The organism is Pseudomonas sp. BE134, assembly GCF_031456105.1.
Taxonomy (GTDB): Bacteria; Pseudomonadota; Gammaproteobacteria; order Pseudomonadales; family Pseudomonadaceae; genus Aquipseudomonas.
In genome coordinates, this window is record NZ_JAVDUA010000021.1 from 57672 (window position 1) to 112556 (window position 54885).

A 54885-nucleotide genomic window follows, 5' to 3' on the forward strand; every position below is an offset into this window, starting at 1 on the left:
AATACCCCGGTATTCAGGCCGCTGGCCGGTGATGGCTATTTAACGTCGCCCTGATAGACTCACAACGCACCTGCAACCCGGTGTTATCAGGTTCCGCACAGCGGCGCAGAGGCCCTATGGGAAATTCGGGAGGAAAAGGACTTTCATTGGCCAGGAGGCTTTATGCATCGCGTACCCTGGGCCTGGCCTTGGGATTGTTGTGCGTGAGCGCGGCGATGTACCCCCTCGACCCGGCGCCGTGGGTTTGGGGGCTGATGGTGTTCAACGGCGTGTTCTGGCCGCACGTCGCCCATCAGTGGGCGCGACGGGCCAAGGTGCCGTTTCACGCCGAGCACCGCAACATCCTGGTGGATGCCTTTATCGGCGGTTTCTGGGTGGCGGCGATGCAATTCAATCCGCTGCCCAGCGCTGCAACGCTGTCGATGATGGCCATGAACAATGTCGCCATCGGCGGCTTGAGATTCCTGTTGGTAGGCTTTGTCGCGCAGATTCTCGGGATGATGGTTGGAGGGCTGGTGTTTACCCCGACGTTCATCCCGTCGACGACACCGTTGCAAATGTTCGCCTGCATGCCCCTGCTGATTGTGTATCCCTTGACGCTGGGCTGGCTCTGCTTTCGCCAGGCCACCACCCTGGGCCGACAAAAGCGCGAACTGCTGGCCCTGAGCCGCACCGACAGCCTGACCGGCCTGCTGAACCATGGCGCCTGGAAGGACCAACTGGAAATCGAATTCCAGCGTTGCAAACGCCAGCAGCAGGGCGGGGCGATTGCACTGATCGACATCGACCATTTCAAAATCATCAATGACACCTACGGCCATGTCGCCGGGGACATTGTGTTGCGCCACCTCAGCAAAATGCTCAAGCAGAACCTTCGCGCCACCGATGTTGCCGGGCGTTATGGCGGTGATGAGTTCTGCGTGATCCTGCCCGACCTCCCGTTGAACGGTGCCGCCGTGGCGATGGAAGCCTTGCGCGACCGTTTTGCCTCGTTAGGTTACGAGCAGAGTCCGGGGTTGAAAGTCAGTTTGAGTATCGGTCTGGCCGCATTTGACCCGACGCATACCGACGCAACCTTGTGGCTTAACGATGCGGATCAGGCGTTGTATGAAGCCAAGACCACGGGGCGCAATCGGGTGATCTGCCGCAGCAATGGCATGCCTTATCACGAATTGCTCGACTCGGTCTGATTTATCACCTTCAAATCCCTGTGGGAGCGAGCCTGCTCGCGATAGCGGTCGTTCATCCAACATCCCTGCAAGCTGACTCACCGCTATCGCGAGCAGGTTCGCTCTCACAAGAAATCTTCGGCTTCAGGTTCGTATGTGTTCATTCGGTCTTGAGTAAGCGGTGACTCAATTTCTCAGCCGTTGTCTTTGCGATGCTTGAAGCTGCTGCGACTTCGTCGCTGAGCATCTCACTGTTTCTTATTTTTCGATACCTGTCAGATATGACAGTATTCAAGGGTCTATTTCAGACGTTTACTTATTGCGAGTCGAGTATTTTTCTTTGGATCAATAGGACTCGCGTTGAGCTCCTATGAAAAAAAACCACACGCAGAGGTAGAACAGATGACCAGTTCAGAATATGAAGAAAGAGACGCTGTTACTTTCGTTAATGCTGACTTAAGGGGACTCATTGATCCCGAGCTCGCACCCAAAGGCGCCAAGCTATCGCTGAGCCTTGGAGCCGACTGGAGCAGTGGGGCTTTGTTAAACGTTGAGCTTCAATGGTTTTCCACCCTGAACTGCTCTGGGGAGGTTATGGCCAGCACATCGTTTTCAGAAGAATGGAATGGGGATGAACCTGATCCGTATGTTGTGACAATCGAATTGCCGGAAAATGAAAGTGGGCCGCGGGAGGGGTCGATCCTGGCTCAGGTCAGTCTTACCAAAAGTGGCCAGACCTCGGCTTTTCCGAAAAGTTGGGTAAAATATGTACGGGATACTAAAAAGGATCAGATAGAGGCTATGACCAAAGCGGGCTATTGATCGTAGTCTCGACAAATCGTGATTATTGCCGTCGATCTATTGCCATCCAGAGGAGCACAACTTTCGAAGACGTTTCCTACAACGTACCCTGTTGCCGCGTTTCGGTATCGACCCCTATAGTTCGGGCTCGCGGAAAACTCCGCGAACGACCTTGGCCGGTCGGATACAGGAACGTCCAGCTACCAAACACCGTTCAGGCGATAAGCGCCTGAAACATCGTGTTATGGCGGCTGTGCGTGGGACACCTTCGGGTGTGCCGGTTCCTGTACCCGGTCGGCCAACCCGCGTACGGCTGCCACCTTCGTTTGGCCGCGAAACGGTGGTTGCTCAAATTACAGGAGTTACAACAATGCACGACCAAGTAATGCCACGTTTCCTCCCCATCGACACCTACGACGCCGAAAACCCGGTGCTCTTCATCAATACCCACAAAGAACTCAGCGACCTCGCAGCCTGCGCGGCGCATCGCTTCACGGTGGTTCGTGATCTGGCGGACACCTTGTCCAGCCTTGGCCTCAAAGGTATTTCAGACTGTGATCTGACGCGTGTGACCGGGGCCGTGCATCTGCTGATGCGTGAAGGGTGCGCGATACTGGATGTGATTCAGGCGCGGGCGTTGCAGCGGGAGGAGGGGTTCAAGGCTACTGTTTAGCGGTGCGGCATCAAACGCCATCGCGAGCAGGCTCGCTCCCACAGGGGAAGTGTGAACACCGCAAATCCAATGTGGGAGCGAGCCTGCTCGCGATGGGGCCATGACAGGCTATACAGCTAAACCGGCAGAACCATCACTCCTTCACACGCATAAACTCTTCGGCCCAGCGAATGTAATCCTCAGGCTGCGTATAGGTATGCGTCAGCTCCGTAGCGCTCAAATCCGAGGCCTGGGTAAAGATCTGCCGCTGCTCGCGCAAGCTGTCGTACGTCGCCTTGATCGCCGCGAAGTAAGCACCATGACCGTCAATGGTCACCCGCACACCCAGCTCGGCCAGGCGTTTGTCGTCGCGCAGCGCCGGGTTGCCATAGGTGACCAGCATCAACGGCACGCTCAGGTGTTCGGCGATTTTTTCCAGTTGGTCGAAATCCTGCACGCCCACCATGCAGATCCCGTCTGCGCCGGCGGCCTGGTATTGCTGGGTGCGGTTGATGATTTCCTGGACGGGCAGGATGCCGGCGTTGGTGCGGGCGATGATTGCCATTTCCGAGTCAACCCGGGCTTCCAGCGCTGCGCGTATCTTGCCGACGCCTTCCGCGACGCCGATCAGGTCGGTGGATTTACGGCCGAATTGCGCGGGCAGCAAGGTGTCTTCGATGGTCAGTGCGGCGATGCCTGCACGTTCGAGTTCGACAATGGTGCGCATCACGTTGAGCGCGTTGCCATAGCCATGGTCGGCGTCGGCGATGACTGGCAATTGTGCGACGCGACCGATGCGTGTGGCCTGTTCGGCGAACTCGCTAAGGGTGATCAGCGCAAAGTCGGGGGCACCCAGCACCTGCAACGATGCGACGGAGCCGCCCAGAATCCCCACTTCAAAACCCAGGTCAGCGGCAATGCGGGCCGACATCGGGTCGAAGACCGAAGCCGTGTGATAACAGGTGTTGGAAGCGAACAGTTCGCGAAAGTTACGGCGCAAATCTTGATGGGAAAGCCTGGACATACGAGTTCCACCACTGCAATGGGAATGGAAGGGCTTGAGCAAAAGTGTCAACGCCGAAGGAATAAAAGGCTATCACGCGGACGAGGAGGAGATGATGACGAATTAACAATGCTTTAACTCGAATCCTCGGCGCAACGCTAACCCATGTAGATACCGTCTTGAACCTCACCGGGCAATCGCGTTTTGTCAGGCAAATTCCAGACGCAGTCTCGCGTTGCTCGTCAGCTGCTACGGGGAGGGTAGTGAGTCAGAGCTGGTTGCGCGGATTTGTAGCAGCTGCCGAAGGTTCGGGCCGCGTTCGGACGTCCGAGTGCGCAGCACTCGCCATCAGCCGGTTACGCAGCCACAGCCTGCCGCTGTTGATTCAGCAAAGGCACCGCACGCACTGAGTTGCCGGGTTGCAATTGCAGGCGTTTGGCGGTTATGCGGTCGACCACCAGGCTGTTGCCGACCATTCGCGCCTGAGCGGCGGTAATGCGGCAGTTATCCAGGCGGCGGTTATAGATCAGCCACACCGGGGCCTGTTCATCGGGCGTGCCAATAACCAATACCAGCGCCTGGCTGTCGCGTACGGTACGGATGTTCGACACCGGAGCCTCAATCACCGGCCCTGCGTCGAAAATATCGATGTAACCCTTGTGGGCAAAGCCCTCGGCATTGAGGATCTTCATGGCCGGTTCCGTGTTCGGGTGTGCTTTGCCAATCACGGCCTGGGCCTGTTCAGTCAGCAGGCAGGTGTAGAGCGGTTGGCGCGGCATCAGTTCGGCGATGAATGATTTGCTGCCCAGCCCCGACAGGTAGTCGGCGTGGCTGAACGCCCTCTTGAAGAAGTGCCGGCCCAGGCTGTCCCAGAACGGTGAACAGCCCTGTTCGTCGGCACTGCCACGCAGTTCGGCGATGAGCTTTTCGCCGAACATGTGCGGGAACTCGGCCACGAACAGCAGGCGCGCCAGCGACAGTAAGCGACCATTTGTGCCCTGGCGGTGATCGTGGCGCAGAAACAGCGAGCAGAGTTGCGACTGACCGGTCATTTCGTTGTTCAAAAACAAGGTCGGAATCTGCCGCTCAATCCCCAGGTCCGGTGAAGCGCTGACGGTCAGCCCGACCCGGTAGTTGTACCAGGGGTCGCGCAGGCCTACGGCGCCGGCCAATGCACTGATACCGACCACGTGCTGATCGTCATCCTCGAGCACAAACAGGTAATCGGCATCCGCACGCTCGACCTGTTCGGCGAACGTGCGCTGGGCCCAGCGCAATCGATGAGCCAGGCGTTCCTCGTTGGCCGGCAGGGTGGTGAACCCGGGGCCGGCTTGTTGCACCAGATCCATCAAGGCGGGCAGGTCGGTGACACTCACCGGACGGACAATCATGATGCAGCTCCTTCTTCGCACCTGTTCGGGCACTGTCGTTGGGCGCGGGGCCGGGTGATGCTCACAGGGCGATCAGCCGGATCGGGCTGCCATCGGTCACGTTCAGGGCTACGCACATGGCGGCGCTCAACCCCACCGGCTGCCCGGTTTGAACATCCAGTTCGGCGACAATCGCTCGATATCCCTTGAGCGCGTCATTGCTGACCAGGTAGCGTCCCCGCGCGTCAATGGACGAACCGGTCTGCACCGTGGCGGTTACGCTTTGGGCGATGGAGAGCACGTTCGAGGTGCGCGCATACAGGGTCGGGCCACCGTCGAACAGGTCGATGTAGCTGTTGGTTTCAAATCCTTCGCGCTCCAGAATATCGAAGGCCTCCTGACCGTCGGGGTGAATCCGGCCGATACAGGCCTGCGCCGCCTGGGGCAGCATCGGCACGTAGATCGGGTACTGCGGCATCAGTTCGGCGAGGAAGGTCCGGGTTTCCAGGCCGCACAGTCGTTCGGCTTCGGCATAAGGCAAGTTGAAAAAGTGTTTACCCAGTGCATCCCAGAACGGTGATTGCCCGTCAGCGCTGCTGTAGCCGACGATTTCGGTGATCACCGCTTCGGCAAAACGCTGGGGATGGGCAGCGATGAACAGCAACCGCGCCCGTGACAGCAACTCCGAAAATGCCGTGCGCACCAGCGGGGCGTCGATGTGAAAGCCGCGCAGCAAGGTGTGATCCTTGAGGTCCTGGCATAACGACAACGCCGGGACGCCATGCTCGATGTTCAGCTCCCGGGAGGCGCTGGTGAAGTGGCGGTTGCGCAAGCTGTAGAACGGCTCGTTGAAACCTGCGGTGGCGAGGATTTCCGAGCACCCGACGAGGCGCCGGGCCGTCAGGTCCTCTAGTACGAAAAAGTAATTCTCGGGGCCATGTTCCTCAACGCCTTTTTCGAATGAGGCGCAGGAGTCGACAATTCTGCGACGCAGGCGCTCGGTGTCGTCTGGCAATGACGTGACACCTACCAGACTGTCGCGTGCCAGTTGTTGTAGCTGGGGCAGATCGGTTAATTCGACTGGGCGTAAGACCAGCATGGCTGCACTCCTGTATCAAATGGTTCGGTGTTGTGCACCGAACCTGACTATCACTGTCGGGTTCCACGCTTGTAAGCAGCGGTCGCCTGATTTGTTGTCAGACGCCCGCCTTTTTCTTGTCAGCCGTTGCTCCCCACGTTGATGGTCCGTTGAGGAGTGTTGTGTTTCGCAAGGTCAGGCAGTGAACAGTACCACCCGTGCGTATCGATTCCTGACGACGCTGGTCAAGCGCGAGGTTCGCGATGGTTTGCGGCAAATACCGGGTGAAGAAGCTGCTAAAGCGCCCGCCGGAGCAACTGTTGAAACAGTATTTCTGTAGCGAACTCTATAAGTCTAGTCATTTTTTTGGTGGTATTTCGATCCCCAAAACGGCGCGAAACCGGCGTGTTAAAGCGGCTACATGGAAATCGACAGCGCTTGTAGGCTATCGCCCATAATCGCGTCAGAGATTGCCTGTATTCATCGATCTATCGGGCCTGCAAGCGGTGAATGCCGATTAAAACGAAACGCCCTGAAACGCGCTTCTTGCGGCACAATTGGGCAATTATCTGCGGCGTGTTGCCGTTTTTTGTTTCAACGACAGGGTGATCATCTGTGCAAGCAACCCGTTTGACTCTGATTTGTCATGGGCGAACCGTCGCACAGAAATTGGCGCGTTTTCCTACAAATGAACCGTTGGAAATGGATTGGCAGTCTGCGCACGGTTCGCGTCGTCACGCGTTTAAAGGGACGCCGCGTTTACTCTGCGGACCGGAATTGCGCACCCGGCAAACAGCCGCCTTGTTTGGCGAAGAAGTTGAAGTCGTGGCGGCGTTGAGCGATTGCGACTTTGGACAATGGCGTGGCGTCTCCATCAATGACTTGCAAACATCACAAGCCGATGCGCTCCAGGCCTGGCTCGATGACCCGACTTCGGCAACCCATGGCGGTGAATCGGTGGTGCAACTGGAGCAGCGTGTGGCGCAGTGGATGAAAACCCTTGAGGCGACCCCGGGGCACATTGTAGCGATCACCCATCCGTTTTTCATACGCGCCGCGCTGATGCAGGTGCTGCAGGGAGCGGCGTTCAACCAGATCGATGTTGAACCGTTGTCAGCCATTGAGTTGCGGTTCACCGGGCGCTGGCGCCTGCGATTGCTCGGCAATGATGCCTAAGGAGGGCGGTGATGAGACAACTGCTGGTCATCGGCATCGGCGCCGGCAATCCCGACTACATCACGATGCAGGCCGTGAAGGCGCTGAACCGTGTCGATGTGTTTTTCCTCATGGACAAGGGCCAGAGCAAAGACTCACTGATCGACCTGCGGCGCGAGATCTGCGAGCGCTATATCACCGGTCGCGACTACCGTTTTGTTGAAGCCCAAAGCCCCGAACGTGAGCGCGGTGCGGTGGACTACACGACCAGTGTCGAAGACCTCAACCTTGCCAAGCAGTTGTCCTTCGAGCGACTGATCAACGAGCAAATGACCGACGACCAGTGCGCCGGTTTCCTGGTGTGGGGCGATCCGTCACTGTACGACAGCACTATCAGGATTTTGCAGGCGATCCTCGCCTCGGGCCGTTGTGCGTTCGAGTTTGAGGTGATCCCCGGCATTACCAGTGTCCAGGCATTGGCGGCGCAGCATAAAGTGCCGCTCAATCGCATCGGTCGCTCGATAGAAATCACCACCGGGCGACGGCTGGCGGCGGGGCAGGTGAGTGATGCCGACAGTGTGGTGGTGATGCTGGATGCGCAGGATGCCTACCATCAGGTGGCGGATCAGGAGACCGAGATTTACTGGGGGGCTTATTTGGGCACGCCGGATGAAATCCTGATCAGCGGCAAGCTTAAAGATGTGGCGGATGAGATTGAGCGGGTGCGCAAAGCGGCTCGATTGGCGAATGGGTGGATTATGGATACCTATTTGCTGCGTAAGCCCTGAAGACCACCTCAAATGGCAGCCTCGGCCCCACGCCCGAACCGCTCCCGATACACCGACGGCGGCACCCCCACCACCCCGCGAAAAGCCACCCGAAAACTCTCCACGGATCGGTACCCGCACCGCTCGGCGATTTGATCTGTGTTGTCGCGGGTGCTCTCCAGCAGCTCCCGGGCCCGGGCCAGTCGCTCATGCTGCAACCACGCTTTGGGCGGCATCCCGGTGGCTTCTGTAAACCGGCGCAGAAACGTCCGTTCACTCATCGCCGCTTCGCTCGCCAGTTCGCGAACCTCCAGCGGTTCGTGCAAGCGTTCGCGCGCCCACTGCATGACCCGTGACACATCGCTGCGCGGCGTCGGGCTGACCGGTGTCGGAATAAACTGCGCCTGGCCGCCGGTGCGTTGCGGCGACATCACCAGCCGTCGCGCCACCGAGTTGGCCACTTGCGTGCCGAAATCCCGCGCCACCAGGTGCAAGCAGGCATCGATCCCCGCCGCGCTGCCAGCCGAGGTGATCAGTTGACCGGAATCGACATACAACACGTCCGGGTCCACCAGAATGTCCGGAAAGCGTTCGGCCAGTTCGGTGGTATAGCGCCAGTGGGTGGTGGCGCCGTGTCCGTTCAACAAACCGGTCGCCGCCAACACAAACACACCGGAGCAGATCGACAGCAATCGCGCACCCCGGGCATGGGCCTGGCGCAGGGCGTCGAGCAAATGGTCGGGCACCGGTGCATGGCGGTCGCGCCAGCCCGGAATGATGATGGTCCGGGCGTGTTCAAGCAGTTCCATGCCGCCATCGGCCAGCACCTGAATCCCGCCCATGGCGCGCATCGGCCCCTGGTCCACGGCGACAATCCGGTGTTCGTACCACGGGAAGTCGAACTCCGGTCGCGCCAGGCCGAAGATCTCCACGGCGATGCCGAACTCGAAGGTACAGAGGCCGTCGTAGGCCAGAATCGCGACCAATCCAGGGGAGGGCTGCATTTGGCGGAAAGTTCCCGGTGAGTGTCTTGTGCGCCACTGTAGCGGCAAGTGGCGGGTGCATAAAGTCTTCTCACACCCACCCGCACTTTGGAGTACAGCCCATGACCAGCCTGGTTCGAGAAATTCCCGCCGCCCCTTCGGCCATCGCGCTGATGCATTTCAGCAACCGTCTGACCTTTGAAACCGACTGTTCCGACGTCCACGGCAGTCAACAGGCCGGCGAGGTGGATTTTGTGTTGGTGGATGTGCGCGGTCCGTTGGCGTTCGAACGGGGCCATGTACCGGGCGCAATCAACATTCCGGGGCGGTTGCTGACTGCTGAAAGTCTGGCCGCTTACCCGAAAAGCAGTGTGTTCGTGGTGTATTGCGCGGGCCCGCATTGCAACGGCGCCAACAAGGCCGCAGTGAAACTCGCGGCGCTGGGTTACCCGGTCAAGGAAATGATCGGCGGGGTAACCGGGTGGCTGGATGAAGGGTTTGAGTTGAGTACGCGGGTACCGCGTCCCGCCAGCGCCGTCGTTGGCTGCGAATGTTGATCAACTGTGGCGACTGGCTGACGCAACGGTCCACCATCTATCCAGTGTCGCCTGCACCCGTCATAAACGGCGGGATAGGTGGCGCTGTCCTGTTCTGTCGGAGATAACGGTGATCCGCGTCACCTTTATCCGTTTCTGTCGTTTTCGCGTGTAGGTTTTGTCTGAAAATAGGGCTTGTCCTACAGTCTTTGCACCGCCGTGGCGCACGCTTCAAGGGGCTCTATTGCATGGGCTACTTTTCTATAAGTATTTGTCGCTTAAACACAATTTGCCTGCCGGCAGCCACTCTAGACTGCCGGCCACTTCGGTTTTCACCGGCCGAAAGCCAATCGTAAGCTGCCAATAAAAGCCTCCGCACACAGGAGTTATAAATGAAAAAGCTAGTGATGTTCGGTGCCCTGGCACTGTCGATGTTGTCCCTGACCGCTGTGGCCGAAGACGCCAAGCCGATCCGCATCGGCATCGAAGCCGGTTACCCGCCATTCTCGATGAAAACCCCTGACGGCAAACTGACCGGTTTCGACGTGGACATCGGCGATGCGCTGTGCGAGCAGATGAAAGTGAAGTGCACGTGGGTCGAGCAAGAATTCGACGGCCTGATCCCGGCGCTGAAAGTGAAGAAAATCGACGCGATCCTGTCGTCCATGACCATCACCGACGACCGTAAAAAGAACGTCGATTTCACCATCAAGTACTACCACACCCCCGCGCGCTTCGTGATGAAACAAGGCTCCGACGTCAAGGACCCGCTGACCGAACTCAAAGGCAAGAAAGTCGGTGTGCTGCGCGCCAGTACTCATGACCGCTTCGCCACTGAAGTGCTGGTGCCGGCCGGGATCAACCTGGTTCGCTATGGCTCGCAGCAGGAAGCCAACCTGGATATGGTCTCTGGCCGCGTTGACGCGCTGCTGGCCGACTCGGTCAACCTGGACGACGGTTTCCTGAAAACCGACGCCGGTAAAGGTTTCGTGTTCGTAGGCCCTGAGTACAACGATCCGAAGTACTTCGGTGGCGGCGCCGGCATTGCCGTGCGCAAGGGTGATACCGCGCTGGCTGACCAGTTCAACACCGCTATCACCGAAATCCGCGCCAACGGCAAGTACAAGCAAGTGCAAGACAAGTACTTCAAGTTTGACGTTTACGGCGAGTAATCACGCCGTTCAAAAAAATGGCAGCCGTTGACGCGGTTGCCATTTTTTTTGTGCATTCTCCCTAGCAACAGAGAACCCTGGAGTGATTTTCACCGTTCAGGACTCAGGAGTTCACCATGCAACGCATCGACCATTCACTGCCCTGGAGCCACCTGGGCACCGAACGTACCCTCAGCGTATTTCGCTACGGCGTGGGGACACGCAAGGTCTACATCCAGGCCAGCCTGCATGCGGACGAACTGCCGGGCATGCGCACGGCGTGGGAGCTCAAAAAGCGCCTGACCGAACTTGAAGCCCAAGGCCAACTGCAAGGCGTGATCGAACTGGTACCGGTGGCCAACCCGATTGGTCTGGATCAGCACCTGCAAGGCAGCCACATGGGCCGCTTTGAACTGGGCAGCGGCAAGAATTTCAACCGTTCGTTTGTCGAGCTCAGCGCACCCGTAGCCGCGTTGATCGGCGAGCGATTGAGCGACAATGCGCAGGCCAACATCGCCCTGATTCGCCAGACCATGGGCCAGGTGCTTGATGGCTTACCGGCACCGGCCTCGCAACTGGAAGCCATGCACCGCTTGCTGTTGCGCCATGCGTGCGATGCCGACATCACCCTCGATCTGCATTGTGATTTCGATGCGGCGATTCATATCTATGCCTTGCCGCAACACTGGCCGCAGTGGCAATCCCTGGCGGCGCGGTTGAAGGCCGGCGTGGCGTTGCTGTGCGAGGATTCCGGCGGCAGCTCGTTTGACGAGTCGTGCTCTTCGCCGTGGTTGCGTCTGGCGCGGGCGTTTCCTCAGGCCGCCATTCCCCCGGCCAACCTGGCGACGACCCTGGAACTGGGGAGCATGGGCGACACGCGGGTTGGTCAGGCTCAGGCCAATTGCGAGGCCATCCTCGGTTTCCTGGCCGAGCAGGGGTTTATCAAAGGCACCTGGCCGGCGGCACCGAGCGAGTGCTGTGAAGGTATGCCGTTCGAAGGCACCGAGTACCTGTTCGCGCCGCATCACGGCGTGGTCAGTTTCTTGCGCGAGGCCGGTGAATGGGTGGAGCGGGGCGATGCGCTGTTTGAAGTGGTTGACCCTTTGAATGACCGGGTGACCACGGTGCGGGCCGGGACCAGCGGTGTGTTGTTTGCGATTGATCGCGGGCGGTATACGCAACCGGGGTCGTGGCAGGCGAAGGTGGCGGGGCGGGAGCCGATTCGGGTGGGAAAACTCATCAACGACTGAAGATTTTCGCTGTCTTCAAGGGCCTCTTCGCGAGCAAGCCCGCTCCCACATTTTATCGGCGTTGACTCGGTCAAATGTGGGAGCGGGCTTGCTCGCGAAGGCGGCATCAGCAACAACCAAAATCCCCCGGCAGGTTTCACAGTGCTAGGCTCACCCCGAATCCTGATCCCTGTGAAGGAAGCCTCATGCTGAAATTTCTCGCTCTACTGACACTGCTGGCCTCCGCAACGGTCCACGCCCAACCCCCGCTGCAAACCGATCTGCCACTCAAGTACCTGGAACAAACCAACGCGGATACGCAAAACCAGCCGCTGGTGATTTTTCTCCACGGTTACGGCAGTAACGAGCAGGACCTGTTCGGCATCAAGGATGATCTGCCTGCGAGCTACACCTACCTGTCGGTGCGGGCGCCGATGACCCTGGAAGAGGGCAGTTATCAGTGGTTTCGCAAGAAGGGCGAGGGGGCTTATAACGGCGAGACCGACGACTTGAAGACCAGCGGCCAGGTGCTGCAGGATTTCATCGCACAAGCGGCGAAGAAATATCACACCGAACCGGACAAGGTGGTCCTGGTGGGGTTTAGCCAGGGCGCGATCATGTCCTATGAGGTGGCGTTGCGTCACCCCGAGGCGGTCGGCGCGATTGCGGCGCTCAGCGGGCGGATTCTGCCGGTGCTCAAATCCGCGCTCAAACCGGATGAAAAACGCCAGGCACTGGCGATTTTCATCGGTCATGGCAAAGAGGACAACCGCCTGCCGTACAAGGACGGTACAGAGGCAAACAGCCTGTTGCAGAGCATTTCGCTCACGCCTGAGTTTCATGGCTACGAAGGTCTCGGCCACTCCATCAGCGCGGCCGAAGTCGAGGATTTGAACGCCTGGCTGCAGCGCCTCAACCCCTGAGGCTTATTTGCCGGTGACGATTTGTTTAATCAACGTTTCGTGTGCGGCCATGTCACCCGGACGGGAGATGACCTGAACCACGGCCATTCGGTTGCCGGACGCCGCCATCAGCGTGGTACTGAGGGTCATGCCCCCGCCTTGTGTGGCCGTGCTGTCTACCTGCCGCAGCCCCAGCCCGGTCGCTTTTTGCGTCAGGCTCTTTTCGCTGAGTTTGTTGAAGTCGGGCAGGGCCTGGCGTTGTGCCGTGTCGAAATCGGCCACCGTACCGTCGAGAAACGCACCGTCGTTGTCTTTGACCGTGACGTCTTTCGGCAGGTTGTTTTCAGCGGTGATCACCACGGTCTTGGTGGTTTCGTTGGTGTACAGGGTGCCGCTCCCGCCGTCCGGGCTGGCCGGCAGGGTGTCGGCGGTAAAGCCTTTGGGCAGGGTGAACGAGAACTTGCCGTCCAGCATCGAGACTTTCTGCGTGGACGAAGCATTGCTATCAGTGGCCGTGGCAGCCTGTGCATTCAACGCGCCCAGACTGGCAACCGCCATCAGCAACAGGACAACGGCTTTTTTACTCAACAGTGACATGCAAAAAACTCCAGGGATGATCGCGCTTTGAGGGCGATCATCCCATGGACGTTGTGAAGCATTCCAGCGCGGTCGCGGCTTGGCGAGCGTCAGGCCTGGTTTTGCGGGAACAGGTTGCGACGGGTTTCTTCGTCAAACTCGGCCTTGAGCACCAGTGTTTCTTTCAGGCCCTGGGCGCGTTGGGCTGCCGGGCGGGCGCTGATTTCATCGAACAGGCGCTTGACGTTCGGGTACGCCGCCAGGCCGTTCTCGCCGAGGATGTACGGCGCGTAATTGGCCCAGCCCCAGAGTGCCATGTCGGCGATGCTGTAGGTGTCGCCGGCCAGGTATTGATGATCGGCCAGGCGCTGGTCAAGCACGCGGTAGTGACGTTCGACTTCCTTGAGGTAGCGGTTTTTGGCGTAGGGCAGGTCTTGCGGCGCGTGGTGCAGGAAATGCACGGCTTGACCCGAGAATGGCGACAGGCCGGTGGCGATGAACATCAACCACGACAGCAATTGGGCATTGCCGGCAGCGGTGGTCGGCAGGAAACGCTGATGTTTTTGCGCCAGGTGCAGCAGTATGGCCTGGGAATCGAACACCGTGGCGTCGCCATCGACCAGGGCCGGAACCTTGGCGTTCGGGTTGATCGCCAAAAAGGCTGGCAGGTGTTGTTCGCCTTTGAAGGTGTCGACGCCGATCAATTCGTAAGGCGTTTGCAGCTCTTCAAGCAGCAGGGCAACTTTCATCGGGTTCGGCGAAGGGTGGAAAAAGAACTTCATGGTGTAGGCCTCAGTCATTGATGGGTTGTGAACTGAGGCTGATGGTGAGGGAAACCCGTTCGATTGACGTACGAGGTTGTTGCTTTACTCGTTCGATCCTATCGAACGTGTTGCGACAGCGTCGACCGGTCGGGCCAACAGTTGCCGGGTCACCCCGAGCATGGCCACTGACACCGCGACGCCGAGGGCGAACGCACTCAGTCCCCAGTGCGGTAACGCCAGCGCCAACACCAGACAAAACGCCGCGAACGAATACATGCCGGTGGCCGTGGCTCGCAGTAGTGCGGCAGTAAACGCCGGCCCTCGGGTTTGCTGGGAGAACACCGCCATCACGCTGCCCAATACCGGGAACACCGCGAGCAGGCCGCTCCAGCGTTCACCCACGGTGCTGGCCAGCAGCGTGACGGCGAGGGTCAGCAAGGCACCGGCCAGCATGCGCAGCAGCAGTTTGTCGGACTTCGGCGCCGGGCCGGAAACGATGGGCTGCACCTTGGGGAACAGGTAAGGCGCTGCGAGTAGCGCGGTGGCAGCGGCGATGGCCGAGAACAACAGGGACGGCGGGATCAGCGACAGAGTGACAGCCGCCAAGGCCCAAACGGATAGCGAAACCACCAGCGCCAACGGCCAACTGGCGCGTTGGGCGACTTGGGCATAGGTCACGCAGAAGGCAATCATCGCGAACATCGCCGACAATGCGGCCGTCGCCGATTGGGCAGCAAACACTACGCCTTGCTCGATGGCGAGGAAAAACAGAATCGGCCCGACCACCACCGGCAATCCCGACAACCAACCGGCCACGCTCGGGCCCCAGCGTTTACCCGCCAGGGAAATCAGCAACAGAAACCCCGGAATCACCAGCAGTTTAAGCATCAGCACGCACGCGTCTCCGACCTGAGTGAGGTGGCAACGTTAGCATTGCACGGGGGAGATTGCTCTATGGATTGTCGTGTTTTGTATACAAGATGATGATCATTCCCACGCTCTGCGTGGGAATGCAGCCTGGGACGCTCTGCGTCTCATACAAAGCCGAACGCAGAGCGTCCGCTGAGGCAATCCCACGCAGAGCGTGGGAACGATCATCAGCTGCGGGCCAGCGAAGCGTCTAAGCTGCCTCCATTCAATCGTTTCTGGATGTGTGTGTGAAATTCAGTTTACCCAAAGTCGCCACGGCGCCGTTCTGCCCGCCGGAAGTGGCCGGCAGTGTTGCCGTTGATCCGCGCGCATCTTTCTTTAAACGGGTGCTGCGTTTCGCCGGCCCCGGTTTGCTGGTGTCCATCGGCTACATGGACCCAGGCAACTGGGCGACGGCCATCGAGTCCGGTTCTAGGTTCGGTTACAGCCTGTTGTTTGTGGTGTTGCTGGCGAGTCTGGCGGGGATGGTGGTGCAGTGTTTGTGCTCGCGCCTGGGTATCGCCACCGGGCGCGATCTGGCGCAGTTGTCCCGCGAGCGCTACAGCACGCGCACGGCGCGCACTCAGTGGGTGTTGGCAGAAATCTCGATCATCGCCACGGACCTTGCCGAAGTGCTCGGTTGTGCCCTGGCGTTCCATCTGTTGCTCGGCTGTTCGCTGACCGTTGGCATCGCCCTCACCGCGTTTGACACGCTGCTGGTACTGGCCCTGCAAAATCGTGGTTTCCGTCGTCTGGAAGCGATCATGCTGGTTCTGGTGAGCACCATCGGCGTGTGTTTTTTAGTCGAATTGCTGCTGATCAAACCTTACTGGCCGGACGTGGCGCGAGGCTTCGTCCCGTCACTTTCGGCGATTGGGGACGCCGCGCCGCTGTACTTGGCCATCGGGATTCTCGGGGCCACGGTGATGCCGCATAACCTGTATCTGCACACGTCAATCGTACAGACCCGATTGATCGGCAAGGACCTGGCCAGCAAGCAGGACGCGGTGAAGCTGGCGCGCATCGACACCATTGGTTCGCTGGCGTTGGCACTTATGGTGAACGCGGCAATTTTGATCCTCGCAGCGGCTGCGTTTCACAAGACCGGGCATACCGATGTGGTGGACATTCAGGATGCCTATCGGCTGCTTGATCCACTGGTCGGTGGGGCGATGGCCAGCGTGTTGTTCGGGGTGGCGTTGCTGGCTTCGGGGCAGAGTTCCACATTTACCGGGACCATCGCCGGACAGGTGATCATGGAGGGTTTCCTGAACCTGCGGATTCCGTGCTGGCAACGACGTTTGATTACCCGAGGGCTGGCGCTGATTCCGGCGTTCATCGGCGTCTGGCTGATGGGCGACGCGGCGATTGGCAAGTTGCTGGTGTTGAGTCAGGTGGTGTTGAGTCTGCAATTGCCGTTTGCGCTGTACCCGTTGATCCGCATGACCAACGATCACAAGTTGATGGGGCCATTGGTGAACCGCTGGCCGACGCGGGTGTTGGCGTGGGGGTTGTTTGTGGTGATCAGTGGGGCGAATAGCTGGTTGATTCTGCAGTTTTTGGGGTGACTGGGCTGGCCTGCTCGCGATGAACGATGACGCGGTCCGGGCTTGTTCACACAACCTGTAGCAGCTGGCGAAGCCTGCGTTCGGCTGCGCAGCAGTCGTAAAATCAGGCAATGCGGTGCATCAGGAATAACGAGTGCTCAGGTTCACGACTGCTGCGCAGCCGAACGCAGGCTTCGCCAGCTGCTACACGTCGAACGCAGGCTTCGACAGCTGCTACAAGGGATTTGGGTATAGCGAAAGGACCCGGCGCGATGTGAATCACGCCGGGGGTGTTGCCAGGCTGCGCGGATCTTCGTGGGTCCCCGCGCAGTCTGATGAACGCTTTATGCCCGCTCGATGGCCAGTGCCACGCCTTGACCACCACCGATGCACAGGGTGGCGAGGCCTTTTTTGGCGTCGCGCTTGATCATTTCATGCAGCAAGGTCACCAGCACGCGGCAGCCCGATGCACCGATCGGGTGACCCAGCGCGATGGCGCCGCCGTTGACGTTGACCTTGTTCAAGTCCCATTCCAGGTCCTTGGCCACCGCCAGTGATTGCGCGGCGAATGCTTCGTTGGCTTCGACCAGGTCCAGTTGATCGATGGACCAGCCGGCCTTGCTCAGGCAGCGACGTGTAGCCGACACCGGGCCGATGCCCATGATCGCCGGATCAACACCCGCATTGGCGTAAGCCGCGATGGTTGCCAATACCGGCAGGCCGAGGGCCTTGGCTTTGTCGGCGCTCATCAGGATCACGGCGGCGGCACCGTCGTTCAGCGACGAGGCGTTACCTGCTGTCACCGAACCATCCTTTTTGAACGCCGGTTTCAGCTTGCCCAGCGCTTCAGCGGTGGTGCCGGCACGCGGCTGTTCATCAGTGGCGAAGGACAGCGGATCGCCCTTGCGCTGAGGAATCAGGATCGGCGTGATCTCATCGACAAAACGCCCGGCTTCGATAGCTGCCGTGGCTTTTTGTTGCGAGGCCGCAGCGAAGGCGTCCTGTTGTTCGCGGGTCAGGCTGTACTTCTCGACCAGGTTTTCGGCAGTGATGCCCATGTGGTAATCGTTGAACGCATCCCACAGGCCGTCGCTGATCATGGTGTCGACGATTTGGGCGTTACCCATGCGCAGACCGGTGCGAGCACCCGGCATGACGTAGTTGGACAGGCTCATGTTTTCCTGGCCGCCAGCAATGATCACGTCGGCGTCGCCGCAGCGAATCGCCTGGGTGGCCAGGTGCAGGGCCTTGAGGCCCGAACCGCAGACCTTGTTCAGGGTCATGGCCGGCACGGTGAACGGCAGGCCGGCCTTGATCGCCGATTGGCGCGCAGGGTTTTGCCCGGCGCCGGCGGTCAGGACCTGGCCCATGATCACTTCATCGACTTCAGCCGGATTCAGGCCGGTTTGCGCCAGCAACTGGCGAATCACCGCAGCGCCGAGGTCAACTGCAGAAACGCCCGCCAGTGAGCCCTGGAAACTGCCAATGGCAGTCCGGGTGGCGGCGACAATGACGACGTCTTGCATGGAAGGATTCCTCACTGAGCGTCAAACTGCATTTCTGGAACGTGATCAGGCACGATCAGTTTGCCAGCGGTTTTTGCGACGATTTCTTCGATGCTGACGCCCGGTGCACGTTCCTTGAGGATGAACGCGCCGTCCTGGATTTCCAGGTAGGCCAGGTCAGTCAGTACGCGCTTGATGCAACCGGCGCCGGTCAGCGGCAGGCTGCAACGGGAGAGCAATTTCGACTCGCCGTCTTTGGAGGCGTGGGTCATGGTGACGATGATGTTTTCCGCACCGGCCACCAGGTCCATCGCGCCGCCCATGCCCTTGATCAGCTTGCCAGGGACCATCCAGGAGGCGATGTTGCCTTCGACATCGACTTCAAACGCGCCGAGCACGGTCAGGTCGATGTGGCCGCCACGAATCATGGCGAAGGATTCGGCGGAAGAGAAAATCGAGGCGCCGATACGCGCGGTCACGGTTTGCTTGCCGGCGTTGATCATGTCGGCATCGACTTCGGCGTCAGTCGGGAACGCGCCCATGCCGAGCAGGCCGTTTTCCGATTGCAGCATGACTTCCATGCCTTCAGGGATGTAGTTGGCGACCAGGGTCGGAATGCCGATGCCCAGGTTGACGTAGAAGCCGTCCTGCATTTCGCGGGCGACGCGTTGAGCCATTTGTTCGCGGGAAAGTGCCATTGTTGTTATTCCTTCATTCGGTCCGGGGGCTGGGGATCACTTACGCACGGTGCGCTGTTCGATGCGCTTTTCGAACGTGCCGCAAATGACTCGGTCGACATAGATGCCAGGGGTGTGGATCTGTGCCGGGTCCAGCTCGCCAGGTTCGACGATTTCTTCAACTTCGACCACGGTGATCTTGCCGGCGGTGGCGGCCAGCGGGTTGAAGTTCTGGGCGGTGTGGCGATAGACGACGTTACCGAAATGGTCGGCTTTCCAGCCTTTGACGATGGCGAAGTCACCGGTGATGGATTCTTCCATCAGGTACTGGCGGCCATGGAATTCGCGTGTTTCCTTGCCGTCGGCAACCGGGGTGCCCACGCCAGTGGCGGTGAAGAAGGCCGGAATGCCGGCGCCGCCTGCGCGCATTTTTTCAGCGAGGGTGCCTTGTGGGGTCAGGATGACTTCGATGGCGCCGCTCATCAGCTGCTCTTCGAACATCTTGTTTTCGCCGACGTAGGACGCCACGACCTTGCTGATCTGCCGGTCTTCCAGCAGCACGCCGAGGCCGAAACCGTCGACGCCGCAGTTGTTGGAAACCACGGTGAGGTCGCGGGTGCCTTTGCGTTTGATCTCGTTGATCAGGTTTTCCGGGATCCCGCACAGACCGAAGCCGCCAGCGATCACGGTCATGCCGTCTTCAAGACCTGCCAGAGCTTCCTCGTAGGAACTCACGCGCTTGTCGAAACCTGCCATATGCACCTCTTTTATTCTTTGTGGTCGGCTGGCTAGCCGTATGCGACGAAGTGTCGCGTTCTTGTATTCATTTGTTAAGTTGATTTTTAAGGATGATTGATAGATAAAACTCATTAAACCGCTGTTTTATACTGGCAGCTTGAAGCTTATAGCTTACAACTGGAGCAAAGCGACCATGACCATCAAGCAGATCCGCGCATTCCTGGCCGTAGCCCAGAGTTTGAGTTTTGCCGTGGCCTGTGAGCGCCTGCACCTGTCGCAATCGGCATTGAGCCTGACCATCAAGGCGCTGGAGGAGGGCCTGGGCGGGCGCTTGTTCACCCGCAACACGCGCAACGTAGCGTTGACCGCCGAAGGCGAATCGCTGGTGCCGCTGGCGCGCCGCTTGATCGCCGACTGGGACAATGCCGAGGACGAACTGCGCCAACGTTTCACCCTCCAGCGCGGCCGCGTGACGCTGGCGGCCATGCCATCGTTTGCCGGCAACCTGCTGCCACCGATCCTCAAGACGTTTCGCGCGCGCTATCCGAAGGTCAACGTCACGGTCAATGACGTGATCAACGAGCAAGTGCTGGAAATGGTCCGTGACCGCCACGTTGAGCTGGGCGTGGCGTTTGAGCCGACGCAGAGTTCGTCACTGGCGTTCACGCCGTTGTACATAGACCGGTTCGTCGCTGTCGTGCCCAAGGATTCGCCATTGACCGAGCTTGATGATATCGACTGGCAAACGTTGCTCAAGGAGCCGTTCATCACTTTGCAGCGACCGTCGACACTGCGGGTAATGCTGGAAGAACATTTGCAGGCGCGGGGAATGAAATTGCCGGTGGAATTTGAAAGCCATCAATTGGCGACAGTCGGCAGGATGGTTGCCAGCGGATTGGGCGTGAGCGCGGTGCCTGCGTTGTGCGCCGGACAGATGCAGGAACTCGGAGCCCGGTGCCTTACATTGCGCGATCCGGTGGTAGAGCGGGCCATCGGCGTATTGACCCAGCCTGGGGTTGAACTGTCGGCGGCGGCGCAGGCGTTGTTCGATATCCTCAAGGAACAAAACCTGGGCCAGCGCCTGACTGCGAATTGAACACAATTTCCTGTGGGAGCGGCGGTGGGGTTTCGTCTGTAGTTATGTGGACAGCCGTTGGGCCAGCAGGGGCAAAAGCTCTTCGCACGATCCCTCAATCTTGAAGTCCAGAATGTCATCCGCCCGAGTCTTCCCCAGATTCATCGCAATCAATGGCTTGCCTTGATCCGCCACCGCCCGGCACAGCCGAAATGCCGAATACGCCATCAACGATGACCCCACCACCAGCAACCCCGCAGCCTTTTCCACCGCCGTCATTGCCTTGACCGCCGTTGCCTGCGCCACGTTCTCGCCAAAAAACACCACGTCCGGTTTCATCCGCTCGCCTGCGCAGTGCGGGCAGTGCGGCACCTGAAACCGCGCTTCAAATGCTGGATCCAGCAATGTGTCGCCATCTGGCGCCTGTACCGCGTCGACCCCGGCCAGGTAAGGATTCTGCGCTTCCATCAAGCGCTGAATGGCATTGCGTTCGCTGCGTATCCCGCAATCCAGGCACAGCACCCGGTGCAGGCTGCCGTGCAGTTCTATCACGTCATGACTGCCGGCCTGATCGTGCAGGGTGTCGACGTTCTGGGTGATCAGGCCGCTGATATGCCGGGTGCTTTGCAATCGGGCCAACGCTTCGTGCGCGACATTCGGCTGTGCCAGGTGCACACGCGGCCAACCGAGCATGGCCCGTGCCCAGTAGCGTCGACGTGATTGCGGGGCCGACAGAAACTCCTGGTACATCATCGGTTGCCGGCCACGTCGCACGCCCTGGTTGTCGCGGTAGTCCGGAATGCCCGACGGGGTGCTGATGCCAGCGCCGGTCAGTACCACAAACGGCTGGTCAGCCATTAATTGCCGAAGCCGCTCGAGTTGTTCGCGCAGGAGGCTGTCGAGCATGTTCAACACTCCGGGGAGGGCCTTGAGTGGTTGCAGCGTAGCAGACCGATCACCCGGACAGCGCGCCTGTCCGGGTGCCTGCCTGTGTTTATTTCCGCGCCTCCAGAATCAGGTTGAACGGGGTTTCCGTGGCCCGCCGGAACGTCTTGAATCCGGCCTCGGTGAAGACCTTGCGTAACCGTGCTTCCCCGGCCTGGGCGCCGAGCCCGAGGCCGACTTCCTGGGACAGCGAGTTAGGCGTGCAAATGAACGTCGAAGCCGCGTAGAACAGCCGGCCTACCGGGGTGATGTTGTCGTCGAGCGAGTCGTTGGCGAAGGGCTCTACCAGCAACACCGCGCCGTCCGGTTTCAGCGATTCATAGGCATGTTTGGCCGCTCCCACCGGGTCGCCCATGTCGTGCAGGCAGTCGAAGTAGCAGACCAGGTCATAGTCGGTGCCGGGGTAGCTCTTGGCGGTGCCCTGGAAGAACCGTGCTCGTTCGGCCACGCCACCTTCTTCGGCGCGCTGGGTCGCGACCGTGATGGAGGGCGCGTGATAGTCAAAACCGACAAACCGCGAGTTCGGGAACGCCTGGGCCATGATCACCGTCGAGGCGCCATGCCCGCAGCCGATGTCCGCGACTTTGGCGCCAGCTTCGAGCTTGGCCACCACGCCGTCGAGGGCCGGCAGCCATTCGGCGATCAGGTGCGCTTTGTACCCGGGCCGGAAAAACCGTTCGGTGCCGCTGAACATGCACGGATGGTGATCGCCCCAGGGCAGGGCGCCGTCGCCGCGCATGGCCTTGACCAGTTTGTCCTTGTCATGGAAAAACGACGCGACCACGCCGATACCGCCGGCGATATAGACGGGTGAGTCTTCGATGGCCAGGGCCAGCGCTTGTTCTTCGGGCAGGCGGAACTGGCCGTCGCGGTGTTCCATGTAACCGGAAGCGGCGTGGGCACTGAGCCATTCGCGCACCAGGCGGGGGTTGCAGCCGGTTTTGTCAGCGAGGGTTTCAGGGCTGATGAGCTGACTGTCGGCCATGGCCCGGTACAGACCGAGCTCCTCGCCGAGGATGACATTGGCGAGCATCGCCGCGCCGCCCATGTCGTTCACCAGTTTGCCCATGAAATCATTGAGTCTGGCCTCGTCCATCACGTGTGCTCCTTTAGCAGGATCACGGTCCAGAGGCAGTATTTATCGAGGCATTTGCCTCTGGGCGGTGGTCGTTGGAATGAACAGGACACCAAGTACGTCCTGGGTGCATTAAGTTTAGTCCGTGGGATATGCACTGCTGTCTGGAACGACGAAAGTCCCCTGTGGGAGCGGGCTTGCCCGCGATGGCGGTGGGTCAGTCGATATTTATGTTGACTGACTCACCGCCTTCGCGAGCAAGCTCGCTCCAGGGGATTTGTGTTTCCTCAAGGGAATGGTGGTGTGTATCGCACTGTATCAATCTCGCCGCTGGATACAGTTCTCTCCAACAACCGGCCACTGCCGAACACAGCCCCGATACAGCACCTCGATTAACTGTGATTCCGTTACGGCAATCATTGAGATCAACACCATGCAGTCCTCTTCCACCTCCACGAAAGCCACCGTCGGGCTAGGCCTGCGTCGCGGCTTGATGAAAGACCTTCAGGCCGCTCGCACCGGCGATTTCGACTTTCTGGAAGTCGCGCCGGAAAACTGGATCGGTATCGGCGGCGCCCATGGTCACGCGTTGCGCGCCCTGGCCGAGCGTTTCCCGTTGTCCTGTCACGGCTTGTCGTTGTCCCTCGGCGGCCCGACGCCGCTGGACGTTGGGTTCCTGCAAGAAGTCCGGGCGTTCCTCGACCACTACAACGTGTCGCTTTACAGCGAGCATTTGAGCTATTGCAGCGATGACGGTCATCTTTACGACCTGTTGCCGCTGCCCTTTACCGAAGAAGCAGTGCACCACGTGGCTGCTCGCATCCGTCAGGCCCAGGACATTCTGGGCCGGCGTCTGGCGGTGGAGAATGTCTCCTACTACGCCGCGCCGCAGCAGGACATGGATGAGGTGACCTTCACCAACGCCGTGTTGCGCGAAGCCGATTGCGACCTGTTGCTCGACGTCAACAACGTGTACGTCAACTCGATCAATCACGGTTTCAACCCACAGGCATTTCTGGCCGGAATCGACGCCGGCCGGGTGGTGGCGATGCATGTCGCCGGGCACTTCGATGAATCCGACACCTTGAAAATCGACACCCATGGCGCTTCGGTGAAACCGGTGGTCTGGTCGTTGCTGGCGCAAGCCTATGCCCGATTTGGTGCGCAACCGACGCTGCTGGAGCGGGATTTCAACTTCCCGGCGTTTTGCGAACTGGTGGCTGAATTGCAGACCCTACGCCGCCTGCAAACCGAGGAGGTGAACCGTGGATAAGCCGAGCCTGTTCGAGCAACAAACCACCCTGGGGCGCTACTTGCGCGATCCCGAACACTGCGCGCCGCCGGTGGAAATGGACTCCTCGCGAGCCCAGGTGTATCGCGACCTGATTTTCGCCAACCTGTCGACATTGCTCAGCGGGACGTTTCCGGTGCTGATCAAGATTCTCGGTGATGAGCAGTGGCGTTCGCTGGTGCGGATCTTCCTGCGGGACTACCGCGCTCACACGCCGAAATTCGGTGAGATTGCCCAGGAGTTTGTCGAGTTTCTTGCGACTGATCCGCAGGCGTTGAGCAAGGGCACCTGGCCGCCGTTCATGGTGGAGCTGGCGCATTACGAATGGGTCGAGATGGCGTTGCAGCAGTCTGATGCCGAGCCGTTGGCACCGAGTGATGGGGCGTTGATCCTCGCGCGGCCGTTGCAGGTGTCGCCACTGGCGTGGCCGCTGGCGTATGGCTGGCCGGTGCAGTTGGTCGGGCCGGATTTTCAACCCGAGACGGCACCTGCTCTGCCGACTTTGTTGCTGGTGAGGCGAGCGGAGGACTGGAGTGTGAAGTTTTCTGAACTGAGCCCCTTGGCGTGGCGGTTGTTGCAGCGAATCGAGGAATTTCCTGAGCTGAACGGCCATGCGCAACTGGAAGGCTTGGCTGTCGAGGCGGGGGCGAGCGGATCGGCAGAATTTATGGACAGTGGCGCCGCGTTGTTGCGGCAGATGGATGGGGAAGGGGTGGTTGGCGTCATGGCCTGACCAGACGAAAATCCTCAATAACCTGAAAACCCCTGTGGGAGCGAGCCTGCTCGCGATGGCGGTGGATCAGCCAACATCGATGTTGAGTGTAAATCCGCTATCGCGAGCAGGCTCGCTCCCACAGGTTTTATGGGTGTGCCTGGGTCTCTATTGCTGACCAACAGGCCTGGCCGCCAGCTTCAGCTCCGCACACAACCCCCCACCCTCACGATTGCTCAACCTCAACGACCCGCCGATTGCCGTCGCCAGTTGCTGGGCAATCGCCAACCCCAATCCCGTCCCGCCGGTGCTGCGGTTACGCGAATTCTCCACCCGGTAAAACGGTTCCATCACGTGGGCCAGTTCTTCCTCGGCAATGCCCGGGCCGCGATCCATGACGGTCACCGACAGGCTGCCGTTTTTTCTTTCCACCTTCAGTTCAGCGGCGCCGGCAAATTTCAATGCGTTGTCGGTGAGGTTCACCAATACCCGCCGCAACGCATGCGGCCGGGTATCGATCACCGCGCCACTTTTGCCACTCAGTTGCACGTCTTTGCCCATGTCCTGATAGTCGAACACCAGGCTGTCGAGGAATGAATCCAGGTCGGTTCGGCGACTTTCTTCGGTGGCGCCATGAATGCTGCGCGCGTACGCGACGCCTTCGCGCACCAGATGCTCCATCTCGCCGAGGTCGCTCCACAACTTGTCTTTCTCGGTGGAGTCATCCATGAATTCGGCGCGCAGTTTCATGCGGGTGATCGGGGTTTGCAGGTCGTGGGAAATCGCCGCCAGCAGTTGCATGCGCTCCTTGAGGTAGGCGGCGATGCGCGCCTGCATTGAATTGAACGCCTTGGCCGCGTGGGCGACTTCGATGGGGCCTTTTTCGTCCAGGTGCACGGCGTGGGCATTGGGGTCGAGGGTTTCCACGGCTTGGGCAAGGCGCGTCAATGGGCGGATGGCGATGCGCACGGCCAGCCAGGTGCAGGCGATCAACACCGCCAATTGGCCGAGCAGGACGAAGGGTAGCCACGGCGATAACGGCACCATCGACGGGCGTACGTCGATGGTGACGGGGCTGCCATCGGACAGTTTCAGATGAACCTGAAAGTGTTTGATCGGGCCGGGAATGTCGCTCACGGTCATCGGGTAATCCTTGCCGATGGCGTCCTTGATCGAGGTCACCGCAATCGGCGTGTCGCGCATGGCCTCGCCCGGCGAGCCTTCATCCAGCAGATAGCGGTAATTGCGCCGGTCCAGTTGTTTCAGCCAGCTCATTCGTTCCGCCGCCGGCAAGCGGTCGAGGATAGCGATGGAGGTCGAGACGTCGGTCTCCAGGTTGCCGAGCATGGTGTTCTTCGCGCTTTCGTAACGCTCGTAATACTGCGCGCCGAAGGACAGCGCCTGCGCGAGGATCAAGCCGATCAAGAAGATCAGCGAGAGCCGCGAGGCAAGGGTGCGGGGCCAGCGCAGGTTGAGGTTCATGAGGGCGCCCCGAGTACTTCCACCGGCAGTGAAAACACATAACCCTCACTGCGCACGGTTTTGATGTAAGCCGGCTCGCGGGCGTCGTCGAGCAGACGCTGGCGCAAACGGCTGACCAGCAAGTCGATGGAGCGGTCGAACAGGTCGGCGTCGCGGCCCTGGGTCAGGTTCAGCAGTTGATCGCGATTGAGCACCCGCTGCGGGTGATCGAGAAAGACCCGCAGCAGCCGGTATTCGGCGCCGCTGAGCGCGACCATGGTGCCGTCTTCGTCCAGCAAATGCCGGGCCGAAGTGTCGAGGCGCCAGCGCCCGAACGCCAGCAGACGACCGCTTTCCGTCACCACCAGGTTGGGCGGCAACATGCGCGTGCGCCGCAGCACGGCGTTGATTCGGGCGAGCAGTTCGCGGGCGGCGAACGGTTTCACGAGGTAATCGTCGGCGCCCATCTCCAGGCCGATGATGCGGTCGGTTTCGTCGTTGCGCGCGGTCAGCATCAACACCGGGGTGGCCTTGTGTTTACCAGCGCGCAATTCGCGGCAGAGCATCAGGCCGTCGTCGCCGGGCATCATGATGTCGAGCACGATCAGGTCCACTGGGGTGGTTTCAAGAAACGCACGCATCTGGCGCCCGTCGGCGACGACCGTGGTGCGCAGGCCGTTCTTCTTGAGGTAGTTGCCCACCAGTTCCCGGATCTCGCGGTCATCGTCCACGATGAGAATGTGATCGACGTGTTCCATGGGGCCTGGCCTCTATCAATGGGAGATGTTGCGCAGTCTATCGAGCCTTGGCCTGCTCGCCTTCAGCCCTTTGTATTGCAGTGTATCCGGCATGACAGCGGATACACGCAGACGCAAAAACACGGTTTTTCAGGGGTTTTGTATCGCTGTGTATCAGCAGCCAGCTTTGATACGTACGGATTTATACGCGTCTGTTTTCGACACAGACCAGATACCTCGCAGGCTTCTAATAGGTTCCATCGAGGCAAACCAGACCGCCTCGGCTCAATCGAACCACTGACCCATTGAAGCCTTGAGGAAACCGCCATGAACACTAAAGCCATCTACGCCGCTTGCCTGTTTGCCGCACTGAACATCTGCACCTTGTCGGCCCGTGCCGAAGCAGACGTTACCCCGAAAACCTACACCTACGGCACGCATTTGGACATCCAGAAAGTCGTGTCGCTGAAACAGGACGCGGCGCCGAACTGCGGCGTGGTGGATGCACAACTGACCTACCTGGATTCGCAAAACAAAACCCAGGTCCTGGACTACCGCAAATTGGCTGATGGCTGCAACTCGGACAACTGAGTACCTCGACCAGTCATTGCCCACCCCCTTTGAAACAGGAAGCCCATCATGAACAACGTAAGCCGCTATTTGACCGCCATCGCCTTCACCCTCGCCGGTGCTGCCGCCCATGCCAATGCCGCTGTTGAACAGAGTAGCTGTGGCAGCGCTACTTGCTTCCAGCTGACGCCGGTGGCGCACAAGGATGCGAATGGGTTTTTGGCCCAGGACGGTGGCAGCCGGACTCCACAGGGGCGGCAACTGGATAGCCAGACTGCCTGAAAACCCCATCATTCCACTGTGGGAGCGAGCCTGCTCGCGATGACGGCAGCACATTCAACATCTATGTAACTGCCAGACCGCCATCGCGAGCAGGCTCGCTCCCACAGGGATGTCGATGTGTCGCGCTCATTATTTCAAAGGTGATCCCATGTTCCTCATCGCTTTTCTGGGCGGCATATTGACCGTCCTCAGTCCTTGCATCCTACCGGTCGTACCGTTCCTGTTCGCCGGGGTCAAACGTACTCGGTCCTCCATTCTGCTGACCCTCGGCGGCATGGTCCTGACCTTTGCCCTGATCTCCAGCCTGGCCGTGGTCAGCAGCGAGTGGGTGGTGCAAGCCAACAACACCGGTCGCCAGGTCGCCTTGGTCGTGATGGGGCTGTTTGCCGTGTCGCTGATCTCTGCCCGGGTCGGTGATGTGATGGCCCGTCCGTTCGTGGCGCTCGGCAATCGCCTTGATCCCGACAGTCGCAACCTGTCCGGCCCGTTGAGTTCGGTGATGATCGGTGTGGCCACCGGCCTGCTGTGGGCACCCTGTGCCGGGCCGATCCTCGGGGTGATCCTCACCGGCGCCATGCTGCAAGGCGCCAATGCGCAAACCAGCCTGTTGTTGTTGGCGTACGGCCTGGGCAGTGCGTTGTCCCTGGGCACTTTGATTTTCGCTGGACGCGGCCTGGTCAATCGCTTGAAAGCGTCGATCCCGGTCACCGGTTGGTTGCGTCGAGGTACCGGTGTTGCGGTGCTGGCGGCGGCGGCGGTGATTTCCAGTGGTGCCGACAAAGTCCTGCTGGCCGGTACTTCGTCCGAAGGCGTCAGCAGCCTTGAGAAAGGCGTGATGGAAACCGTGCCGAAAGTGGTCGATTACTTCGTCAGCAAAGTGAAGGCCGATACGATGGACAACGCCCAAGGCGCCATGCCGTCAATCAATGGCGCCGTCGAATGGCTCAATTCGCCAGCCCTGACCAACGAATCGCTGAAAGGCAAAGTGGTGCTGGTGGATTTCTGGACCTATGACTGCATCAACTGCCAGCACACGCTGCCGTATGTGAAGGATTGGGCGAAGAAATACGAGAAGGATGGCCTGGTGGTGATTGGCGTGCACACCCCGGAATACGGTTTCGAACGCATCATCGACAACGTCAAGGAGCAGGTGAAAAAGCTCGGCATCACCTACCCGGTGGCCATCGACAACAACTACGCGATCTGGCGCAACTTTGACAATCAGTACTGGCCCGCCCACTACCTGATCGACGCCAAGGGGCAGGTGCGTTACACCCACTTCGGTGAAGGCAGCTACGACACTCAGGAGAAGGTGATCCAGCAACTGCTGGAAGAGGCGAAAGCCCCGGCGGCATGACGATCAAATCAATGGCCCACAGCTACGCGCCATGGGCCATTGGTTTGTTTGCCTGAATGCGCCGCCACGCGGCCGGGGGCGCACCGAACTCGCGACGAAAGGCCCGGCTGAATGCCGTATCCGTCTGGTAACCCACTTCTTCGGCAATGCGCATCAGTGAGCTGTTACTGCTGCGTAACAGGTTGGCCGCCAGCAACATCCGCCATTGCGTCAGGTACTGCATCGGCGAACTCCCGACCATTTGCTGAAAGCGTTCCGCCAACACCGATCTTGAGGTGCCGGCCGTGCGCGCCAGCTCATCCAGCGTCCAGGCGTGGCAAGGCTTTTTGTGCAGGGCGTTCAACGCGCCGCCGACAATCCGGTCACCGACCCCGGCCAGCCACCCGGTACGCCCTTCGCCCTGTTCGTTCATGTACAGGCGCAGCACTTCGATGAACAACACCTCGGCCAGTTTCGCCAGCACACCTTCGCCACCGGGCCTTGGCGAGCGGGCTTCAGCCAACGCATAACGCACCGAAGATTCGAGCCACATGCCGGCATTCGAGCCGCGCACGTTTACCCGCACCACCGGAGGCAGCCCGGTAAGCAGCATGCCGGCCAACCGCGTATCGCACGCCAGGTAGCCGCACACCAACCGCGTGACTGCGCCGCCGCCGCCATAACTCAACTGCCGTGGTCGCCGGGCCAGTACCACGTCCAGCCGCGCGCCGGTGGCGGGCGCCAGACCCGGTTTAGAACACATACGATGGGCATGGCCTTGGGGGAAAACCACCACATCGCCGGCCGTCAGCAGCAACGGAGGATCGTCACCGAGTTCGACATAACACTCACCCTCGGTGATCAAGTGAAAGATCACCACGCGTTCGGCACCGGGCTCCAGAAACGGTGCCGCCGTATCGGCGCTGGGCGACTGGTAGCACCAAGGCGCGGTGAACCGGGCATTGATGAAAATCGCGCCAACCAGGCGCACGACACGCAAGGTTTGTGACAGGGCGTCCATGGCGGTTTTCCGATGTGCGGATGGTGTTGATTGTGAGCCTGTCGCCGCACCGTGGCTAACCTCCGGACGATCGGACAAGGTTGGCCGACGATCGGGCAGGACGTTGGCCCGAGCTGGGGCGATAGTTGATTCAACAGGGCACTACCGACCCTGTTATCAATAACAAGAATGAGAGGTTGCCATGCCAAAGTTCGTCATAGAGCGCGAGATCCCGGGCGTTGGAGCACTGTCAGAGCGCGATTTGAAAGCCGCCTCGCTAAAGTCCTGCAATGTGTTGCGCGACCTGCCAGAAGTGCAGTGGCTCCAGAGTTACGTCACCGGTGACAAACTATACTGCGTGTACATCGCACCCAACGAAGCGCTCATCAAAGAACACGCCACCCGCAGTGGTTTCCCGGCCAACCGAATTTCCCAAGTGGCGAACATTATCGATCCCACCACGGCTGAATAGGCCGCGGTCGCTTTGCAATCCTTACGGAGCAGACTTCATGAGTACACCGATTGATCTCACTGCCCTTAAAAACCGCCAGATGGCCTCCTGGGCCAGCGGCGACTACGCCGTCATCGGCACCACGTTGCAGATTGTCGGCGAGCAACTTGCCGAAACCTGCGACCTGCTCTGTGACGAGCGGGTGCTGGACGTCGCCGCTGGCAACGGCAATGCAACACTCGCCGCCGCACGCCGTGGCTGCAAGGTCACTTCCACCGACTACGTTGCCGCGTTGCTGGAGCGTGGCGAAGACCGGGCCAGGGCAGAGCACCTGGACGTGACCTTCCAGGTAGCCGACGCTGAAGCGCTGCCGTTCGAGGACGCGAGCTTCGATGCCGTGCTGTCGACCTTCGGCGTGATGTTTACGCCCGATCAGGCCAAAGCCGCCGCCGAACTGGCACGAGTCTGCCGCCCCGGTGGGCGAATCGGCCTGGCCAACTGGACGCCGGAAGGCTATGTCGGGCAGATGTTCAAGACCCTGGGCCGGCACCTGCCGCCACCGGCGGGCGCACAACCACCGTCTAACTGGGGCACCGAAACCTGGCTGCATTCACACTTCGATGAACGCGACTTTCTGGTCCAAGTGACGCGCCGTACCTTCAACTTCCGCTATCGCTCGGCGGCGCACTTCATCGACACCTTCCGCACCTGGTACGGGCCGGTCCATAAAGCCTTTGCGGTGCTGCCGCCCGAGGGTGCCCAGGCGTTTGAACAGGACCTGACCGAGCTGCTGAGCCGGGCGAACCGGGCAGGGGAGAAGTCGCTGGTGGTGCCGAGCGAATACCTTGAAGTCGTCATCACACGGCGCTGATCTGGCGTAGATCTAAATGTGGGAGCAACTGTCTTGATGACTTTATTTTTAAGGCTTATCGGAAGGCAGCTGAACTCCCACAGCTCCAAGCCATGCGAGTTCCTTACAAACACGCAGACCTTCATCGGGTGTGAGCGGTGAGCCGAGTCGAACGATATGAATGGCCATGTCAGCATTATGGCTGGCGCGAGCCATCAAACCACTCCCGTGCCGTGCGCCAGATGCAGACCCCCAGAAAGTAAGCCGACATCAGTAGCCAAAGTCCCATCACCATCGGGTTGATGACCGGATGGTTGAGCACCAGCGACAAACTGCACAACAACCAGATGGCCGTCACGGCGATGTTGACGGGCATAAAGCGGCGCACGCGAAACGGGTGCAGGAACTTCATCCGCGTCACCGTCAACAGGGCCAGGCCGATGACGGTGAGCAAGGTGATCCACGGTGTTGGCGCGATGATGTACAGACACAGCGCGACCACGTTCCATGCGGCCGGAAAACCCTGGAAGTAATTGTCTTGGCTTTTCATGTTGACGTTGCAGAAGCACAACAGCGAGGACACCAGAATCAGCGACACCGTCAGCAGCAGCGTGTAGTCCGGCAACGGCACGTAGCGATAAATAAACAGCGCCGGTATAAACACATAGGTCAGGTAATCGATGACCAGGTCCAGAATCGAACCATCAAAACCGGGCAGCACCGACTGCACATGGACCTTGCGCGCAAGTGCGCCATCCAGCCCGTCGACGATCAGCGCAACCCCCAGCCACAGCAGGCACTGGGTCGGTTGGTTGTCCAGCAACGCCAGCGTGGCGAGGAAGGCGGTCACTACGCCGGTCGCGGTGAAACCATGGGCTCCCCATGCTTTGAGCCTGGCAATGTGTAGGGTCGAAATCACGGGGGCGTTCTCCAGAAAGTGAAGCAAGCCTGTTATCACCCCTTCAAGTGGAGGTGTCGGCAAACCGGGCGGGTTGCAGGTATCGACCGGGAATCCGGGGGTAAGGTTCACCGTCGGTAGATCCTGGCGACGTGCCGGGCTTCACGCCGGCCCAACGGTGGTGGCGCATTAGCCGGCGAGAACTATCGTTGCCTGACTGATTCACTTCCCTTCAGGAGGACATCGTCATGAACACCAGCGATCTACTCGAACAATTATTACGGGCCGGCCAGGGCTCGATGTCGCAATCGAGCGGCGGTGGTGCGTCATCTCAAAATCCGCTCGGCGGAATGGGCGGGTTACTGGGCAGCCTGATGGGCGGCAAGGCCGGCTCAAGCAGTGGCGGTGGTGGCCTGGATGACTTGCTCGGCGGTTTGCTGGGTGGCGGCTCACCCACAGGCGGTCCGAGCCAAAGTCGCTCCGGAGGCGGCACCCGCTATGCCGCCCTGGCCTCGTTGGGGATGATGGCCTTTCAGGCGTATCAGGCGTGGCAGCGCAGTCAGGCCACAGCGCCACAACAGCCGCCGCGCACAGTCGACTTATTGTCGGGCCCGGACGTCGAAGACCACAGCCATGCCGTGCTACGCGCCTTGATTGCAGCGGCGAAGGCCGATGGCCGCATTGATGATGCAGAGATGCAGATGATCACCGCTGAAATCGGCAAACATATTGATGACCCCGACCTTCAGCAATGGCTGGATGAAGAAGTCGCCCGGCCGCTGGATGCCACCGATGTGTCGGTGTCGGCCACCGACCCGGCGATTGCGGCGGAAATGTACCTCGCCAGCGTAATGCTGGTGAACGATCAAGGGGAGGCCGAGCGTGCCTATCTGGACGAACTGGCGGCGGCGCTGAAGATCGAGCCCGAGTTGCAGGTGCATCTGGAGCAGCGGGCCAAGGGTGGCGCTGCCTGAGGGGCAGCCACATAAATTATGTTGGCTATCAGATTGCTTTCGCGAGCAGGCTCGCTCCCACATTAGATTTGTAAACACAGATCCATTGTGGGAGCGAGCCTGCTCGCGAAGAACGATAACGCGGTCAGTTGTGTTGTTCGCGCCCGTCTGTCCGGGCAATTTCAACGCCGATTGAATTTTTCTCCGGCCCTGTCGCTCTGCTGATGTAGAGACGTGTTGCTTGAGCGTCCTGCCACTGGCCATAGACCGAGAGATGCGCCCATGACTGCCCTGACACAGCTCCAATCCCGGCCTGCCCACGAGCAGGCGATTTCTGCCACCGGTAGCCTGAAGCAGACCTACGAGCAGTTGCTGTTGAGCGACGACGCGGCATCTATTGCCCGGACATTTCTGCACGCTCAACTGCAGCAAGCGGCGAACCTGCCCCAGGACCTGCCGCAAGACCTCTCGGCCCTGCAAGACTTTGTCGAACAGCACGCCACCGAGGTGGCTCGCCAATACGCCGACTACCTCAAAGCCCGCAAAGCGGGGGGCGAGCGACAGTTTTTCAACAACAAGGCCCACGCGCTGTTTTTCCTGCAAGCCGTTGCCCCCACCAAACTGGTGGACGGCGCCTGGCTGTCCGGATTGCTGCCAAACTGGCGGGATCCGCGTTTCGACGGATTGATCTGCACCTACCTGGAAGAGTTGGGCGACGGCAACCCGGCGCAGAACCATGTGGTGATCTACCGCAGATTGCTGGCGGAACTGGGCTTGCAGGACACCGGGGTGATCGCCGACGAGCATTACCTGCAAGGCGCGATTCAACTGGCGCTGGGCGCATGCACCGATGAGTTTTTACCCGAGGTGATCGGCTATAACCTGGGCTATGAACAACTGCCGCTGCACTTGCTGATCAGCGCCTATGAACTCAGTGAGTTGGGCATTGATCCGTATTACTTCACGCTGCACGTGACCATCGACAATGCCAGCACCGGCCACGCGCACAAAGCCGTGCAGGCAGTGTTGCAACTAATGCCGCTGGAGGGTGATCGCGACGAATTTCTGCGTCGGGTCGTTGAAGGGTATCGGCTGAATGATCTGGGGCAGGGCAGTCGGGCGATCATCGAGTCGTTCAACCTCTATGACGAAGTGCTAAACATGCTGGAGCGCAAACGTCCGTTCGGCCAGCACATGCATTCCGACTACTGCCGCTTTGAAGGCAAGACCGTCAACCAGTGGCTGTCGGCACCCGAGCAGTTGCCGGGCTTTCTTGCTGCCCTCGAAAACAAAGGCTGGATCAAGCGTCACCAGGACCCGCAAGGCAGCCGTTTCTGGCAGCTGATCGAGGGCGATGGCGCGGCCATGTTCGGGGTGTTCAGCCCTTATGAAAAACAACTGCTGCACGACTGGATCGCCGGCGACTGGACGCCCGAGCGTCCTCCGCCAGCGTATCGCCGCAGCCCCGGTGACACCGTCGAACCTGCCGTGCCGGCCAGCGATCCGGATGTCCAGAGCCTGCATGCGGCGCTGGAGGGCCGGACCGCCGCCGAGCAAATGCAGGTGTTGATCCCGTGGCTGTCGGCGCATCGGCATTCCCATCCCGCCGGCCTGTTGGCCACGCGACGATTCATCGAGCTCAAATCCAGCGTTCGCTAAGGAGCCTTACATGAATCAGGAAGAACACATGGACACTGCCGACCTGGCGTTGCTGCAATTGGGGCGTCGTTTGCAGGCTGACGGCTATCGATTCACCACACCAACGCCACTGACGCATCAGCGAGTGCTTGATCGAGCCTTGGGGCGCCAGGCCCAGACCTTGCGCGATGTCTTCGGTTGGTCACGGCCGTTCGAGCCGGGGCTGTTGTTGGCGGATGAGCAGCGGCAGTTGCAACAGGCTGGCGTACTCGAAGAAAGCAACGGCCACTTGAAAAGCCGGGTGCGCTGGTCGAGCCTGGATGACCTGTTGTTTGTGCATTCGGCCTTTCCAACCGACGCAGCTGACTCGGTATTCTTTGGTCCGGACACGTACCGGTTTGCGCAACTGATCCATGCCCATCTGCAACACAATTTCAACTCGATCCGGCGGGCCGTGGACATCGGCTGTGGGGCTGGCGTCGGCGCGATTGTGATTGCCCGTGCACGCCGTGAAGCCCAGGTTCTGGCAGTCGACATCAACCCGGCGGCGCTGCGCCTGACGGCCATCAATGCCGCGCTCGCCGAGGTGGCCAATGTCAGCACCGAAGCCAGCGATGTATTGCAGGGCGTCGACGGTCACTTCGACCTGATCGTTGCCAATCCACCCTACATGGCCGACCCGGCCGAGCGCGCCTATCGCCATGGCGGCGGGGCGTTCGGTGCGCAACTGTCGCTGCGCATTGTCGAGCAAGCCTTGAACCGGCTGGCACCCGGCGGTTCGCTGGTGCTGTACACCGGAGTGGCAATGATCGATGGCCATGATCCGTTTCTGCAAGCACTGACCCCGCGCCTGGAGTCGCCGATGTTCGGCTGGACTTACCGTGAGCTCGATCCCGACGTGTTCGGCGAAGAACTGCTGACCCCCGGTTATCAACGGGTGGAACGGATTGCAGTGGTGGCGCTGATCGTCACGCGGGTCGGCCCCGGTATCGGGGGGATCGTTGCGTCGGCGGGTGCGCCATGAACAAGACCCTCGACGACTACAACCGCATGCGTGACTTCTCGGCGACCTCTGAACCCGCCGCGAGCAAACGCCCCGCAAAGAAAAATGCGAAAGACCATGCGTTGCAGTTTTGCATTCAGAAGCACGACGCTTCACGCCTGCACTACGATTTTCGCCTGGAACTCGATGGCGCGCTGAAAAGCTGGGCGGTGCCCAAAGGCCCTTCGCTCGACCCCAAGGTCAAGCGCCTGGCGGTCCACGTCGAAGATCATCCGCTGGACTACGCGACCTTCGAAGGCAACATTCCCGAAGGGCATTACGGGGCGGGTGATGTGATTGTCTGGGACCGTGGCGTGTGGATTCCCCAGGAGGATCCGGCCAAGGCCTACGCCAAGGGCAAGCTCAAGTTCGAACTGCAAGGCGAGAAGCTCGGCGGGCTGTGGAACCTGGTGCGCACGCATATGCCGGGCAAGCAGGAACAATGGTTTTTGATCAAGCATCAGGACAGCGCGGCCAAGCCCGAGAGCGATTACGACGTGGTCGCTGCCGAGCCCGACAGCGTGCTGAGTGACCGGACCCTCATCGTCAAACCCGCAAAAACAGCGGCTAAACCCAAACCCGTCAAAAAGCCCGCTAAAGCCGCTGCCAAGGCGCCGTCTGCGCCGCTGACCGGTGCCCACAAAGCCAAACTGCCGGACCAGCTCAAACCCGAACTGGCCACGCTGGTGGAAAAGGCCCCGGAGGGCCAGTGGAGCTACGAGATCAAGTTCGACGGCTACCGGATCATGGCCCGCATCGATCACGGTGACATCAAGCTCTTCACTCGTAACGGCCACGACTGGACCCACAAATTGCCAAGGCAAGCCCGGGCGTTAGCGGCACTGAACCTCGAATCGGCCTGGCTCGACGGTGAAATGGTGGTGGCCGACGAGCAGGGTGTGCCGGACTTTCAGGCCCTGCAAAATGCCTTCGACGCCGGTGCCAGCGCCAACATCCTGTATTACCTGTTCGACCTGCCTTACCTCAATGGTGTGGACCTGCGCGAGGTGCCGGTCGAGGAGCGCAGGGTGGCGTTGTCCACCGTGCTCAAACTCAATCAAGACCCGTTGTTGCGCTTCTCGGACTCGTTCGACGAAGCGCCGGAAGCCTTGCTCAACAGTGCCTGCCAGATGCAGATGGAAGGGCTGATCGGCAAGCGTCTGGGCTCGCCGTACGTATCTCGGCGCAGTAGCGACTGGATCAAGCTCAAGTGCAAACACCGCCAGGAATTTGTGGTGGTCGGCTATACCGACCCGAAAGGTTCGCGCAATGCCTTCGGTGCCTTGCTGCTCGGCTTGCATGACCGTGACAGCGGGGAGTTGCGTTACGCCGGCAAGGTCGGCACCGGGTTCAACGAGACAACCCTCAAGCGCATCTACGAACAGATGAAACCGTTGAAGGTGAAAAAGTCGGCTGTGGTCAATCCACCCACCGGTTTCGAGGCCAAGGGTGTGCACTGGTTAAAGCCCGTACTGTTGGCGGAAGTGGCGTTCGCTGAAATGACCAAGGAAGGCTCGGTTCGCCATGCGGTATTCCATGGCCTGCGCGATGACAAGTCCGCCGATAACATCACAGAGGAGCAGCCGAAAGTGGTGAAGACTCCAGAGAAAAAAACGTCCGCTGCGGCGAAAAAGAAAACAGACCCACCCGCGCCGTCGCAGATCGGCCTGGACGAAGGCAAGGTGCGCATCACCCACCCAGACCGGATTATCGACGCCTCCAGCGGCACCACCAAAATGCAACTGGCCGAGTATTATGCCCGCGTTGCCGAGTGGATTTTGCCCGAGCTCAAGGACCGGCCCGTGGCGTTGGTGCGCGCGCCGGACGGCATCGCCGGTGAACTGTTTTTCCAGAAAAACGCCGAGCGCCTGGCCATCCCCGGCATCACCACGCTGGACAAGGAACTGACCGGCCAACCGGTGATGATCATCAACAACGCCGAAGCGCTAATTGGCGCCGTACAGATGAGCACGGTGGAACTGCACACCTGGAATGCCACCGCGGACAACCTCGACCGGCCCGACCGCTTTGTGCTCGACCTCGACCCGGACCCGGCGCTGCCCTGGAAGAGCATGGTCGAAGCCACTCAACTGACGCTGTCGGTGCTCGATGAACTGGGGCTCAAGGCATTTCTTAAAACCAGTGGCGGCAAAGGCATTCACCTGGTCGTGCCGTTAACCCGCAAGCTCGGCTGGGACGAAGTAAAAGACTTCAGCCATGCGATTGTCAGCCACATGGCCAAGTTGTTGCCGGAGCGTTTTTCCGCAGTGTCGGGACCGAAGAATCGGGTAGGGCGGATTTTCATCGATTACCTGCGCAACGGTCTGGGCGCGACCACCATTTGCGCCTACGCCGTACGCACCCGTGAAGGGCTGCCGGTGTCGGTGCCGATCTTTCGCGAGGAGGTCGCCGAGCTCAAGGGCGGCAATCAATGGAACGTGCACACCGTGCATGAACGCCTGGCCGAGGTGGGGGATGAGCCTTGGGCGGACCTGAAGAAAACCCGGCAGACCATTACGGCCGAGATGCGACGGCGGGTGGGGATGAAAAAGTGATCGGAGGTGAAAGCGCCAACGCCCCTTTCACGGGGCGCTGGTCGGACCTCTTTATTACTTGAAAGCAGTTACTTGATGAATTGCAGGAGGTCAGAGTTCAGTTTGTCGATGGCGGTTTTGAAATCTTGCGCCGTGACATTCTGGCTTTCGTTTTCCAGGGTCGAGCCAAACACCTTGCGCACTACTCGGGCCACGGTCTGGTTGTTTTGGGCGTCGACGAATTCCGCTTCGATAAACAGCTCGGTGTTCTGATCGCGGTGGCCGGTGGCTGCCTGAGTCGCCCCGACGACGGCCGCAATCGGCACCACTTCATACCACTTCATGCCTTCGTTCGAGGCGCTGACCCCAGTGATTGCCGCGCGCAGGATCAAGGTTCTGGAACCGGCCGGAACGGCTGACGGGGCGCTGACCACCTGGTATTTCGTGCCCAGTGTGGCCCTGGCCTTGGTGCTCATGTAGTTCTGAATATCGGCCAGCGTCTGCTTGTTGACCCGTTCATTGGGTTTAGGCGCCGGATAGAAATCCAGTTTGTTGAACACTGCGGTGTTATACGCGTTCGGGTTCCACGATGGGCTCACCCAACGCATCGCGGTACCACCGCTAGGTGTTTCGACTTCCTTCAAGTTGTTGTAGCTAGACAGGAAACCGGAGTATTGCGTCGTCTCCGTGACTTTCGAGGTGCAACCACTCAACAGCACGCCGGTCAATGCAGCACCGATAACCAACCTTCGGGACAGAATCATAGTGTTGTTTACTCCATGGTTTAAATTATGTTTTTTTTTTTGCTATGCATCAAAAACGCCAAGTCATATTCCCTGTCAGCGCTTGAATCCATGCGCTATCAAATTGACCGGAAATCTGATTCCCCGAAACGGTCTTGGTCTGCTGGTCTGGCATGTCACCGAGCCAAATCAGCGCCCAGCTGACGTTAACGTCGGTGTCCTTGTCAAGAGCATAGGTGGCTCCCGTGCCAAGACGCCAGGTTTCGTTCATCGGCAGGATCACGTTGCGGTTGCTGTCCGACACGGCGCTGCTATCGTACGCCACGCCGACGTTCCACAACCATTGCTTGGTGGCCTGGTATTGCGCACCCAGTGAGAGGTGCCAGGTGTCCTTGAAATGGGCGTCGACCGTTGTCGACTGCGATCCAAACGCCGTGGTATCGACCTGTACGCCGATGTCGCCGAACTTCGACCAGTCCTGCCAGTTCACCGAGGCCAACAATGCCAATTGCGAGTCCATTTGCTGGAACAGGCTGAGGGTGACGGTTTGCGGCACTTTAACGTCGAGGTCGGTTTGAGTGTTGTTGATGCGCTCCAGCAACCGGCCGTCGCCTTTCACATCCAGCCGGTCTTCGAAGTCCAGATCGACCTGGCTGGTGTAGGTCAGACCAATACGCGTGCCGGTCTGCGGAGCGAAGATCACCCCCACATTGGCGCCATAGCCCCAGGTGCCATCGCGGTACTTGTACTGGCCGTCCGTGCGATCGGTGAAACCGAAAGGGCTACGGTCAATCGCGGTTTGCGCCTTCAACTCGCCATACATGGCCTTGACGCCCACGCCTACCGACCATTGCTCGTTGAAGCGGTAAGACACACTGGGCACCATGGACAATCCGACAATGCTGGCGTTCTGCACAAAATAACGCCCTGACCAATCGTTGTCGTAATTGATGGCAAGCCCGAAGTCTCCGTAGGTGCCGAAACCGACGTTCCAGTGATCGTCCAGCTCATGGGTGACAAAAAAGCTGCCGCCGGGAATCGGATCGAGGGCGTTGCCACTGCCGCTGCCAGCGGTGTTGGTGCCGGAATCGCGATCAAAGGAAACGTCACCGTAGAGCGCTTGCAAACCGCCGGTGATTTGCGTGCCCGGCAAGTAACTCATGCCCGCCGGGTTGTAGGCGATGGTCGAGGGGCCTTGAGCGCGGGCGGCGGCACCGGCGTTGGCCAGGCCGACGTTATCCGTGCCGATTTCGTAAAGCATGATGCCGCCGGCCCAGGCTTGTTGGCAGCACAGGGCAAGGAGCGTGAATGTGGGCAAGGCAACTGTTTTTGTCTGCATGGATTGACCTCACCAAATGTCCATTCAAAAACGGGTGGCCCAGTCGGCCACCCGTGGATTGGGTTGCTTACTTGGCCATCGCCGCTCGGGCTGCCTCGATCTTGGCCTTGACCGAATCGAGGTTAAAACTTGCGCCTTTCTGCATGGGCGGGAACTCAATTGCGGTTTCAGCCAGTTTAGCCACCTGCTGCTGGACGAATACGAAACGCCAGAACTGGAACTTGAACCAGTCGAAGTACTGTTGCGAGCCCTGTGCTGACTGATTCTCCGGCCAACCCATGCGTTCGAAAGGGTCAAGACGAAGGTTGGTCAGGAACGGTACATCCACAGCCACTTTAGCTCCCAGCCACCCACCGGGCTGGTCAATGAAACGATACTTGTAATCATCAATGCGTACCGCACCCAGCGTACTTTCTCCAAAGTAGAAGATTTCATGCCGGTTCGACGGACCTTTTCCGGTGATCATCGGTGTCTGGTCGTAGCCATCGAGGTGCACCTTGTAGGTGGTATCGCCCAGTTGTTTGCCCTTGAGCAGTTCCGGGGTGATGTTCGGGTTACCCGCCGCAGCGACCAGGGTCGGGAACCAGTCCAGGCCGGAAATGATGCCGTTGCCAATCGTGTTAGCCGGCACTTTGCCCGGCCAGCGAATGATCGCCGGTACCCGGAAACCACCTTCCATAATGGTGCCTTTACCCATGGCAAACGGGGTGGTGCCGCCGTCTGGCCAGGTGAAGTTTTCCGCGCCATTGTCGGTGGTGAAAATCACGATGGTGTTGTCATCCATGCCATCCTTTTTCAGCTTGGCCATGACATCGCCGACGACGTCATCAAGCTGTGCCATCCCGGCTTCCTGTTCCGACCAGCCGTTTTCCGAATTACGCATGGCCTCGTACTTGTCGGACAGGTGGGTGACGATGTGCATACGGGTCGGGTTCAACCAGACGAAAAACGGTTTGTTGTCCTGTTTGGCCTTGTCGATGAAGGTGAAGGTCTTGTCGCGAATTTCGTCGTCGACGGTTTTCATCCGCTCTGGATACAGCGTGCCGGCGTCTTCGATTTTCTGTTTGCCGACCTTGCCCCAGCGCGGCATGACGGTGGTGTCATCGGTGGTGGTGGCCCAGCTGTGGACCATGTTGCGCGGACCGACCTTGTCCAGCAGGTCCTTCGGATAGTTGGGGTGCGCTGGGTCTTCCATGGCGTCCAGGTGATAGAGGTAACCGAAGAACTCATCGAAGCCGTGGACGGTGGGCAGGAATTCGTTCAAGTCGCCCAGGTGGTTCTTGCCGAACTGGCCGGTGGCATAACCCATGGATTTCAGGGTGGTGGCGATGGTCACGGCTTCGGCAGGAATGCCGATGGGCGAGCCGGCCTGGCCGACGGTGGTCATGCCCGTGCGGATCGGCAGTTCACCGGTAATGAAGTTGGCGCGTCCGGCCGTACAACTGGCCTCGGCGTAATAATCGGTAAAGCGCATGCCCTCATTGGCGAGCTGGTCGAGATGAGGGGTGCGACCGGACATCATGCCCTGGTTGTAGACACCGATGTTGGACCAGCCAATGTCATCGCCCATGATCACCAGGATGTTGGGCGGCTTATCGGCGGCATGTGTCATGGCGGGGACTAACATTGCGGACATCAGCATAGGTATTGCGAGTGTGGAGAATATCTTTTTCCGATTCATGATCGAGACCCTGTGTACGGCTATAGGTACGCTTAAAGAAAGCCCTCAGGTAACGCCTGAAATGCGGGATCCCCCCACGATGAGATTAGGTAGGTATTGTGAAAATTCCAGACGCCGCTCGCTTAAAAGAGGCGAAACACGCCTAAAACTTCAATTTGTTTAGCGATTGAATGGCGAGTGCCATGAAACTGCGCTTTGCTGATACCCAAACTATCAGGGTGTTTAATCATGCCTAGCCAACGACCTGAGCAATACTTGTTGCCTTGTGCCCTGTTCTTCGGGGTGTTGAGTGTTCACGCTGATGATTCCGCGGAGCTGGCCAAAAAATCCCTGAACCCGATCGCGGACTTGTACAGCTTGCCGATCCAGTACAACTGGAATCAGAAGATGGGGCCGACAGGTGAGGGCATGCAAAGCGTGACCAACGTGCAGCCGGTGTTGCCTTTCGAATTGAATGAGCACTGGAACCTGATCTCCCGCACGATCCTGCCGATCATTGACCAGCATGGCCTGGCTCCGGGCGGCGTGGCGGACAAGTCCGGTGTGGGTGATGTGACTCAAAGTTTTTTCTTCTCGCCCAAGGACCCGACGGAAAGTGGCTGGATTCTGGGTGGTGGGCCGGTGTTGCTGATTCCCACGGGCAGTGACAGGTTGCTGAGCAGTCGGCAGTGGGGGGCAGGGCCGACCATCGTGGCGCTGAAACAATCACACGGATGGACGCGAGGCATTCTGGCCAATCAGATCTGGAGCCTGAGCGGCGAGCAGCCGAATGCGGAAAAGGTCAATCAGACGTTTTTGCAGCCGTTTTGGTCGTACACCACTCACACCTACACCACGTTTGGTGTGAATACCGAGTCGACCTACAACTGGCAAACCAAGGAATGGTCGGTCCCCATCAATGCCACGGTGACTCAACTGCTCAAGCTGGGGGGCCAGCCGCTGACCCTTCAGGCCGGGCCACGCTATTGGGCCGACAGTCCCGAGGACGGGGCGCGCGGCTGGGGATTTCGTGCGGCGATTACGTTTTTATTTCCACGATAAGCCCTAGCCCGCTCAAGTCGGTCTCGTGACCTTAACCGCCTTGCGCTACCACCCGGGCATCATTGCCTTGGCCTTCGATGTACACCTTCATGCCTTTACTCAAGTTCGGATTGATCGGCTGAGTCACCGATACCAGCACGCCACTGGTGACCCGCACGATAATCTGCTGCGCTGCTACCGGTTGGTCATACTTTTTCTTCTCTACATAGTTTCCGCCGGCAGCACCGGCGAGCGCCCCGGCAACCATGGCGACATCGCGCCCGGTGCCATGACCGATCAGGCTGCCGATACCCAGTCCGCCAAGACCGCCGAGCACGGCACCGACACCGCTGTCGTGATTGGTCTGCATCTGTGTCAGCGTTATCTGCTCGATCTTCCCTGATCGAACCTCGATCTCACCGGCTCCGCCATCGGTTGATCCGACGGCAGAGCAGGCACTGATTAACACAGCCGTCAACGTAAGGGTCATCCAGGACAGTATTGCTTTCATGCGGTGTACCTCTTTATCGATAGTCGATTATTTGAATTTGATGGCAATGGCTTTGAGCTTGCGCCCTTGGATCGTATTGACGTCACGGGCCCATAGCGGGCCGGACACATAGGCCCCGACAGTCGCAATCTGGTCGTAAACCACGACGACCGCGTCTGCGCCAAGTTTGGCGCCTTCGTCTTGCAGTTTCAGTTCGATCTCGGCCATTGGGGGTGCCGGTTCGATACTGGCATCAACCAGAATTTCACCCAGTCGGACGAAGGGGCGCGTCGGTTCTGTGCGTAATATCTGGACTTCGGCTGGAATAGTCGCAGGGTACTGCGGGACCCCGACATACGCGGTTGTCTGCGCGTCCACCGTTGCGCAGCCGCTTAACGCCAGTAGACCGGTGATGAGCGCTGTGAAAAATAATGTTCTGTGCACCCTTGAAAACGGACGAAATGAAAGCGGTTGCATGGCAAATGACCTCTGCTTCAGGTTAATTCAACCGCCAACTTTTTCTGGCGGTTGAAACAGGGTTCAACTGCGGATAAACGCCCATATATCGGCATTCAGTTTGTCGATCGCGGCTTTGAAGTCCTGGGCGGTGATTGCCTCCTTGTCGTTCTCCAGCGGGGTGCCGAATACCTTGCGCACGACTTTGACCACGGTCTGATTGGTCCCAGCGTCGATGAGCTCGGCTTCGATGAACAGGTTAGTGTTCTGATCCCGGTGACCGGTGGCAGCCTGCGTCGCGCCGACAACGGCCGCAATCGGCACCACTTCATACCACTTCATGCCTTCGTTCGAGGCAGTGACCCCGGTGATTGCCGCGCGCAGGACCAAGGTTCTTGCTCCGGCCGGTGCTGCGGCAACGCTAGGCACTATCCGGTATTTCTGGCCCAGCACGCTTTTGGCCGTGCTGGTCATGTAGCTCTGCAAGTCGAGCAACGTCTGCTTATTGACCCGCTCGTTGGGTTTTGGCGCGGGGTAGAACTCCAGCGTATTGAACGCCACGGTGGTATACGCATTGCGGTCAAACGAGGGGCTCACCCAGCGCATCGCCGTGCCACCGCTGGGCGTTTCGACTTCCTTGAGGTCGCTGTAGCTCGACAGGAACCCGGAGTACTGCGTCGTCTCGGTGACTTTCGAGGTACAACCGCCGAGCAGGATTGCGGCTAATGCGGTGCCGATCAGCAGGTTTCGGGACAAGTTCATGGTGTGTGTGCTCCAGGGATAAAGTCGAATGTTTCGGTGATGAAACAGCCGGGCATCGCCCACTCGCTTCGAGTTACAAATACCTCTGCAAGAGAGCGTAGGTAGCAATGCTGAAATATCCAGCCAAAGCGTGACGCGTTGACTTTTTTTGCCCGGATTTGAGGGGTTATTTTTTCGATTGGATGGCGAATGGCAGCAAATTGAGCTTTGCTGATAGTCCAGATGGTCCACTCACTGCGGAGAACAAAAGATGCCTACCCTCCAGCAGTATGTCCGCCTGCTCATGGTCAGCATGTTGATGGTTGTCACCCCGTTGCACGCGGCCCAGACACCTGCGGTCGCTGCGCCGGCGGCGCAATTGGAGCCCAAGGCGCTGGACATTCTGAAGGCCATGAGCGCTCGCTTGACCGGCACACAGGGTCTGAGTTTCAAAGCCGTTACCACCTACGAAAAGCCCAGCCGGCTGGGGCCGCCCCTGGCCTATAGCTCGGTGGCGCTGGTCACCGAGCAGCGCCCGAATCAGCTGCGTGTCATGACTTCAGGCGATGGTCCGGCCACCGAGTTTTATTACGACGGCAAGCAAGCCTATGCCTTCCAGCGCAAAGACAACCTGCTTGCCCAAGTCGACGGGCCTCCCACCATCGATGCGATGCTGGAGGCCGCGTACCTGCGTGCGGCCATCTATTTTCCGTTTACCGACGTTATCGTCGCTGATCCTTATAAAGATTTGTCCAGGGACATGCGTGTGGCGTTCTATATCGGCCAGTCCACAGTGGTCGGTGATACCACCACCGATGTGATTGCTTACACCAGCGACACCGTGTTCGTCCAAGCCTGGATCGGAACCGAGGACAAGCTCCCGCGCCGGTTGCGCGCAGTGTTTCTCGATGACCCGACCCGATCCCGCCATCAGATCGATTTCAGTGACTGGAAGCTCAGTTCTACGATGCCTGCGGCGTTTTTCAAACCCGACGGGATCGAGTCGGCGCACCGGATCAAGTTTGTCCCGCCGCCCGTCCTTCGCGCCCCGCAAGGCGCTAAAGAACCGGTCACCCAACCCTGAACGAGGAGGTTGAATCATGAACAGATCCACCTTGAAGTTCGCGGGCCTGTTAATCGCCACGCTGATGTGTAACGAGGCGGCAGCCTGGTCGCACGCTGGCGGTTTTGGGCGTTCATACGGTGGTGGCGGTTCATGGAGTCGTTCCGGCGAATTCGGTTCGGCTTCGGGCGGCGATGGCAGTTGGAGTGGCGAAACCAATCGTGGCGGCTCGGCCTCCGGTGGTGACGGCAGCTGGAGCGGTTCAAGCTATCGCGGTGGTTCGGCTTCTGGTGGCGGCGGCTCCTGGCAAGGCTCGGGTGCCGAGGGCGGAACGGCGTCCGGCGAGGACGGTGCCTGGCATGCACAAGGAGAGGATGGCGCCAACGCTTATGGCTACCACGGGGACGGTTATGGCACGACAGCCTACCGGGGACCCGCTTATGGCGGGGGCGCTTACCAGTCAGTTCCCTACGGGACCGCCTACTACCATCCCCCCGCCGCTGTGATCGCCAGCGGCGGCTGTTATTACTGTGGCGGTGTCAATCCGGTCGCTGCAGCCGCGACGGGCGTGGCGGTGGGCTCGGCTGTCGGGTCGATGGTCGACGAGAATGCCGACGCCGACGATTTCAGCGCTGGCTATAACGCCGGGATGGTTGCTTCAGGACCGCCGAGCATGCCCTTGGGCCAGACCTACGCCAGCCTGCCTCCCGGCTGTAACTTGCAGACTTTTGCCCAGAGCACGTATTACCAATGCGGCAATTCCTGGTTGCAACCTGCCTATGGCGCCAACGGGGTGTATTACACCGTGGTGACGCCGCCATGATCAGCCTCGCTCGGACATTTGATTGGCATGGACGAGGTAGCTTTGTGGTGAGGGGGCTTGCCCTAATGCCAGTCAGTTAAGCCAAACCGCACTTTGTAGCAGCTGGCGAAGCCTGCGTTCGACTGCGCAGCAGTCGTGAAATCAGGCGATGCGGTGTTTCAGGTAGACCGCAAACTCCTGTTTCACGACTGCTGCGCAGCCGAACGCAGGCTTCGCCAGCTGCTACGCCTACCGTTACGCCAGAATCTGCCGGCTTGTGCGCCCTGGGCCTGGCCTCTATCGTTTCCCTGCCACTGCCCAGCAGTGGTCGGGTTTAGTCGCCCGGGGTTATAAGTAAGGTGCATAAGCTCCTGTCAGTCGGGCATTCCCATGCTGATGGTCCATCAGTTGGTGGATCACCTGGACGGTGAGGCGCGCTATGCGTTGCTGGGAATTTCCAACAGCATCATGGTGGCGGAGCTCACCGCGAACCGGGTTCTGGATCAAATCGATATGCCAGCTTAATGCGTGAGTGACTGACGCAGAATTGTGCAGCGGTGCCTTTTTTGGGCCGCTGTGCAGCCTTGGCGGACGGTGCGGTGTTCCGACAATCCCCCTTGTCAGGCATCCCGCAACAGGTCGTTGGCGTTGAGGATGTCGTAGGCGATTTCGGGGCGCTTTTCCAGACTGCGGCGAATGGCGGCCGGGATCGACTGGCGGGTTTTGCGGCACAGCCCGGGCTGCTCGGCGAGGGTGATGCCGATGCCGCGCATGGTGCGCACTTCGTTGAAGCTGGGGACGATCTCGACGCGGATGCCCAATTGCTCATGCATCCGTTGTTGCAGGCGTTCGAGGTCGGCCAGGCTCTGAAGATTTTCCAGTCGGTCGAGCAGACGTTTTTCTTCCTGACGGGTCAGGAACAGGATGCGCACGTCCGCCCCCGGTGTTTCCAGCAACGGGTCACGCCCGCAGATGCAGGCGCCGGGCGGGCAGGGTGAGCGGATCGGAGCGGAGGTGGTCATGGGGTTCAATCATAGAGCGCTCTAATCCGGTTTGCCCATAGCTGAATCGTCAGTCCGGGATTTCCTTCGTCGGGATGATCTGCTCGTCCTCAATCGGCGCACTGCTGGCGGTTTTCTTTTCCCGCCGGTCATTCATCCAGGTGTTCAAGCGAGTACCGAATTCGGCAGGGGCTTTGCGCCCGACCCGTCTGGCCAAATCGAGAATGGTCTGCTGCGCGAGCGCATCTTCCATGCGTTTTTGCGCGGTCATCATGACGGCGTGCACCGCGCAAGGACCGTCGAGGGCCCACGCCGGTGGGGCGCCGTCGAACACTGCACAGCGCCCGCGAATTTCGCGGCAATCAAAGATCAGTTTCTGGCCATCAATGGCGTTGACGATATCCAGCACACTGATTTCGTCCGCCGGCCGCGCCAGTTTGAACCCGCCGCGCACGCCTTCGGTGGCGATCACCAGTTTTGCCTTGGCCAACCGGGTGAAAATCTTGGCCAGGTAATCCAGCGGCACACCTTGCAGCTCGGCAAGGTCGCGCACACTCGCCTCGCGGCTATCGCCGGAATCGCCCACCAAAAAAATCAGGCAATGAATGCCGTATTCAACGCCTGCGCTGTAAAGAGACATCAGAATCTCCGACTGAATGAGTCGCCAATATTAACAGTCGATGGTTTAGGGGGCAATGATCCGCTGGCGAGGCTAGCTGCCCGGTGTTCCTTGTTGAGTAAAGCTGTTGTGGGATTGCCGAGGTATCAATGTTGACGATAGTAACCATTGTAAAATGGATGTTGCACCCGGTAACTCGGATCACTATAGTCGCCGATGTCTGCTCGGCAACGAGTTCTGTCTTGGGTCATCCTCGGAGTTAAAACCATGAAACAGCACATTCTGGTCATCGGCGCAGGTTTCGGCGGCATGTGGTCGGCATTGAGTGCCACACGCCTGTTCGACCTGCATGATCACAACGGCGTAGAGGTCACGGTTATGGCGCCCCAGGCCGAGCTGCGCGTGCGTCCGCGCTTCTACGAACCGAACGCGCATCAACTGGCTGCACCGATCGGTGAGCTGTTCGATGCGGTGGGTGTGAAGTTCATCAAGGGCGCCGCAGACACCATCGACGTGGAGCTAAAACGTGTCGGCTACATCGATGCTTCGGGCGCCCGGCAGACCTGCAGCTACGACAAACTCGTTCTGGCGACCGGCAGCCGCCTGGCCCTGCCGAACACCCCGGGCGTGGCCGAACATGCCTTTGATGTGGACCAGATCGAACAAGCCGTGCGTCTGGAAAACCACCTCAAATCCCTGGCCAGCCTGCCAGGCAACAAAGCCCGCAACACCGTCGTGGTGGCGGGCGGAGGTTTCACCGGGATTGAAACGGCGACCGAAATGCCGGCGCGTCTGCGGGCTATCTTCGGTGCGGATGCCGATATTGAAGTGATCATCGTCGACCGTGGCGAAAAGGTCGGGGCTTCGATGGGCGCCGAAATCAGCCAGTCGATTGCGCAAGCGAGCACGGAACTGGGGGTGAAATGGCAATTGAAGTCATCAGTGGTAGCCGTCGACGAAAACGGCGTGACCTTGGATGATGGTCAGCGCATTGATGCCAAAACCGTGGTCTGGACCACCGGTGTGCGGGCCAGTTCGCTGACTGAGCAGATCCCTGCCGAGCGTGATGGCCAGGGCCGTCTGCATGTGGACAGCCATCTGAAAGTCATCGGCCAGGACGACATCTATGCCACGGGCGATGTGGCTTACGCGGCCTGCGATGACATCGGCAACTACGCAATGATGACCTGCCAGCACGCCATCTCGCTGGGGCGTCACGCCGGTAACAACGTGGCGGCGCATATTCTGGGCGTGGCCCCGACGCCTTATAGCCAACCCAAGTACGTGACGTGCCTGGATCTGGGCGCCTGGGGCGCGGTGTACACCGAGGGGTGGGATCGTCAGGTGAAACTGGTCAAGCAGGAAGGCAAAGAGCTGAAAACCCAGATCAATACTGTCTGGATCTACCCGCCGGCAGCCGACCGTGCCAGTGCGTTGGCAGCTGCGGATCCGATGATCCCGGTGGCTTGACCGCGCTGCTTTGACACATAGAAAAATCCCGCTCAAGTGACCTTGGGCGGGATCTTTTTTTGTATATGGAAAGCTAGATGCGGAAAGCCTGACGGCCGACCAGCAGCCATTTGCCACCCTTCTTTTGCCAGATCTGGAAGTTCTCGATTTCGGTCGGAACCACTTCGGTGCCCTTGAGCGCTTGTGCCGAGAAATGATTGCGAACCAGCGCGGTGTCACCCGAGATGTTGATGGTCTGGTTCTGCATTTCCAGGGTCTTGAAGGCACTTTTGCCGGTTTCGATATCGGCGATGAAATCGGTCTTGTCCTGAACCTTGCCGCTGGAATGCCCGTAGGTCAGGTTCTCGGCGGTCAGCGCTTTAAGCTCGGGAATGTTCTTGTGCAGCATGGCTTGGGTCAGATGGTCGACGGCGCTGGCGACTTCTTTCTCGCCCGGTGCCGGGGCGGCCGCGACGTAGCCACTGAAGAGGCATAGAAAACCGACCAGCAGTTTGACGTTCTTCATAGGTGATTCCTTGTTGTTATGTTAATAGGGTGGCTCATCGGTCATCGTACAACCTAAAAGGAATTTGGAGAATACCCTGTGTGGTCCGCGCCTTGCTGGTGAGTGTCCGGGCTGTTTGAGTGGCGTGAGATAGACTAACCAGCGGACATCAAACGTTGGGAGTGACCACTGTGGCGCGACTCACATGGACTCGCTGATCACCGCCGCCGCCCGAGCATTGGCGGCGGGAGATCCGCTCGGGGCGTTGAACCGGGTTGCCTTGCGCGACGATGCGCCGGCGCTGGCACTGCGCGGCATTGCCATGGCCCAGCTCGGTGATCTGGAACGCGCGAAGGCGCTGGTCAAACGGGCAGGGCGGGCATTTGGCCCGAAAGAGCCGACGGCCCGGGCGCGCTGTGTGGTGGCCGAAGCCGAAATTGCCCTGGCAGCTCGAGATTTGAGCTGGCCGGAAAAAGCCCTCGACACGGCGCGGGCAACGCTCGAAGCCCACGGTGATTGGGTGAATGCGGCGCACGCGCGGTATCTGGAGATCCGAAGGCTGTTGCTGATCGGCCATCTCGAACAGGTCGAGGAACGGCTCGCCCGTTTGGACCCGGCGCCTTTGCCGCCAGCCCTGCGTGCCGCGCATGAGCTGGTGGTGACCGGCATCGCGATGCGCCGACTGGAGATCAAAAAGGCCCGCGCTGCACTGGAGCGGGCCGAACGCTTTGCAGACGAGGCGGGTATCCCGGCGCTGAGCGCTGAAGTCGACCATGTCGCTCAGGTCATGAACGCCCCCGCCGCCCGGCTCATCTGCCGTGGCGAGGCGCGGCCGCTGAAGCTGGATGAGGTGGAAGCACTGCTCGCCTCAACATCGCTGGTCGTCGATGCGTGTCGATACGTGGTGCGCGGCGCCGGCATGTCGGTGTCCCTGGCCAGGCGCCCGGTGTTGTTCACCCTCGCGCGGGCATTGGCCGAAGCCTGGCCGGCCGATGTCCCCCGGGAAACACTCATCGCCTATGCTTTTCGCTTGAAGCTCAGTGATGAATCCCATCGTGCGCGGTTGCGCGTCGAGGTCGGGCGGCTGCGGGCGGCGCTTCGACCGTTGGCCGGGATTAGCGCAACGAAGCGCGGCTTTGCCTTGGTGTCGCCGGACGTCGTGGTGTTGGCGCGACCGGTGGAGGAACAGCACGCGGCGCTGCTGGCGTTTCTGGCGGATGGTGAGTCGTGGTCGAGTTCGGCCCTGGCGATGGCGCTGGGCACCAGTCAGCGCAACGTGCAACGGGCGCTTGATGCGCTGGCGGTCACCGGCAAAGTGCAAGCCTTCGGCCGTGGCCGCGCCCGTCGCTGGATGACGCCACCGTTGCCGGGATTCGCGACGACTTTGTTACTCACGGCGTTGTTGCCGGGTGATTAGGATCCACTCCACACACCCAGTGAAGAGGATGCAACCATGAAACGTTCAACTGCTGAAATCATCCGTGAATACGGCCCGTTTCCGGGCGTCGACAGCGTGCATGGCGTCTCGTTTGACGGCCAGCGCGTCTGGTTCGCCTCCGGAGAAAAACTCAACGCCCTGGATCCGGAAAGTGGACAACCAACGGGTTCAATCAACGTCGCCGCAGACGCGGGAACAGCCTTTGACGGCCAGCACTTGTTCCAGATCGCCGGCGAACGCATCCACAAGATCGATCCGCAAAGCGGTCGTGTTCTCGCGAGCATTCCGGCGCCCGGCGGGGGCACTGATTCTGGGCTGACCTGGGCGGAAGGCACGCTGTGGGTCGGCCAGTACCGGGCGCGCAAAATCCATCAGATCGACCCCGACACCGGGGCCATTCTGCGCACCATCGAGTCCAACCGTTTTGTCACCGGGGTGACTTGGGTGGACGGCGATCTGTGGCATGGCACGTGGGAGGAAGATCAAAGTGAATTGCGGCGAATTGACCCGATCACCGGCAACGTCCTGGAGGCCGTCGAAATGCCGCCAGGGGTAGGGGTGTCCGGCCTTGAGTCGGACGGCGGCGAGCGGTTTTTCTGTGGCGGTGGCAACAGCGGCAAGGTGCGGGCCGTCCGTCGGCCCGTGTCGTCCTAGAATGAAAACTGACGCGACGAGCGAGGTGCGCTTTGGGTCAGTTCGATCTCCAGCAGGTGTTCGACCAGCACGTCATTGAGAAAGCGGAACTGATCGTTGAGACCGACCACTTCGTTGCTGAAGTGGTTGGCCGCCGCCGGCATCAGCAATGCCTCGAAAGTTGGGTCGAACACCAGTGACAATTCTTTGCGCGAGACGAATTCCTGCGCGTAGTAGTTAGTGCCAAATACCGGGAAGCTCACGGCCAGGCTGACGGAGTGGATCATGATGGGTGCTCCTCGGTCTGGCCGATGTCCAGGATAAAACCGGAAAAAAGCGTCAGCGTCACGGCGGTCAGGGCCAGACAGGTCAGGAGATGGATCAACATGATGTGGCCCTCCGAGGCGGACGTTGCGTTGTGATGGGGTGATCGTGCGCCTGAGGGGTTTATTGCGGAAGGCATTCGTCGCGATGGTGAATATCGATGTTAATGATGGTGTTCTTGAGGGCCTCATCGCGAGCAGGCTCGCTCCCACATTTGGATCGCGATGAGTTCAAAACTGTGGGAGCGAGACCGGCTTGCCGGCGATGAGGCCCTCAAATTCGCTATCCAACCCACGGCGAACAAACAGCGCTACCTATACTCAAACCAATAGGCCTTTGAGTTTCGGGCATTCTGCCCGAGGGCGACTGTAGGAAACCGCGATCTTGAACCTGCGTTCGCTGATCGTCGCCGTGTTGGTGGTGTTGGCGGGATGCGCCACGCCTGAGCGTGCCCCGGTGGTGGCGCAGGTTGTGGTGGTGGTCTCCGATAGCACCTGGCGACAGGTGGATCGCGAAATCGTCGCGGCATCGCAATCGGCCACCGAGCAGACGCGAATCTATTCGCGCGGGGCCATGGATTACTGGCGCACGCGGGTCTACCAACTCACCGAAGAGAATTTCATCCCCTGGTTCAGCAGTTACTGGACCCAGGAATGGCTATCGATGAAAGTCAGCTGGTACACCCTCAACGCCAAGGGCGAGCAGGATGCCTCGGCCAAGCGTCTGGCGGGCTATCTGCTTGAGCAATACCAGCAACGGGTGCTGGCGCCGGTTGCGGTCGAGATTGATCCCGACGCGATTCTCGGCCAGTCCACGGCGTTCTACGTGGACATACTTCAGGAAGAGCTGCAAAAAACGTCCAAGCGTCACGGCATACCGATGGCGCAGATCAATGGCCGCATCCAGAAAATCCCCGCCATCGCCCTTGGGCCGCCGCCCGCGCGCAATGCCTCGCTTTACCAGGTCGTGCGTACGGAGCCGCTGGCCTCACTGCCGGCTTATGCAGCGCTGATCGACAAGATCCACAAGGCGGGCGGTGACAAGGGGATTGGTTCTGAGGACACCGCCATGGCGCCTGTGGCCAAGCGCGCCAGTCAACGCATGGAAGCGGAAATGGCCCCGCGCGGGGCCGCCAGCGCCGTGGCCGCCGCCGCCGGGAAACTCGCCGGGGGCTTGATTACCGTCGGCGTGGCTGGGATCCGCGCACTCATCCAGGCTGCCGACCGACCGGACAGCGAGGCGCTGATTCGCAGCAGCCTGGGCAATACGTTCGACAAGGCCTGGCTGAAGCTGGTGCAAAATCCGACGACCGGTGTGATGGCGGGGACGCTGTACATGGCGGGGCAGATCGAAGGCAATCTGGCGGCAAGTGCCGAACCGCCGCCGGTCGATTCGGTTACCGGGTCTGTCGATTGGAGCCCGACGGAATCGACTAACCATCAGCTTGACCCTCAATCCCCCACAGGAGAATGACCATGTCTTATGTCGATGGCTGTGTGATTGCCGTACCGACCGCTAAACGTGAGCAATTCAAGAAGCACGCCGAAATCACCAGCGCGATTTTCAAGGAGAACGGCGCCTTGAGCATTGTTGAATGCTGGGGAGACGACGTGCCAGACGGCAAAGTGACCTCGTTTCCGATGGCGGTGAAACTCAAGGAAGACGAAACTGTGGTGTTTTCCTGGATCATCTGGCCAGACAAGCCGACCCGCAATGCCGGCATGCAGAAAATGATGGCCGACCCGCGCATGCAACCGGACGTCAATTCAATGCCGTTCGATGGTCAGCGAATGATCTTCGGCGGCTTCAACATCATCTATCAGACCTGATACAAACACCCGGATCACTCCGCGCTCGGGGTGATCCGGCAACTCTTGCGATTACGGATCTCGTTGTCCGTCGGCCGCTCCCTGACGAACTCGAAACGTGGCTCACCTTCGCTATAGTGAACCAGCCAGCCCCATTCCAGCTCGGACTCATCCTGCCCCGGTTGCGGTGGCATCGCCCACCACGGTTCCTTGCTGATGATCTGCCGCATGGCCCCCTCCCGTTGTTTTCGGTTGGTTCAACTATAACGTGCATGACAGGAGGTGCCAGGCGTGAGCGACGAACCCCATGAACCCCTCAAACGGCTGTTTTTTGCCCTGAACTGCCCGCCCGAGCAACGCAAGGCGATTGCCCAGTGGCGCAGCGCGCTTGAACTGCGCAGCGGGCGGCCG

At 59.8% G+C, this 54885-nt stretch carries 58 protein-coding genes and 1 pseudogene (1 of these 59 cut by a window edge); 32 read left to right on the top strand and 27 right to left on the bottom strand.

What is annotated here, in order from left to right; translation table 11 throughout:
* Nucleotides 1-116 precede the first annotated feature (116 nt).
* The 3 genes from J2Y56_RS18085 to J2Y56_RS18095 all read left to right on the top strand — a co-directional run bounded on the left by J2Y56_RS18085 (nucleotide 117) and on the right by J2Y56_RS18095 (nucleotide 2643).
* Nucleotides 117-1190 carry a diguanylate cyclase gene (locus tag J2Y56_RS18085; protein WP_310351747.1) on the top strand — a complete coding sequence of 358 codons (1074 nt, stop codon included), beginning with the start codon at nucleotides 117-119 and terminating at the stop codon, nucleotides 1188-1190.
* 381 nt (nucleotides 1191-1571) lie between these two features.
* Nucleotides 1572-1991 (top strand): hypothetical protein, encoded by a 420-nt coding sequence (locus J2Y56_RS18090; RefSeq protein WP_310351750.1) that lies wholly within the window; start codon nucleotides 1572-1574, stop codon nucleotides 1989-1991.
* Nucleotides 1992-2340: 349 nt separating this feature from the next.
* Nucleotides 2341-2643 (top strand): hypothetical protein, encoded by a 303-nt coding sequence (locus tag J2Y56_RS18095; RefSeq protein ID WP_007948551.1) that lies wholly within the window; start codon nucleotides 2341-2343, stop codon nucleotides 2641-2643.
* Nucleotides 2644-2776: 133 nt separating this feature from the next.
* Here J2Y56_RS18095 and J2Y56_RS18100 read toward each other — a convergent pair whose 3' ends face one another.
* The 3 genes from J2Y56_RS18100 to J2Y56_RS18110 form a co-directional block, all read right to left on the bottom strand.
* Complete coding sequence (locus tag J2Y56_RS18100) at nucleotides 2777-3646, bottom strand: oxaloacetate decarboxylase (RefSeq protein ID WP_007948550.1); 870 nt, start codon at nucleotides 3644-3646, stop codon at nucleotides 2777-2779.
* A 335-nt stretch (nucleotides 3647-3981) separates the two neighbouring features.
* Nucleotides 3982-5016 carry an arginine N-succinyltransferase gene (gene astA, locus J2Y56_RS18105; RefSeq protein WP_007948549.1) on the bottom strand — a complete coding sequence of 345 codons (1035 nt, stop codon included), beginning with the start codon at nucleotides 5014-5016 and terminating at the stop codon, nucleotides 3982-3984.
* 61 nt (nucleotides 5017-5077) lie between these two features.
* Nucleotides 5078-6094, bottom strand: a complete 1017-nt coding sequence (locus J2Y56_RS18110) for an arginine N-succinyltransferase (protein WP_310351753.1) — start codon at nucleotides 6092-6094, stop codon at nucleotides 5078-5080.
* Nucleotides 6095-6688: 594 nt separating this feature from the next.
* Between J2Y56_RS18110 and J2Y56_RS18115 the strand changes: the two genes are divergently transcribed.
* Together J2Y56_RS18115 and cobF are read left to right on the top strand one after the other, a co-directional pair.
* The gene (locus J2Y56_RS18115) at nucleotides 6689-7249 is read left to right on the top strand and encodes a histidine phosphatase family protein (RefSeq protein WP_310351756.1); all 561 of its coding nucleotides are present in this window, start codon (nucleotides 6689-6691) and stop codon (nucleotides 7247-7249) included.
* Between the two features lie 11 nt (nucleotides 7250-7260).
* On the top strand, nucleotides 7261-8016 hold the full coding sequence (cobF, locus tag J2Y56_RS18120; protein WP_310336339.1) for a precorrin-6A synthase (deacetylating): 756 nt from the start codon (nucleotides 7261-7263) through the stop codon (nucleotides 8014-8016).
* An 8-nt stretch (nucleotides 8017-8024) separates the two neighbouring features.
* Here the strand turns inward: cobF and ftrA are convergent, their stop codons facing one another.
* Nucleotides 8025-8999, bottom strand: coding sequence for a transcriptional regulator FtrA (ftrA, locus tag J2Y56_RS18125; RefSeq protein ID WP_007948543.1), 975 nt, complete (start codon nucleotides 8997-8999; stop codon nucleotides 8025-8027).
* Nucleotides 9000-9100: 101 nt separating this feature from the next.
* On the opposite strand from ftrA, the gene J2Y56_RS18130 reads away from it, so the two are divergent.
* From J2Y56_RS18130 to J2Y56_RS18145, 4 genes are all read left to right on the top strand, one after another.
* The gene (locus J2Y56_RS18130) at nucleotides 9101-9535 is read left to right on the top strand and encodes a rhodanese-like domain-containing protein (protein ID WP_007948542.1); all 435 of its coding nucleotides are present in this window, start codon (nucleotides 9101-9103) and stop codon (nucleotides 9533-9535) included.
* 371 nt (nucleotides 9536-9906) lie between these two features.
* Complete coding sequence (locus J2Y56_RS18135; RefSeq protein ID WP_007948541.1) at nucleotides 9907-10686, top strand: ABC transporter substrate-binding protein; 780 nt, start codon at nucleotides 9907-9909, stop codon at nucleotides 10684-10686.
* 116 nt (nucleotides 10687-10802) lie between these two features.
* The gene (locus J2Y56_RS18140; RefSeq protein ID WP_310336334.1) at nucleotides 10803-11915 is read left to right on the top strand and encodes a M14 family metallopeptidase; all 1113 of its coding nucleotides are present in this window, start codon (nucleotides 10803-10805) and stop codon (nucleotides 11913-11915) included.
* Nucleotides 11916-12100: 185 nt separating this feature from the next.
* Nucleotides 12101-12817, top strand: a complete 717-nt coding sequence (locus J2Y56_RS18145; protein WP_310351761.1) for an alpha/beta hydrolase-fold protein — start codon at nucleotides 12101-12103, stop codon at nucleotides 12815-12817.
* A gap of 3 nt (nucleotides 12818-12820) precedes the next feature.
* Here J2Y56_RS18145 and J2Y56_RS18150 read toward each other — a convergent pair whose 3' ends face one another.
* From J2Y56_RS18150 to J2Y56_RS18160, 3 genes are all read right to left on the bottom strand, one after another.
* Nucleotides 12821-13393: a hypothetical protein gene (locus tag J2Y56_RS18150; protein ID WP_310351764.1), complete on the bottom strand. Its 573-nt coding sequence runs from the start codon at nucleotides 13391-13393 to the stop codon at nucleotides 12821-12823.
* Nucleotides 13394-13482: 89 nt separating this feature from the next.
* Complete coding sequence (locus J2Y56_RS18155; RefSeq protein WP_007948537.1) at nucleotides 13483-14154, bottom strand: glutathione S-transferase family protein; 672 nt, start codon at nucleotides 14152-14154, stop codon at nucleotides 13483-13485.
* A gap of 84 nt (nucleotides 14155-14238) precedes the next feature.
* Nucleotides 14239-15030: a hypothetical protein gene (locus J2Y56_RS18160; protein ID WP_310351766.1), complete on the bottom strand. Its 792-nt coding sequence runs from the start codon at nucleotides 15028-15030 to the stop codon at nucleotides 14239-14241.
* A 263-nt stretch (nucleotides 15031-15293) separates the two neighbouring features.
* Here J2Y56_RS18160 and J2Y56_RS18165 point away from each other — a divergent pair, with 263 nt between their 5' ends.
* The gene (locus J2Y56_RS18165) at nucleotides 15294-16613 is read left to right on the top strand and encodes an Nramp family divalent metal transporter (RefSeq protein ID WP_310351769.1); all 1320 of its coding nucleotides are present in this window, start codon (nucleotides 15294-15296) and stop codon (nucleotides 16611-16613) included.
* 323 nt (nucleotides 16614-16936) lie between these two features.
* Here J2Y56_RS18165 and J2Y56_RS18170 read toward each other — a convergent pair whose 3' ends face one another.
* Genes J2Y56_RS18170 through J2Y56_RS18180 form a run of 3 tightly spaced genes read right to left on the bottom strand, consistent with a single transcriptional unit; the run spans nucleotide 16937 to nucleotide 19530 of the window.
* Entirely contained in the window at nucleotides 16937-18118 is a 1182-nt protein-coding gene (locus tag J2Y56_RS18170) for an acetyl-CoA C-acetyltransferase (RefSeq protein WP_007948743.1), read from the bottom strand.
* Nucleotides 18119-18129: 11 nt separating this feature from the next.
* Entirely contained in the window at nucleotides 18130-18795 is a 666-nt protein-coding gene (locus J2Y56_RS18175; RefSeq protein WP_007948745.1) for a CoA transferase subunit B, read from the bottom strand.
* A 36-nt stretch (nucleotides 18796-18831) separates the two neighbouring features.
* A complete protein-coding gene (locus J2Y56_RS18180) occupies nucleotides 18832-19530 on the bottom strand; it encodes a CoA transferase subunit A (RefSeq protein ID WP_007948746.1) in 699 nt (232 codons plus the stop codon).
* 175 nt (nucleotides 19531-19705) lie between these two features.
* On the opposite strand from J2Y56_RS18180, the gene J2Y56_RS18185 reads away from it, so the two are divergent.
* A complete protein-coding gene (locus tag J2Y56_RS18185; protein ID WP_310351773.1) occupies nucleotides 19706-20608 on the top strand; it encodes a LysR substrate-binding domain-containing protein in 903 nt (300 codons plus the stop codon).
* Between the two features lie 42 nt (nucleotides 20609-20650).
* Here J2Y56_RS18185 and J2Y56_RS18190 read toward each other — a convergent pair whose 3' ends face one another.
* Nucleotides 20651-21493, bottom strand: coding sequence for an NAD-dependent protein deacetylase (locus tag J2Y56_RS18190; RefSeq protein ID WP_310351775.1), 843 nt, complete (start codon nucleotides 21491-21493; stop codon nucleotides 20651-20653).
* An 88-nt stretch (nucleotides 21494-21581) separates the two neighbouring features.
* The gene (locus J2Y56_RS18195) at nucleotides 21582-22628 is read right to left on the bottom strand and encodes a class I SAM-dependent methyltransferase (RefSeq protein ID WP_310351780.1); all 1047 of its coding nucleotides are present in this window, start codon (nucleotides 22626-22628) and stop codon (nucleotides 21582-21584) included.
* A 412-nt stretch (nucleotides 22629-23040) separates the two neighbouring features.
* Between J2Y56_RS18195 and J2Y56_RS18200 the strand changes: the two genes are divergently transcribed.
* Together J2Y56_RS18200 and J2Y56_RS18205 are read left to right on the top strand one after the other, a co-directional pair.
* On the top strand, nucleotides 23041-23880 hold the full coding sequence (locus tag J2Y56_RS18200) for a DUF692 domain-containing protein (protein WP_310351783.1): 840 nt from the start codon (nucleotides 23041-23043) through the stop codon (nucleotides 23878-23880).
* Nucleotides 23873-24631, top strand: a complete 759-nt coding sequence (locus tag J2Y56_RS18205) for a putative DNA-binding domain-containing protein (protein WP_310336321.1) — start codon at nucleotides 23873-23875, stop codon at nucleotides 24629-24631. The genes J2Y56_RS18200 and J2Y56_RS18205 overlap by 8 nt, the downstream gene beginning before the upstream one ends.
* Before the next feature lie 147 nt (nucleotides 24632-24778).
* On the opposite strand, the gene J2Y56_RS18210 is transcribed toward J2Y56_RS18205, so the two are convergent.
* Complete coding sequence (locus J2Y56_RS18210) at nucleotides 24779-26092, bottom strand: HAMP domain-containing sensor histidine kinase (RefSeq protein ID WP_310351787.1); 1314 nt, start codon at nucleotides 26090-26092, stop codon at nucleotides 24779-24781.
* Nucleotides 26089-26829 (bottom strand): response regulator, encoded by a 741-nt coding sequence (locus J2Y56_RS18215; RefSeq protein ID WP_150779966.1) that lies wholly within the window; start codon nucleotides 26827-26829, stop codon nucleotides 26089-26091. Before J2Y56_RS18215 ends, J2Y56_RS18210 begins: the two co-directional genes overlap by 4 nt.
* A gap of 306 nt (nucleotides 26830-27135) precedes the next feature.
* Here J2Y56_RS18215 and J2Y56_RS18220 point away from each other — a divergent pair, with 306 nt between their 5' ends.
* From J2Y56_RS18220 to J2Y56_RS18230, 3 genes are all read left to right on the top strand, one after another.
* Entirely contained in the window at nucleotides 27136-27399 is a 264-nt protein-coding gene (locus J2Y56_RS18220; RefSeq protein WP_007946381.1) for a DUF2790 domain-containing protein, read from the top strand.
* A 48-nt stretch (nucleotides 27400-27447) separates the two neighbouring features.
* On the top strand, nucleotides 27448-27660 hold the full coding sequence (locus tag J2Y56_RS18225) for a hypothetical protein (protein ID WP_007946379.1): 213 nt from the start codon (nucleotides 27448-27450) through the stop codon (nucleotides 27658-27660).
* Between the two features lie 148 nt (nucleotides 27661-27808).
* The gene (locus tag J2Y56_RS18230; RefSeq protein ID WP_310336315.1) at nucleotides 27809-29017 is read left to right on the top strand and encodes a cytochrome c biogenesis protein DipZ; all 1209 of its coding nucleotides are present in this window, start codon (nucleotides 27809-27811) and stop codon (nucleotides 29015-29017) included.
* Between the two features lie 22 nt (nucleotides 29018-29039).
* On the opposite strand, the gene J2Y56_RS18235 is transcribed toward J2Y56_RS18230, so the two are convergent.
* A complete protein-coding gene (locus J2Y56_RS18235) occupies nucleotides 29040-30017 on the bottom strand; it encodes an AraC family transcriptional regulator (RefSeq protein WP_007946377.1) in 978 nt (325 codons plus the stop codon).
* Between the two features lie 181 nt (nucleotides 30018-30198).
* Here J2Y56_RS18235 and J2Y56_RS18240 point away from each other — a divergent pair, with 181 nt between their 5' ends.
* Both J2Y56_RS18240 and J2Y56_RS18245 read left to right on the top strand, forming a co-directional pair.
* Nucleotides 30199-30468, top strand: a complete 270-nt coding sequence (locus J2Y56_RS18240; protein WP_007946376.1) for a DUF4242 domain-containing protein — start codon at nucleotides 30199-30201, stop codon at nucleotides 30466-30468.
* Nucleotides 30469-30505: 37 nt separating this feature from the next.
* Nucleotides 30506-31318, top strand: a complete 813-nt coding sequence (locus J2Y56_RS18245) for a class I SAM-dependent methyltransferase (protein WP_007946375.1) — start codon at nucleotides 30506-30508, stop codon at nucleotides 31316-31318.
* 175 nt (nucleotides 31319-31493) lie between these two features.
* On the opposite strand, the gene pcsA is transcribed toward J2Y56_RS18245, so the two are convergent.
* Nucleotides 31494-32216, bottom strand: a complete 723-nt coding sequence (gene pcsA, locus J2Y56_RS18250) for a phosphatidylcholine synthase (protein ID WP_310351840.1) — start codon at nucleotides 32214-32216, stop codon at nucleotides 31494-31496.
* Nucleotides 32217-32443: 227 nt separating this feature from the next.
* Between pcsA and J2Y56_RS18255 the strand changes: the two genes are divergently transcribed.
* The 4 genes from J2Y56_RS18255 to ligD all read left to right on the top strand — a co-directional run bounded on the left by J2Y56_RS18255 (nucleotide 32444) and on the right by ligD (nucleotide 38383).
* Entirely contained in the window at nucleotides 32444-33169 is a 726-nt protein-coding gene (locus tag J2Y56_RS18255) for a tellurite resistance TerB family protein (RefSeq protein ID WP_007946373.1), read from the top strand.
* 261 nt (nucleotides 33170-33430) lie between these two features.
* Nucleotides 33431-34807, top strand: a complete 1377-nt coding sequence (locus J2Y56_RS18260) for an iron-containing redox enzyme family protein (RefSeq protein WP_310351792.1) — start codon at nucleotides 33431-33433, stop codon at nucleotides 34805-34807.
* A 10-nt stretch (nucleotides 34808-34817) separates the two neighbouring features.
* Nucleotides 34818-35810 (top strand): class I SAM-dependent methyltransferase, encoded by a 993-nt coding sequence (locus J2Y56_RS18265; protein WP_310351794.1) that lies wholly within the window; start codon nucleotides 34818-34820, stop codon nucleotides 35808-35810.
* Nucleotides 35807-38383, top strand: coding sequence for a DNA ligase D (ligD, locus tag J2Y56_RS18270; RefSeq protein WP_310351798.1), 2577 nt, complete (start codon nucleotides 35807-35809; stop codon nucleotides 38381-38383). The genes J2Y56_RS18265 and ligD overlap by 4 nt, the downstream gene beginning before the upstream one ends.
* A 68-nt stretch (nucleotides 38384-38451) precedes the next feature.
* Here the strand turns inward: ligD and J2Y56_RS18275 are convergent, their stop codons facing one another.
* The 3 genes from J2Y56_RS18275 to J2Y56_RS18285 form a co-directional block, all read right to left on the bottom strand.
* Complete coding sequence (locus J2Y56_RS18275) at nucleotides 38452-39126, bottom strand: DUF3313 domain-containing protein (RefSeq protein WP_310351800.1); 675 nt, start codon at nucleotides 39124-39126, stop codon at nucleotides 38452-38454.
* A gap of 49 nt (nucleotides 39127-39175) precedes the next feature.
* On the bottom strand, nucleotides 39176-40444 hold the full coding sequence (locus J2Y56_RS18280) for an outer membrane protein transport protein (RefSeq protein WP_310351802.1): 1269 nt from the start codon (nucleotides 40442-40444) through the stop codon (nucleotides 39176-39178).
* Nucleotides 40445-40511: 67 nt separating this feature from the next.
* Entirely contained in the window at nucleotides 40512-42125 is a 1614-nt protein-coding gene (locus J2Y56_RS18285; RefSeq protein ID WP_007946365.1) for an arylsulfatase, read from the bottom strand.
* Nucleotides 42126-42353: 228 nt separating this feature from the next.
* On the opposite strand from J2Y56_RS18285, the gene J2Y56_RS18290 reads away from it, so the two are divergent.
* Nucleotides 42354-43166 (top strand): transporter, encoded by an 813-nt coding sequence (locus J2Y56_RS18290; RefSeq protein ID WP_310351803.1) that lies wholly within the window; start codon nucleotides 42354-42356, stop codon nucleotides 43164-43166.
* Nucleotides 43167-43197: 31 nt separating this feature from the next.
* Here the strand turns inward: J2Y56_RS18290 and J2Y56_RS18295 are convergent, their stop codons facing one another.
* The 3 genes from J2Y56_RS18295 to J2Y56_RS18305 form a co-directional block, all read right to left on the bottom strand.
* The gene (locus tag J2Y56_RS18295; RefSeq protein WP_310351805.1) at nucleotides 43198-43656 is read right to left on the bottom strand and encodes a glycine zipper 2TM domain-containing protein; all 459 of its coding nucleotides are present in this window, start codon (nucleotides 43654-43656) and stop codon (nucleotides 43198-43200) included.
* 27 nt (nucleotides 43657-43683) lie between these two features.
* Entirely contained in the window at nucleotides 43684-44112 is a 429-nt protein-coding gene (locus J2Y56_RS18300) for a hypothetical protein (protein WP_310351807.1), read from the bottom strand.
* 63 nt (nucleotides 44113-44175) lie between these two features.
* Nucleotides 44176-44853 carry a DUF3313 domain-containing protein gene (locus J2Y56_RS18305; protein ID WP_007946360.1) on the bottom strand — a complete coding sequence of 226 codons (678 nt, stop codon included), beginning with the start codon at nucleotides 44851-44853 and terminating at the stop codon, nucleotides 44176-44178.
* Between the two features lie 250 nt (nucleotides 44854-45103).
* On the opposite strand from J2Y56_RS18305, the gene J2Y56_RS18310 reads away from it, so the two are divergent.
* The 3 genes and pseudogenes from J2Y56_RS18310 to J2Y56_RS18320 form a co-directional block, all read left to right on the top strand.
* Complete coding sequence (locus J2Y56_RS18310; RefSeq protein WP_310351813.1) at nucleotides 45104-45916, top strand: DUF2092 domain-containing protein; 813 nt, start codon at nucleotides 45104-45106, stop codon at nucleotides 45914-45916.
* A 16-nt stretch (nucleotides 45917-45932) separates the two neighbouring features.
* Entirely contained in the window at nucleotides 45933-46718 is a 786-nt protein-coding gene (locus tag J2Y56_RS18315) for a hypothetical protein (RefSeq protein ID WP_310336294.1), read from the top strand.
* Nucleotides 46719-47090: 372 nt separating this feature from the next.
* Nucleotides 47091-47222: pseudogene (locus J2Y56_RS18320) on the top strand (DUF6124 family protein); the annotation flags it as partial.
* Between the two features lie 95 nt (nucleotides 47223-47317).
* Here J2Y56_RS18320 and J2Y56_RS18325 read toward each other — a convergent pair.
* Together J2Y56_RS18325 and J2Y56_RS18330 are read right to left on the bottom strand one after the other, a co-directional pair.
* Entirely contained in the window at nucleotides 47318-47719 is a 402-nt protein-coding gene (locus tag J2Y56_RS18325; RefSeq protein WP_310336292.1) for a hypothetical protein, read from the bottom strand.
* A 49-nt stretch (nucleotides 47720-47768) separates the two neighbouring features.
* The gene (locus tag J2Y56_RS18330; RefSeq protein WP_310336290.1) at nucleotides 47769-48338 is read right to left on the bottom strand and encodes an Rrf2 family transcriptional regulator; all 570 of its coding nucleotides are present in this window, start codon (nucleotides 48336-48338) and stop codon (nucleotides 47769-47771) included.
* A 246-nt stretch (nucleotides 48339-48584) separates the two neighbouring features.
* On the opposite strand from J2Y56_RS18330, the gene J2Y56_RS18335 reads away from it, so the two are divergent.
* Entirely contained in the window at nucleotides 48585-49787 is a 1203-nt protein-coding gene (locus J2Y56_RS18335; protein WP_310351818.1) for an NAD(P)/FAD-dependent oxidoreductase, read from the top strand.
* A 73-nt stretch (nucleotides 49788-49860) separates the two neighbouring features.
* Here J2Y56_RS18335 and J2Y56_RS18340 read toward each other — a convergent pair whose 3' ends face one another.
* A complete protein-coding gene (locus tag J2Y56_RS18340) occupies nucleotides 49861-50292 on the bottom strand; it encodes a nuclear transport factor 2 family protein (RefSeq protein WP_007946354.1) in 432 nt (143 codons plus the stop codon).
* Between the two features lie 184 nt (nucleotides 50293-50476).
* Between J2Y56_RS18340 and J2Y56_RS18345 the strand changes: the two genes are divergently transcribed.
* Both J2Y56_RS18345 and J2Y56_RS18350 read left to right on the top strand, forming a co-directional pair.
* Nucleotides 50477-51688 carry a helix-turn-helix domain-containing protein gene (locus tag J2Y56_RS18345; protein WP_310351822.1) on the top strand — a complete coding sequence of 404 codons (1212 nt, stop codon included), beginning with the start codon at nucleotides 50477-50479 and terminating at the stop codon, nucleotides 51686-51688.
* A 36-nt stretch (nucleotides 51689-51724) separates the two neighbouring features.
* On the top strand, nucleotides 51725-52363 hold the full coding sequence (locus J2Y56_RS18350) for a DUF5074 domain-containing protein (protein ID WP_150779942.1): 639 nt from the start codon (nucleotides 51725-51727) through the stop codon (nucleotides 52361-52363).
* Here the strand turns inward: J2Y56_RS18350 and J2Y56_RS18355 are convergent.
* A complete protein-coding gene (locus tag J2Y56_RS18355; RefSeq protein ID WP_007946351.1) occupies nucleotides 52360-52629 on the bottom strand; it encodes a hypothetical protein in 270 nt (89 codons plus the stop codon). The genes J2Y56_RS18350 and J2Y56_RS18355 overlap by 4 nt on opposite strands.
* Nucleotides 52630-53050: 421 nt before the next feature.
* Between J2Y56_RS18355 and J2Y56_RS18360 the strand changes: the two genes are divergently transcribed.
* Both J2Y56_RS18360 and J2Y56_RS18365 read left to right on the top strand, forming a co-directional pair.
* Entirely contained in the window at nucleotides 53051-54139 is a 1089-nt protein-coding gene (locus J2Y56_RS18360; protein WP_007946348.1) for a hypothetical protein, read from the top strand.
* 2 nt (nucleotides 54140-54141) lie between these two features.
* The gene (locus tag J2Y56_RS18365) at nucleotides 54142-54495 is read left to right on the top strand and encodes a DUF1428 domain-containing protein (RefSeq protein ID WP_310336285.1); all 354 of its coding nucleotides are present in this window, start codon (nucleotides 54142-54144) and stop codon (nucleotides 54493-54495) included.
* Nucleotides 54496-54509: 14 nt separating this feature from the next.
* Here J2Y56_RS18365 and J2Y56_RS18370 read toward each other — a convergent pair whose 3' ends face one another.
* Entirely contained in the window at nucleotides 54510-54704 is a 195-nt protein-coding gene (locus tag J2Y56_RS18370; protein WP_007946346.1) for a hypothetical protein, read from the bottom strand.
* 61 nt (nucleotides 54705-54765) lie between these two features.
* Here J2Y56_RS18370 and thpR point away from each other — a divergent pair, with 61 nt between their 5' ends.
* Nucleotides 54766-54885, top strand: partial view of an RNA 2',3'-cyclic phosphodiesterase gene (gene thpR / locus J2Y56_RS18375; RefSeq protein ID WP_310351825.1) — the start only. The gene runs 420 nt beyond the window's last position; the window shows 120 of its 540 coding nt (coding positions 1-120); it begins with the start codon at nucleotides 54766-54768; its stop codon lies off the right edge, out of view.

Bases quoted from the DNA above. Each gene is read 5' to 3' on its own strand.
- J2Y56_RS18085 (WP_310351747.1), top strand. From the start codon at position 117: ATGGGAAATTCGGGAGGAAAAGGACTTTCATTGGCCAGGAGGCTTTAT.
- J2Y56_RS18090 (WP_310351750.1), top strand. From the start codon at position 1,572: ATGACCAGTTCAGAATATGAAGAAAGAGACGCTGTTACTTTCGTTAAT.
- J2Y56_RS18095 (WP_007948551.1), top strand. From the start codon at position 2,341: ATGCACGACCAAGTAATGCCACGTTTCCTCCCCATCGACACCTACGAC.
- J2Y56_RS18100 (WP_007948550.1), bottom strand. From the start codon at position 3,646: ATGTCCAGGCTTTCCCATCAAGATTTGCGCCGTAACTTTCGCGAACTG.
- astA (WP_007948549.1), bottom strand. From the start codon at position 5,016: ATGATTGTCCGTCCGGTGAGTGTCACCGACCTGCCCGCCTTGATGGAT.
- J2Y56_RS18110 (WP_310351753.1), bottom strand. From the start codon at position 6,094: ATGCTGGTCTTACGCCCAGTCGAATTAACCGATCTGCCCCAGCTACAA.
- cobF (WP_310336339.1), top strand. From the start codon at position 7,261: ATGAGACAACTGCTGGTCATCGGCATCGGCGCCGGCAATCCCGACTAC.
- ftrA (WP_007948543.1), bottom strand. From the start codon at position 8,999: ATGCAGCCCTCCCCTGGATTGGTCGCGATTCTGGCCTACGACGGCCTC.
- J2Y56_RS18130 (WP_007948542.1), top strand. From the start codon at position 9,101: ATGACCAGCCTGGTTCGAGAAATTCCCGCCGCCCCTTCGGCCATCGCG.
- J2Y56_RS18135 (WP_007948541.1), top strand. From the start codon at position 9,907: ATGAAAAAGCTAGTGATGTTCGGTGCCCTGGCACTGTCGATGTTGTCC.
- J2Y56_RS18140 (WP_310336334.1), top strand. From the start codon at position 10,803: ATGCAACGCATCGACCATTCACTGCCCTGGAGCCACCTGGGCACCGAA.
- J2Y56_RS18145 (WP_310351761.1), top strand. From the start codon at position 12,101: ATGCTGAAATTTCTCGCTCTACTGACACTGCTGGCCTCCGCAACGGTC.
- J2Y56_RS18150 (WP_310351764.1), bottom strand. From the start codon at position 13,393: ATGTCACTGTTGAGTAAAAAAGCCGTTGTCCTGTTGCTGATGGCGGTT.
- J2Y56_RS18155 (WP_007948537.1), bottom strand. From the start codon at position 14,154: ATGAAGTTCTTTTTCCACCCTTCGCCGAACCCGATGAAAGTTGCCCTG.
- J2Y56_RS18170 (WP_007948743.1), bottom strand. From the start codon at position 18,118: ATGCAAGACGTCGTCATTGTCGCCGCCACCCGGACTGCCATTGGCAGT.
- J2Y56_RS18175 (WP_007948745.1), bottom strand. From the start codon at position 18,795: ATGGCACTTTCCCGCGAACAAATGGCTCAACGCGTCGCCCGCGAAATG.
- J2Y56_RS18180 (WP_007948746.1), bottom strand. From the start codon at position 19,530: ATGGCAGGTTTCGACAAGCGCGTGAGTTCCTACGAGGAAGCTCTGGCA.
- J2Y56_RS18185 (WP_310351773.1), top strand. From the start codon at position 19,706: ATGACCATCAAGCAGATCCGCGCATTCCTGGCCGTAGCCCAGAGTTTG.
- J2Y56_RS18190 (WP_310351775.1), bottom strand. From the start codon at position 21,493: ATGCTCGACAGCCTCCTGCGCGAACAACTCGAGCGGCTTCGGCAATTA.
- J2Y56_RS18195 (WP_310351780.1), bottom strand. From the start codon at position 22,628: ATGGACGAGGCCAGACTCAATGATTTCATGGGCAAACTGGTGAACGAC.
- J2Y56_RS18200 (WP_310351783.1), top strand. From the start codon at position 23,041: ATGCAGTCCTCTTCCACCTCCACGAAAGCCACCGTCGGGCTAGGCCTG.
- J2Y56_RS18210 (WP_310351787.1), bottom strand. From the start codon at position 26,092: ATGAACCTCAACCTGCGCTGGCCCCGCACCCTTGCCTCGCGGCTCTCG.
- J2Y56_RS18215 (WP_150779966.1), bottom strand. From the start codon at position 26,829: ATGGAACACGTCGATCACATTCTCATCGTGGACGATGACCGCGAGATC.
- J2Y56_RS18220 (WP_007946381.1), top strand. From the start codon at position 27,136: ATGAACACTAAAGCCATCTACGCCGCTTGCCTGTTTGCCGCACTGAAC.
- J2Y56_RS18225 (WP_007946379.1), top strand. From the start codon at position 27,448: ATGAACAACGTAAGCCGCTATTTGACCGCCATCGCCTTCACCCTCGCC.
- J2Y56_RS18230 (WP_310336315.1), top strand. From the start codon at position 27,809: ATGTTCCTCATCGCTTTTCTGGGCGGCATATTGACCGTCCTCAGTCCT.
- J2Y56_RS18235 (WP_007946377.1), bottom strand. From the start codon at position 30,017: ATGGACGCCCTGTCACAAACCTTGCGTGTCGTGCGCCTGGTTGGCGCG.
- J2Y56_RS18240 (WP_007946376.1), top strand. From the start codon at position 30,199: ATGCCAAAGTTCGTCATAGAGCGCGAGATCCCGGGCGTTGGAGCACTG.
- J2Y56_RS18245 (WP_007946375.1), top strand. From the start codon at position 30,506: ATGAGTACACCGATTGATCTCACTGCCCTTAAAAACCGCCAGATGGCC.
- J2Y56_RS18255 (WP_007946373.1), top strand. From the start codon at position 32,444: ATGAACACCAGCGATCTACTCGAACAATTATTACGGGCCGGCCAGGGC.
- J2Y56_RS18260 (WP_310351792.1), top strand. From the start codon at position 33,431: ATGACTGCCCTGACACAGCTCCAATCCCGGCCTGCCCACGAGCAGGCG.
- J2Y56_RS18265 (WP_310351794.1), top strand. From the start codon at position 34,818: ATGAATCAGGAAGAACACATGGACACTGCCGACCTGGCGTTGCTGCAA.
- ligD (WP_310351798.1), top strand. From the start codon at position 35,807: ATGAACAAGACCCTCGACGACTACAACCGCATGCGTGACTTCTCGGCG.
- J2Y56_RS18275 (WP_310351800.1), bottom strand. From the start codon at position 39,126: ATGATTCTGTCCCGAAGGTTGGTTATCGGTGCTGCATTGACCGGCGTG.
- J2Y56_RS18280 (WP_310351802.1), bottom strand. From the start codon at position 40,444: ATGCAGACAAAAACAGTTGCCTTGCCCACATTCACGCTCCTTGCCCTG.
- J2Y56_RS18285 (WP_007946365.1), bottom strand. From the start codon at position 42,125: ATGAATCGGAAAAAGATATTCTCCACACTCGCAATACCTATGCTGATG.
- J2Y56_RS18290 (WP_310351803.1), top strand. From the start codon at position 42,354: ATGCCTAGCCAACGACCTGAGCAATACTTGTTGCCTTGTGCCCTGTTC.
- J2Y56_RS18295 (WP_310351805.1), bottom strand. From the start codon at position 43,656: ATGAAAGCAATACTGTCCTGGATGACCCTTACGTTGACGGCTGTGTTA.
- J2Y56_RS18300 (WP_310351807.1), bottom strand. From the start codon at position 44,112: ATGCAACCGCTTTCATTTCGTCCGTTTTCAAGGGTGCACAGAACATTA.
- J2Y56_RS18305 (WP_007946360.1), bottom strand. From the start codon at position 44,853: ATGAACTTGTCCCGAAACCTGCTGATCGGCACCGCATTAGCCGCAATC.
- J2Y56_RS18310 (WP_310351813.1), top strand. From the start codon at position 45,104: ATGCCTACCCTCCAGCAGTATGTCCGCCTGCTCATGGTCAGCATGTTG.
- J2Y56_RS18315 (WP_310336294.1), top strand. From the start codon at position 45,933: ATGAACAGATCCACCTTGAAGTTCGCGGGCCTGTTAATCGCCACGCTG.
- J2Y56_RS18325 (WP_310336292.1), bottom strand. From the start codon at position 47,719: ATGACCACCTCCGCTCCGATCCGCTCACCCTGCCCGCCCGGCGCCTGC.
- J2Y56_RS18330 (WP_310336290.1), bottom strand. From the start codon at position 48,338: ATGTCTCTTTACAGCGCAGGCGTTGAATACGGCATTCATTGCCTGATT.
- J2Y56_RS18335 (WP_310351818.1), top strand. From the start codon at position 48,585: ATGAAACAGCACATTCTGGTCATCGGCGCAGGTTTCGGCGGCATGTGG.
- J2Y56_RS18340 (WP_007946354.1), bottom strand. From the start codon at position 50,292: ATGAAGAACGTCAAACTGCTGGTCGGTTTTCTATGCCTCTTCAGTGGC.
- J2Y56_RS18345 (WP_310351822.1), top strand. From the start codon at position 50,477: ATGGACTCGCTGATCACCGCCGCCGCCCGAGCATTGGCGGCGGGAGAT.
- J2Y56_RS18350 (WP_150779942.1), top strand. From the start codon at position 51,725: ATGAAACGTTCAACTGCTGAAATCATCCGTGAATACGGCCCGTTTCCG.
- J2Y56_RS18355 (WP_007946351.1), bottom strand. From the start codon at position 52,629: ATGATCCACTCCGTCAGCCTGGCCGTGAGCTTCCCGGTATTTGGCACT.
- J2Y56_RS18365 (WP_310336285.1), top strand. From the start codon at position 54,142: ATGTCTTATGTCGATGGCTGTGTGATTGCCGTACCGACCGCTAAACGT.
- J2Y56_RS18370 (WP_007946346.1), bottom strand. From the start codon at position 54,704: ATGCGGCAGATCATCAGCAAGGAACCGTGGTGGGCGATGCCACCGCAA.